The following is a 44245-nucleotide window of genomic DNA, read 5'->3' as shown; positions in this document are numbered from 1 at the left end:
GCGGACGGCTCGCCCAGCCGAAACGCTTCGCGCCTTCCTCGTAGCATTCGCGCAGCGCCTTGGAGGAATAGGGCTTGCCGGAACCGGGTTCGGTTTCGGCATAGTTTGCCAGGCGGAAGGCGAGCGGATCGAGGCCGCAGGCTTCCGCCGCCTCGTCCATCGCCACTTCGAGCGCTGCCGATCCGCTTGCCTCGCCGGGCGCGCGCATCGGCCCGGGCGTGCCGATATCAAGCCTCAGCCCCTTGTGCTCGGCAAGGATCGCCGGGCTCGCATAGAGCGGCAGCGAAGCATTGGCGGCAGGCTCGATAAACGCGTCGAAGGTGGAGGTGGAGGCAATCGTGCGATGATGCAGCGCCGTCAGTCGTCCCTCCGTGTCCATGCCAAGGCGGAGCGTCTGCCAGGTGCGGCCGCGATGGCCCACGGGGCCGTACATCTGGCTGCGGGTCAGAACGAGCTTGACCGGCCGTTTCAGCATGCGGGCGGCGAGGATCGCCAGGATCTGCGGGCCGTTGAGGATCGCCTTCGAACCGAAGCCGCCGCCGAGGAAGGGCGAGCGGATCGTGACGTTTTCGGGCGGTATGCCGAAATAGGCGGCATAGGAGGCGCAGCTCAGCGCCAGCGCCTGGTTCGGCATGTCGAGCATCACCCGGTCGCCGTCCCACGCTGCGACGACGGCGTGCGGCTCCATCGCATTGTGATATTGCGGCGGTGTGGTGTACTCGGCTTCCACGACACGCGCAGCACCCGCCAGGCCCGCCTCGACGTCGCCATAGGCGGTGCGCGGCGGAGCACCGACGCCGATGCTCTCGGGATCATACTGTTCGCCCGTATCGACATCGGTGCGGGCGCTCTCGATCTCGTAGCGCGGGTCGAGAAGGGCGGCGCCCTCGGTGGCCGCCTCCAGCGTCTCGGCGATCACCAGCGCGATCGGCTGGTTGGCGTAGCGCACGCCGGAGTCCTGCAGCACCTCGACGCGGAAGCCGAAGGGCGGCATCTTCTCATCCGGATCATGGGCGAGCGGCGGACGGTTTTCCGGCGTCAGCACCTCGACGACGCCGGGATGGGCCTTTGCTGCGGCGACATCGAGCGACGTCACGCGGCCACGGGCGATCCTGCTCACGGCGGTGACGGCATAGAGCATGCCGGCGGGATGGTTGTCGGCCGCATAGGTGGCACGGCCGGTGACCTTGAGCAGGCCGTCGCGACGGGTCAGCGGCCGGCCGGTGTTCGAGCCGTAGCGGGCGGTCATGGGGGTTGCTTCAGGCGACATGTTGCGTTTCCGGATGTGTCGAGAAGGGCGAGGCCGGCAGTGCGGGCATGACGGCCGGCGTTCCCTCCGATGCAAGGGTCAGCGCGCGCACGACGATGCGGCGCGCCAGTTCGATCTTGAAGGTGTTGTCGCCGGACGGCCTGGCCTCGCCGAGCGCGATCCCGGCCGCCTTCGCGAAGTTTTCCGCGGTCGGCGCGGTGCCGGCAAGCGCGGCTTCCGCAGCCTTGGCACGCCAGGGCTTCGGCGCGACAGCGCCGAGGGCGAGACGCGCCTCGCGGATCACGCCATCCTCGATCCGGAGGGCGGCCGCGGCCGAAACGACGGCGAAGGCATAGGACATGCGCTCGCGCAGTTTCAGGTAACGTGCGTTTGCGGCGAAGCTTGCCGCTTCGGCCGGCAGACGAAGTCCGACGATCAGGTCGCCGGGCGCAAGTGCCGTTTCCTTTTCGGGCGTGTCGCCGGGAAGATTGTGCAGGTCTTCGAGCAGAACCTCCCGGCGTCCGTCCGGCCCCTCCACCTCGACCACGGCGTCCAGCGCCACCAGAGGCACGCAGAAATCGGAGGGATGGGTGGCGATGCAGTGTTCGCTCCAGCCCAGCACCGCCTGCAGCCGGTTCTCGCCGTGCAGCGCGTCGCAGCCGGATCCGGGCTGGCGGCGGTTGCAGGCGCTCGCCGTATCGTGGAAATAGGCACAGCGGGTGCGCTGCATCAGGTTGCCGCCGACGGTCGCCACGTTGCGAAGCTGGGCCGATGCGCCGGAAAGCAGGGCCTCGGCGACAGCCGGAAAGATTCGGGCGAAGCGCTGATCATAGGCAAGGTCCGCATTGCGGACCATGGCGCCGATGCGCAGGCCGCCGTCCGCCAGCCATTCGATGCCGTCGAGGCCGGGCAGCCGGGTGACGTCGACCAGCCGCTGTGGCCGGGACGCACCGATCTTCATCAGGTCGATGAGGTTGGTGCCGGCGGCGAGATAGGCCGCCCCCGGCTCGGCCGCGGCGGCAATGGCTTCCGCGATGGTTGCCGGGCGGACGAAATCGAAGCAGTTCATGCCGCATCCCTCCTCTTGTCCTCGGCGAGGGTTTTCTGCGCCTCGAGCACCGCCTCGGTGATGCCCTGATAGGCGCCGCATCGACAGAGATTGCCGCTCATCAGTTCGCGTACACGCTCCGGATCGTCGCCGGCCCGGCCCTCGGCAATCAGCCCGACGGCGCTCATGATCTGGCCCGGCGTGCAAAAACCGCACTGGAAGCCGTCGCATTCGATGAAGGCGGCCTGCACCGGGTGCAGCGACTGCCCGTTCGCCAGCCCCTCGATCGTGGTGACGTCGGCCCCGTGGAGGCTTGCGGCCAGTGAAAGACAGGAATTGATGCGCCGTCCATCGACGAGCACGGTGCAGGCGCCGCATTGGCCCCTGTCGCAGCCCTTTTTCGTTCCCGTAAGGTCGAGCCGCTCGCGCAGGAGGTCGAGCAGCGTCACCCGCGGGTCGTCCAGCGCGACTTCACGTGGCTCGCCATTGATGGTGAGGCTGATGGAGAGTGACATCGGGTACTCCATTCAGTGATAGTGGTGTATGGATCTGAACCGCCGGAGAGCGGCGGAACGTTTGGCATGGGGAAAGGGCGAAGCGCTTGATCCGTCGCCCGCGACCGGAAAGCAGTGAGAGGTTTCTCGCTTTGGCGGCGCAGGGACAATATACGGAGGCATCCTCCGTTTAGCAAGAGGGCAGGCCCGGTATTCGGCAGATGGAACAAGAGACCGGAAAATCAAGGCGCAAGTTGCGGGCGGATTCGATCCGCAATCGCGAGAGACTGCTCGAAGCGGCGACGACGGTGTTCAGCGCCGGCGGGCCGCAGGCGAGCCTCGAGGCCGTTGCCCGGCAGGCCGGCGTGGGCATCGGCACGCTCTATCGGCATTTTCCGACGCGCGAGGCTCTGTTCGATGCCGTCTACCGGCACGAGGTGGACCTGCTCGGGGATCTGGCCGAGCGGCTTGCCCGGGAAGAGGCGCCGGTGGAAGCACTGAAGACATGGCTTCAGGCGAATGTCCGGCTGGTGGCGACGAAGAAGGGGATGATCGAAGCGCTGCAGCTTGCCGCGCACGGCTCCTCGGAGCTGAAGGCCTATTCCTACGGCCGGATGATCGGGGCCATCCGCCTGCTTCTCGACCGGGCGGTCAAGGCCGGCCTGGTGCGTGACGATGTTCCGCCCGAGGACCTGCTGCGCACGCTCGTGGGTATTTACTACTCGCAGGGCAGCGGCGACTGGCAGCCGACGGCGCTGCGCATGGTCGACGTATTCGTCGACGGGCTGCGCAAGCGATGAGACGGCGGAGCGATGGCGCGCCTGACGGCCACGGCTTCATCCCCAATCGATAGAGACAAGCACGCCCGGCCACACCCGGCCACACCCGGCATGTGCCGACGCCGGCGGATCAGGGGTAGGGTCAACTCGCATTCGGCAGAGCCGTCCGCTGCGCCCTACACCCTTTCCAGTGCCACCGCGATGCCCTGGCCGACGCCGATGCACATCGTCGCGAGCGCCAGCCGCTTGCCGGCGAGTGACAGTTCCAGCACCGCCGTGCCGGCGATGCGGGCGCCGGACATGCCGAGCGGGTGGCCGAGCGCGATGGCGCCGCCGTTCGGATTGACGTGTGCCGCGTCATCGGCGATGCCGATGTCGCGGAGCGTCGCCAGGCCCTGGGAGGCAAAGGCTTCGTTGAGTTCGATCACATCGAAATCGGCCGGCGTGAGGCCGAGGCGGGCGCAGAGCTTCTTCGTCGCCGGCGCCGGGCCGAAGCCCATGATGCGCGGCGGCACGCCGGCGGTGGCGCCGCCGAGGATGCGGGCGATCGGCGTCAGGCCGTATGTCTTCGCCGCCGCTTCCGAAGCGATGATGAGGGCCGCCGCGCCGTCATTGACCCCGGAGGCATTGCCCGCCGTCACCGTGCCGCCGTCCTTCTTGAACGGCGTGCCGAGCTTTGCGAGCGCCTCCAGCGTCGTGGCGCGGGGATGCTCGTCCCTATCGACGACAATGGCGTCGCCCTTCCGCTGGGGAATGGTGACGGGTGTGATCTCCTTCGCCAGCCGGCCGTTCGCCTGCGCTTCCGCCGCCTTGGCCTGGCTGCGCACCGCAAAGGCGTCCTGATCCTCGCGCGACACCCCAAAATCCTCGGCGACGTTCTCGCCGGTCTCCGGCATGGAATCGACGCCGTACAGCTTCTTCATCAGCGGGTTGACGAAGCGCCAGCCGATGGTCGTGTCGTAGATCTCCGCATTGCGCGAGAAGGCGGTCTCGGCCTTGGGCAGGACGAAGGGCGCGCGGCTCATGCTTTCCACGCCGCCGGCGATCATCAGCTCGGCCTCGCCGGATTTTATGGCGCGCGCGGCGGCGATGACGGCGTCCATGCCGGAGCCGCAGAGCCGGTTGACCGTCGTGCCGGTGACCGAGACGGGAAGGCCGGCGAGCAACAGCGACATGCGCGCAACGTTGCGGTTGTCCTCGCCCGCCTGGTTGGCGCAGCCGAAGATGACGTCGTCGACGGCGTCCCAGTCGACCGAGCCGTTCCGCGCCATCAGCGCCTTCAACGGCACGGCGCCGAGGTCGTCGGCGCGCACCGAGGAGAGCGCGCCGCCGAAGCGGCCGATCGGCGTGCGGATATAGTCGCAGATGAAGGCTTCGGTCATGATCGTCTCCTCAAAGCGCCGGCACGACGAGATCGGCGACGGCGCCCTCGATGTGCAGCTTCGCGCCGGTCATCGCCTGCAGTTCGTCGAACGACATGCCGGCGAGCTTTTCGCGCAGCACGAAGCGGCCTTTGACGATGTCGACGACGGCATGGCTCGTATAGATGCGGGTGATGCAGCCGACGCCGGTCAGCGGGAAGGTGCAGCGTTCGACGAGCTTCGGCTCACCCTTCTTGGTGACATGCTCGGTGATGACGACGACCTGTTTTGCGCCATGCACGAGGTCCATCGCGCCGCCGACGGCGGGCACGCCCTTGGAGCCGACGCGCCAGTTGGCAAGGTCGCCGGTCTCGGCCACCTGGTAGGCGCCGAGGATCGCGACATCGAGATGGCCGCCGCGCACCATGGCGAAGCTGTCGGCGTGGTGGAAAAAGGCCGAGCCCGGCTTCAGCGTCACCGCCTTCTTGCCGGCATTGATGAGGTCCCAGTCCTCCTCACCTTCGGGCGGCGCCTCGCCGAAATCGAGGATGCCGTTTTCCGTGTGGAAGATCGCCTGCCGGCCTTCCGGCTGGTAGCGGGCGACCATCTCGGGAAAGCCGATGCCGAGGTTGACATAGGCGCCGTCGAAAATATCCTGCGCCGCGCGCCAGGCGATCTGGGCGTTGGTAAGCTTGATGTCCTCGCGGGTGTCGATCGTGTTTGTATCGGCGGTCATGCGTAGGCCACTCCTGCGCGGATGAGGGCTTCTTCCTGCTGCGGGTTCGCAACCGCGACGACGTGGTCGACGAAGATGCCGGGGGTGACGACCTGTTCGGGATCGATACCGCCAAGCGGCACGATCTCGGAGACCTGCGCAAGGGTCGTGGTGGCGGCCATGCACATCAGCGGATTGAAGTTGCGGCCGGCCTTGTTGTAGGTGAGGTTGCCGTGGACGTCGCCGAGATGCGCCTTGACGATGGCGAAATCGGCCTTCAGCCAGCGCTCCTGCACATACATGCGCCCGTCGAACTCGGCGGTCGGCTTGCCCTCGGCCAGCTCCGTGCCATAGCTCGTCGGGGTGTAGAAGGCCGGGATGCCGGCGCCGCCGGCGCGGATGCGCTCGGCGAGCGTGCCCTGCGGCACCAGTTCCAGCTCGATCTCGCCGGCGAGATAGCGGTCGGTGAAGGCGCGCGGATCGGAAGAGCGCGGGAAGGAGCAGATCATCTTCTTCACCATGCCCGCGTCGATCATCGCGGCGATGCCGATGCGGCCGTTGCCGGCATTGTTGTTGATGACGGTGAGGTTCTTCGGCCCCTTGTCGATCAGCGCGTGGATGAGCTCGATCGGCGCGCCGGATCCGCCGAAGCCGCCGATCATCACCGTCGCCCCGTCGCCGATCCCGGCCACCGCCTCGGCGAGGCCTGCTACAGTCTTGTCCATGAAGGTCTCCCTCGGCGCGCCGACACGCCCGGCAGGCTCGCCCTTGGGCAGCATAGGTAAATCGCAACGGGACAAGCGGCAACGCATTTTGTGCGATAATTGACATTTGTTCATATATCGCACAAAATGCGTTGAAGTTGAAAAGTCCCCCTCTGGCCTGCCGGCCATCTCCCCCACAGAAACGGGTGTGAACGTCAGGGTTGGCGACCAAGCGTGGATCTTTGTTGTAGGCGCTCCCTTGTGCTGACGGCGATGCGCGCAAAAGGCTGTTGGGCTGGCACCGGCGGCGCAACGGGTTAGCCCCTCCCCCTTGTGGGGAGGGATTGGGGAGGGGACTTCGGCAAAAGGGGAAAGGAAACCGCATGCGGGAAACGGATTTCATCGGCGGGTTTGCCAAGGGTCTGAAGGTCATCGAGGCCTTCGGGGAGACGCAGCCGCGGCTGACCATTTCGGACGTTGCCCGCGACACCGGGCTCGACCGGGCGACGGCGCGGCGCTGTCTGCTGACGCTGGCGGAGCTCGGCTATGCACGCTACGACGGCAAGTTCTTCGAGCTGACGCCGCGGATTTTGAGGCTCGGCCACGCCTATCTTTCGGCGACCCCGCTGCCGCGCCTCGTGCAGCCCTTCCTCGACCGCCTGTCGGAAGAGGTCGGGCAGAGCGCATCCGCCTCCGTGCTCGACGGCACGGAGATCGTTTATGTGGCCCGCGCCGCGCAGAAGCGGGTGATGTCGATCAATCTGACGGCGGGCTCGCGGCTGCCGGCCTATTGCGCCTCGATGGGGCGGGTGCTGCTCGCGGCACTGCCGGAGACGGAGGCGCGCGCAATCCTGGCCGCCTCGGACCTCAAGGCCAACACGTCCTTCACCAAGACGGACCCGGACGTGCTGATGGCCGAGTTCGCCCGCATCCGGCGGGAAGGCCATGCGGTGATCGACCAGGAACTGGAGATCGGGCTCTGCTCGATCGCTGTGCCGCTGGAAAACGCGCGCGGCCGGGTGGTGGCGGCGCTCAATATCGGCGCACCGGCCGCCCATGCGCCGGCCGTCGACATGCCGGAACGGTATCTCCCGGCGATGCGCGCCGTTCAGGCGGCGCTGCGGCCGTTGCTGGCCTGAGGGCGCGGCCTTGACAGTGGCCGGGAGCCAGCCCCACCTTTCGCGCTGCAGCAGGAGACCCGCCATGAGCGACGAACAGCCGTCCGACAGCAAGCTGACCCGCACCAAACGCCAATGGGCGGACCAGGGAAAGTTCCTGACCGGCCGCGTGACGCGCCCCGAGACCGACCGCCTGCCGCCCGGCCAGCATCTCGTGACGAACTGGCCGGTGCTCGATCTCGGGCAGCAGCCGGTGATCCGCCGCGAGACCTGGCGGCTCGATGTGAAGGGTGGCGCGGAAAATCCCATCTCGCTCGACTGGAAGGGCTTCCTCGACCTGCCGCAGAGCGAGAAGTGCTCCGACATCCACTGCGTCACCACCTGGTCACGCTACGACAACCGTTGGCACGGCGTTTCGACGCGCGACCTGCTCGACGTCGTGATGCCGCGGGCCGACGCGGCCTTCGTCCTGCTGACGAGCTATGACGGCTACACGACCAACCTGCCGCTGGTCGATTTCGCGGCGGAGGACGCGATCCTTGCCACCCATTGGGACGGCCAGCCGATCACCGCCGAGCACGGCGGCCCGATGCGTCTCGTCGTGCCGCATCTCTATTTCTGGAAGAGCGCCAAGTGGCTGAACCGCATCGACTTCCTGCCCGGCGACCAGGCGGGCTTCTGGGAGCGCAACGGCTATCACATGCGCGGCGACCCCTGGGCCGAGGAGCGTTATTCCGGCGACTGAGCGGCAAGCCGCGCCCGCTCGGCGAGCCGGAAGGCGCGCGGCGTGACCCCTGTCTCGCGCAGGAAATAGCGCGAGAAATAGGCGGGATCGGCAAAGCCGAGCCTGAGGCCGATCTCCTGGGCCGGCGCCTCGGTGAAAACGAGGTCCCGCTTCGCCTCCTCGACCAGCCTGCGGCCGATATAGGCATGCGCCGTCAGCCCCGTCGCGGCCTTGACAATGCGGTTGAGATGGGTCGGCGACAGGCCGAGTTCGGCGGCATAGAAGCCCGCCGGCTTCTGCGCCCGGACATGCTGCCGGATCAGCCCGTCGAGCCGCTCCAGGCGGCGCACGGCGTCACTTTCCATCGCCGCCCGGCCGTCGCGACGCCACAGCCGCGCGGTAAGCGTCACTGCGGAAACGAGATAGGCCTCCATGAGGTCCGTGCCGCCGCGCCGCCGGGCGTTCCACTCGCCGGCGAGCCGCTCCAGCGTCGCGGCGATGAAGGCCCCGTCCGGTTCGTCGGTGGGCAGCGGCGTGACCCGCGGCTCCGCGAGGAAGCCGCCGAAACGGCCGGCGGCGGCGCCCGAAAGGCCGAGATGCGCGGCGAGCATGGTGAAGACATAACCGTCGACGTCGCGCGAGAAGCGGAAGCCATGACCGGCCGCCGCCGGCACCGTGACGACCGCGGGCGGCACCAGAGCCAGCCGCCGCTCGCCGAACAGCGCATCGCCCGATCCGCTCGAAATGTACAGGATCTGGAAGAAGCTCTCGTGCCGGTGCAGCCCGATCTCCCAGCGATGAAGGCTGCTTCGCGCGGGGATCGTCTCGCAGTGCAACCAGAATTCCGGCGCATTGCCGGCCTTCTCGCCATAGAGATCGTAGGTGGGAACGCGTCTCGCCATTTTGGTCCATCCTCCGGTGATGTTCGATATGTGCAATTTTGTGGCGGATCTGTCCATTGTCCGCCGGCGGCCTTCTCCCGAGAATTTGTGAAAACGCAAGCGCGGGAGGACATCATGCGCACCAAGGTCGCCGTCATCGGCTCGGGCCCGTCGGGGCTGCTGCTCGGCCAGCTTCTGGCCGATGCCGGCATCGACAATGTCATCCTCGACCGGACGAGCCGCGCGCACATCCTCGGCCGGGTGCGGGCCGGCGTGCTGGAGGAAGGCACGGTCGGGCTGATGGACAGGGCCGGCGTCGGCGCCCGCATGCATGCCGAGGGCCTGCCGCATGACGGCTTCTCGCTCGCCTTTGACGGCCGCGACCACCGCATCGACCTCTTCGGCCTGACCGGCGGCAAGCGCGTCATGGTCTACGGCCAGACGGAGCTGACCCGCGACCTGATCGAGCGGCGCGAGCGGGACGGGACACCGACGGTCTACGAGGCGGCGAACGTGACGCCGCACGCCTTCGACGGGTCGTCGCCCCATGTCACCTACGAGAAGGACGGCGCGGCACACCGGATCGACTGCGATTTCATCGCCGGCTGCGACGGCTTTCACGGGGCGAGCCGCAAGGCCGTGCCGAACGCGGCGATCCGCAGGTTCGAAAAGGTCTATCCCTTCGGCTGGCTCGGCATCCTCGCCGACGTGCCGCCGGTCAGCCACGAGCTGGTCTACGCCAACCATCCGCGCGGCTTCGCGCTCTGTTCGATGCGCTCCGAGACGCGCAGCCGCTACTACGTGCAGTGCGCGCTCGACGAGACGATCGAGGCCTGGTCCGACGACCGCTTCTGGGACGAGATCCGCCGCCGCCTGCCGGCCCATCACGCCGAGGCGATGGTCACCGGGCCGAGCTTCGAGAAATCGATCGCGCCGCTGCGCTCCTTCGTCGCCGAGCCGATGCGCTTCGGCCGGCTGTTCCTCGTCGGCGACGCCGCCCATATCGTGCCGCCGACCGGCGCCAAGGGCCTCAACCTCGCGGCCAGCGACGTGCACTATCTCTTCGAGGGGCTCCTCGAACACTACCAGGACCGCTCGAACGGCGGCATCGACGCCTATTCGGCGAGAGCGCTCGCCCGCGTCTGGAAGGCGGTGCGCTTCTCCTGGTGGATGACGACGATGCTGCATCGTTTCCCGGACACCGGCGACTTCGACCAGAAGATCCAGGAGGCGGAGCTCGACTACCTCACCCATTCCCGCGCGGCGGAAACGGCACTCGCGGAAAATTATGTGGGGCTGCCTTACTGAGCGGCTTGGCCACGGACCTCTCGGAAAACCTCGAGCGCGGCGCCGACCAGCGCCGCTCGACGGCAAGGCGCACGAAGTGCCAGACCGTTTCATCCATGCCGTGCGCCAGGATCGGACGCCGGATGCCGGAGCGGTCAAGGACATCGGCTATCGCGCCTGTTACATGCATGGCCTCCTCGATCGACTGTTCGCCGATCTCGATCAGAATGCGCAGCACCGGACGGCCGCGATCAAGGGCGACGAAGCGCTCCGCATCCGCCACGGACGCAAGTCCGGCCTCGATGCCGATGCCGCGCGCGGTCAGTCGCTCCATCACCTGCGGGGCCGCCGCTTCCGAGAGATTGACCGAGGCATAGTCGGGACGTTCGGTCCAACCATCGATCGCCGCAAGTGTCCTGTCGTCGTCGGCTTCGATCCACGCACCGGTGGAAACGCCGATCTGCGTACCCGGACAGCGCCGGCGGCAGGCAAGGATCGTCTCGTCAAAGGCGGTCGGCGAGAGGCTCTCGTGCTTTTCCGTATCACGGACATGGAGGTGAATCTCCGCTGCACCCGCCGCGACGCAGTCCGCGGCGTCGGCCGCCATGGCATACGGCGTCAACGGGAGTGCTGCGTGATAGTCCGGGCTGCGGGCGCCGTTGATACAGGCCTGTACGATCATGGCTTCGCTCCTTCTTCTTCGCGTTGCCGAAAAGTGTGACGCAAACACGGGCGCAGCAACACCAGGCATGCGTTATCCGACCGCCGCAATGTCGCCTGCCACCTCCCTCATCGCCTGCATCAGCAGGGAGAGCGGCAGCGAAGGCACGGCGTCGGCGCGCATGGTGAGGCCGACGGGACCCTTGGTGGCGCCCGTGTCGACCGGCAGGGCCGCCAGGATGCCGTCGGCGATGTCGCCGGCGACGACGCCTTCCGAGATGATCCAGATTGCGTCGCTGGCACGCACGAAGGCGCGGCCGAAGGAGTCCGAGACGGTCTCGATCTGCGTCGGCAGACCCGCAATGCCGTTGGCGATCAGGAAACTCTCGACGAAGGGGCGGATGATCGAGGCGCGCGTCGGCATCAGCACCGGATAGGCATCGAGCCCGGCGAAGACCGAGCCCCCGCGGCCAAGCAGCGGATGGCCGGCGCGCACGCAGAACACGACCTGCTCGGAATAGAGGTGCTCGAAGGAGAAGCCCGTCATCTTCTCCGGCGCCGCCAACCGGCCGACGACGAGGTCGAGATCGCCGACGCGCAGCTGCTCCAGCAGCACGGCATTCTCGCCCGTGACGATCTTGATGCGGGCACCCGTCTCCTCGCGGAGAAACAGCATCATCGCCTTCGGCATGATGCGGGTCGAGACCGTCGGCAGCGCCCCGACCCGGATCGGCGCCGCCTCGCCGGAGAGCGCCTGCGACACCGAATCGAAACCCTGCCGGAGCGCCGTCAGCGCCGCACCGGCATGTTTCAGGAAGACCTCGCCGTAGCGCGTGATCCGGATGCCGCGGCCGTCCCGCTCGAAGACGGGGACGCCCAGCACCTCCTCCAGCTCGCGGATCGTCTTCGTGACAGCCGGCTGGCTGACATGCAGCAGGCCGGCCGCCTTCATGACGCTCTTCTGGCGGGCAACCTCGACAAAGGTCTGCAGATGGCGGAACTTGATGCGGCTGTCGATCATGGATCGCATAACCCTTGAGTTAAGAAAATGGCATGAAATATCATTTTACCTAACCAGATCAAGCCATCAATCTGCGCATCCGGAGGAGACACCCGTGCAATTCGCCCGCGTCAACGATATCACGCTGCACCATCAGGTCATCGGCGGGCCGGCCGGCCGGCCGGTCGTGGTCTTCGCCAATTCGCTCGGCACGGACTTCCGCATCTGGCGCGACGTGGCGGTGCGGCTGGCCGGCGAGGTCCCGATCCTCACCTATGACAAGCGTGGCCACGGCCTCTCGGACATCGGCCAGGTGCCCTATTCGATCGACGACCACGTCAACGACCTTGCGGCGCTGCTCGATTCGCTCGCCGTGAAGCAGGCGGTGATCTGCGGGCTTTCGGTCGGCGGCATGATCGCGCAGGGGCTTGCCGCCAGGCGGCCCGATCTCGTTGCCGGCCTGATCCTCTGCGATACCGCCCACAAGATCGGGACCGCGGACAGCTGGAATGCCCGCATCGAGGCCGTGGAGAAAAACGGTCTTGGCAGCATCGTCGATGCGGTCATGGAGCGCTGGTTCACGCCCGCCTTCCGCCGGCCGGAAAATGCGGCCTATCACGGCTATGTCAACATGCTGGTGCGCCAGCCCGCTGTCGGCTACGCGGCGACCTGCGCGGCGCTGCGGGACGCCGATCTCACCGAGGCGGCGCGGCACATTTCGGTGCCGACGCTCTGCGTGGTGGGCGAGCAGGACGGCTCGACGCCGCCCGACCTCGTGCGGTCCATGGCGGACCTGATCGCCGATTCGCGCTTTGAAATCATTGCCGATGCCGGCCACATTCCCTGCGTCGAGCAGCCCGAAACCCTGACGGCGCTGATCCGCGCCTTCCTCGCCACCCTGCCTGCCGGAGACGCGCCCCATGGCTGACGCCCACACCTTTTCCGATCGCTACCGCCAGGGCATGGTCACGCGCCGCTCGGTGCTCGGCGACAGTCACGTCGATCGCGCCTCGTCGGCGGCGACGGCCTTCGACCAGCCCTTCCAGGAGCTGATCACCGAAGGCGCCTGGGGCACGGTCTGGTCGCGCCCGGGCTGGACGAAGCGCGAGCGCTCCATGGTGACGATCGCGCTGCTCGCGGCCCTCGGCCACGACGAGGAGGTCGCCATGCACGTGCGCGCGACGGTCAATACCGGCGCAAGCCGCGAGGACATCGGCGAGGCACTGCTGCATGTGGCGATCTATGCCGGCGTGCCGGCGGCCAACCGCGCGATCAAGATCGCCAAGCACGTCTTCGACGAGATGGACGCCGAGAAGGCGGCCTGAGGGACACCATGAGCGACATTCCCAACCGAAAACCCGAGACCGGCGCCTTTTTCGCGCGCGACCGCGCCTGGCACCCGCCGGGCCTGACGCCCGGTTACAAGACCTCCGTGCTGCGCTCGCCGCAGAAGGCGCTGCTGTCCCTCGACGGCACGCTGTCGGAGATCACCGGCCCGGTGTTCGGCCATGCGATGCTCGGCGAGCTCGACAACGATCTGATCCACAATTTCGCGCGGCCCGGCGGGAGCGCGATCGGCGAGCGCATCATCGTGCACGGCCGGGTGCTCGACGAGCGGGCGCGGCCGGTTGCCGGCGCGCTGCTCGAATTCTGGCAGGCCAATGCCGGCGGGCGCTACCGCCACAAGAAGGAGAGCTACCTCGCGCCGCTCGACCCGAATTTCGGCGGCTGCGGCCGGACGATCACCGACGAGAACGGCTTCTATTCCTTCCGCACCATCAAGCCCGGCCCCTATCCCTGGCCGAACGGCGTCAACGACTGGCGCCCGGCCCATATCCATTTCTCCGTCTTCGGCCACGGTTTCGCCCAGCGGCTGATCACGCAGATGTATTTCGAGGGCGACCCGATGATCTGGAAATGTCCGATCGTGCAAACGATCCCGGACAGGGCCGCGATCGAGCAGCTCGTCGCCGCACTCGACTGGGGCAGCACGATCCCGATGGACGCGCGCGCCTACAAGTTCGACATCGTGCTGCGCGGCCGCCGCTCGACGCTCTTCGAAAACCGCATGGAGGGCAACTGATGGTCCAGCCTCTCGGCACCCTCAAGGAAAGCGCGTCGCAGACGGCAGGCCCCTATGTGCATATCGGGCTTACGCCGAACTTCTGCGGCATCGGCGGTGTCTACGACGCGGATCTCGGCGCGGCGATGGTCAACGACCGGACGCGCGGCGAACGCATCGAGATCACCGGCCGGGTGCTGGACGGAACCGGCACGCCGCTCAAGGACGCGCTGATCGAGATCTGGCAGGCGGATGCCGGCGGCCTCTACAACAGCCCCGCGGAAATGCGCGGCAGCGCCGACCCGAATTTTCCGGGCTGGGGCCGCTGCGCCACCGACGGCGAGACGGGCGAATACCGTTTCGAGACGATCAAGCCCGGCCGCGTGCCGTTCCGCGACGGCCGGAGGATGGCGCCGCACATCACCTTCTGGATCGTCGCCCGCGGCATCAATATCGGGCTTCATACCCGCATGTATTTCGGCGACGAGGCGGCGGCGAATGCAGAGGACCCGGTGCTCGCGCGCATCGAGCACCGCCTGCGCGTGCCGACGCTGATCGCACCTGCCGATGGCAATCGCTACCGCTTCGACATACACTTGCAGGGCGAGCGCGAGACGGTGTTCTTCGACATCTGACCGGCCGCCGGCGGGAAAGCTGATGACCGTATCCGTCTTCGACCACCCCTATCTTTCGGGCCTCCTCGGCGACGAGGCGGTTTCCGCCTATTTTTCGGTGTCGGCGGAGCTCGAGGCGATGCTCGCCTTCGAGGTCGGCCTTGCCCGGGCCGAGGCAGCCGCAGGCGTGATCCCGGCCGGGGCCGCCGCGGCGATCGCGGACACCGCGCACCGCTTCGCCCCCGACATCGCCGCGCTCCGCGCCGCCACCGCCACGGACGGCGTCGTCGTTCCGGATCTCGTCCGCCAGTTGCGCGCGGCCGTCGGCGACCCGCACGGCCGCCACGTGCATTTCGGTGCGACGAGCCAGGATGTCGTTGACAGCGGCCTGATGCTGCGGCTCGGCCGGGTGCTGCCCATGCTGGAACAGCGGCTCGGCGGCATCGTGCGCCGCCTCGACGTCCTGCAGGAGCGCGACGGCCGCCGTCCCCTGATGGCCTATACGCGGATGCAGGCAGCGATCGGCATCACCGTCGCCGACCGCCTGCAGGGCTGGCGCGCGCCGGTCGCCGACCACGCCCGTCGCCTCGCCGACCTGCGGGCAGCAGGCCTTCCCCTCCAGTTCGGCGGCGCGGCCGGAACGCTCGACAAGCTCGGCGACAAGGGCGAAGCGGTGCGGCAGGCGCTTGCCGCGGAACTGGGCCTGGCCGACCGGCCGCAATGGCACGGCCAACGCGCCGCGGTCGCCGACCTCGCGAACCTGCTGTCGCTCGTGACCGGCAGCCTCGGCAAGATCGGCCAGGACGTTGCCCTGCTTGCCGAACTCGGCGGCGAGATCGTGCTTTCGGGCGGCGGCGGCTCCTCCGCCATGCCCCACAAGCAGAACCCCGTCGCCGCCGAAGGGCTGGTCGCGCTCGCGCGCTTCAACGCAACGCAGCTTTCCGGCATGCACCAGGCTCTGGTCCACGAGCAGGAGCGTTCCGGCAGTGCCTGGACGCTGGAATGGCTGCTCCTGCCGCCGATGGTCGTGGCGGCCGGCACGGCCGCCCGGCTTGCCGCGTCCCTCATCGGTTCCATCGTTGCCCTGGGTCGTGAAAAGGAACGGGAATCATAATTTCAGAGTTATGATTTATGAGGCTCTTTTCATTTTACATCACTGTTTCATCTGTCAATCTGGCAAAAGCCAAATTGTGTTTTGGAATTCACAGCCGAGGAGTGCCGGCTGCAACGGGAGGATATCATGAGGAAATTTGCGATTGCCGCTTTCGCGGCCGCCCTGCTGGGCGGTGTTGCGCATGCGGACACGATCAAGATCGGCGTCGTCGGTCCCTTCTCCGGCCCCTTCGCGCTGCAGGGCAAGAACTTCAAGGCCGGCATCGACGCCTATATGGCGCTGAACGGCGCCACGGTCGGCGACGACACGGTCGAGATCATCTATCGCGACATCCCGACGGCCGATCCGGCGCAGTCGAAGGCGCTGTCGCAGGAACTCGTGGTGAAGGAAGGCGTACAGTATCTCGCCGGCTTCTACTTCACCCCGGACGCCATGGCCGCGACGCCGCTGCTCGAGCAGGCGAACGTGCCGATGGTCGTGATGAATGCCGCGACCTCGGCGATCGTCGCCAAGAGCCCCTATGTGGTCCGCACGTCGTTTACCACCTGGCAGACCTCGACACCGATCGCCAAGGTCGCCTTCGACGGCGGCACGAAGAAGGTCATCTCTGTCGTCAGCGACTACGGTCCGGGCGTCGACGCTGAAGCCGCCTTCAAGACCGGCTTCGAGGCAGCGGGCGGCGAAGTCGTCGAGGCGATCCGCATCCCGCTCCAGACCAACGATTTCTCGCCGATCATGCAGCGCATCAAGGATTCCGGCGCCGAGGGCGTCTTCGCCTTCCTGCCCTCCGGACCGACCACGCTCGGCTTCGTGAAGGCCTTCAACGAGAACGGCCTCAAGGGCGCCGGCATCAAGTTCTTCGCGCCAGGCGACCTGACGCAGGAATCCGACCTGCCGGCGCTCGGCGAGGCGGCGCTCGGCCTGCAGACGAGCTTCCACTATGCCGTCTCGCATGACTCGGCCGAAAACAAGACATTCGTCGAGGCCGCCGGCAAGGCGATCGGCAATCCGGCGGAACTCTCCTTCCCGGCGGTCGGCGCCTATGACGGCATGCATGTCATCTACAAGATGATCGAAGCGACGGGTGGCGAGCAGGACGCCGCCAAGGCCGTCGAGGCCGTCAAGGGGCTCTCCTGGGAGAGCCCGCGCGGACCGGTCTCGATCGACCCGGAAAGCCGGCACATCACGCAGAACATCTATCTGCGCGAGGTCGCCAAGGCGGCGGACGGGACCTATTACAACAAGGAAATCCAGACCTTCGAGAAGCAGGGCGACCCGGGTCTGGCGGCGATGAAATAAGGCCCGGAATCGGACGTCGTCCTCTTGCGAATGGGGAATTTTCCCCTCACCCTGACCTCTCCTCCAGCAAGCGGGGAGCGGGAACCGCGCCTTCGCGAGAGGATGGACGGATCACGGAAACCAGCCGGCATCGGCCTTCTCCCGGCTCACGGGAGAAGATCGCCGGCAAGCCGGATGTCGGGCGCAATCTCGGTACGGCCCCGGCGATATCAGGATAGGTTCATGCAAACGGTCTTCAGCATCGCCGTCGACGCCCTTGCCTACGGCATGGTGCTCTTCGTCATCTCGATCGGCCTGTCGGTCACGATGGGGCTGATGCGCGTCGTCAACCTGGCGCACGGCGCCTTCGCGATGATCGGCGGCTACATCGCCTCCTATGCGGCGCGCGACATGGGGCTCGGCTATGCGGTCGCCGTCACGCTGGCGGTCGTCGGCACGATCCTCATCGCCATCCCGATCGAGCGCCTGCTCTACCGCCGCATCTACGGCCAGCCGGAGCTGACGCAGGTGCTGATGACGATCGGCATCACCTTCTGCATCATCGGCATCGCCAACTACGTCTTCGGCCCGACGCTGAAGACCATTCCGACGCCGGAGACGCTGCGCGAATCCGTCAGCCTCGGTTTCCGCGCGATCTCGGCGCATCGGCTTTTCGCGATCGGCTGCGGCGTCGCGGTGGCGCTCGGGCTGTGGTACTTCATCGAGCGCACGGCCTTCGGCGTGAAGCTGCGTGCCGCCGTCGACAATGCGGCCATGGCGGCCGCCCTCGGGGTGAAGACCCAGGTCGTCTATGCCGTGAGCTTTGCGGTGGCCGTCGGCCTTGCGGCCTTCGGGGGCGTCGTCGGCGCCGAAATGCTGCCGATCGAGCCCTATTATGCGCTGCGCTACATGGTGACCTTCCTCGTCGTCGTCTCGGTCGGCGGCGCCGGCTCCATTCCCGGCGCGCTCGCCGCCTGCCTGCTGCTCGGCGGCATCGACACGACGGGGCGCTACCTCATGCCGGAATTCGGCGAGTTCTTCTTCTACCTCGCGGTCATCGCCATCGTCTGGACGTTTCCGCGCGGCCTTGCCGGACGGGCGAAATAATGGCGATCCTCATGACCTCCGAAACGCTCTCCGGCGCCGGCGGCCGCCGCGCACGGCTGACGCGCGACGCGGTCGGCGTCCTCGCCATCCTCGCCGTCGCGCTTGCCGGCTATGTCCTCTTCCCGAACAATCTCGCGCTGCTCACCCGCATCACGGCGATCGCCCTGCTCGTCCTGTCGCTCGATCTCGTCACAGGCTATTGCGGCGTCGCGACGCTCGGCCATGCAGCCCTCTTCGGCGCCGGCGCCTATGGAGCCGGCATCGCGGCGGCGCATTTCGGCGTCACCGACCCGATCGCCATGCTGGGCGTCGGCATCGTCGCGGGCGCGCTCGCCGGCCTCGTCTCCGGTGTCGTCGTGCTGCGGGCGCACGGCCTGCCGCAGCTCGTTCTGTCCATCGCCATCATCCATCTCGCGCATGAGGCGGCGAACAAGGCCTCCGGCTGGACCGGCGGCAGCGACGGCCTCTCCGGCATCATGCCGGATGCCGTCTTCGGCCTCTATCCGTTCGACCTGTGGGGCCACACCGCCTATGTCTTCGGCATCGTGCTGCTCGTCGCCGCCTTCATCGTCCTGCGCCAGATCGTGCGCTCGCCCTTCGGCATGCTCTGCCGCGGCATCCGGCAGGATCCGCTGCGCGTGCGGGCCATGGGCGCCTCCGTGCACGGCACGCTGATCAGGATGTACGCGATTTCCGGGGCCGTCGCCGGGGCCGGCGGGGCGCTCAACGCCATCTCGACGCAGGTCGTCGGCCTCGACAGCCTGTCCTTCACGCTGTCGGCCGAGGCGCTCGTCATGCTCGTACTCGGCGGCACCGGCTCGCTCTACGGCGCGCTGGTCGGCACGCTTGCCTTCCTGTGGTTCGAGGACGTCGTCTCGGCGGCGAACCCGTTCCACTGGCTCACCGTCGTCGGCGCGCTGCTGATCGCCGTCGTGCTGTTTGCGCCGAAGGGGCTTTACGGTTCCGTCGCCACCCTCGTCGCACGCCGCGGGAGGACGGGTGCATGAGCGCGATCTTCGACGTCCGCAACCTCAGGAAGATGTTCGGCGGCCTCGCCGTCACCAATGACGTGTCGCTCTCCATGGCGCCCGGCGACCGCGTCGCGCTGATCGGCCCGAACGGCGCCGGCAAGACCACCTTCGTCAACCTCGTCACCGGGAACCTGAAGCCGAGTTCCGGCAGCGTGGTGCTCGGCGGTGCGGACGTGACGCGGCTCGGCCCGACCGAGCGCGTGCGCCGCGGCCTGGTGCGCTCCTTCCAGGTGACGCGCCTCTTCTCCGAGATGACGCCGGAGGAGCACGTGGCGCTTGCCATCCTACAGCGCGAAGGCCGCTCCGGCCGGATGTTTTCGAGCCACCGCGCCATGCCGGATGTCATGGAGGAAGTGCACGCGCTGCTTTCCAAGCTCGGCATCGCCCACCTCGCCGGCCACCGCGTCAGCGAAATCGCCTACGGCCAGCAGCGGCTGCTCGAACTCGCGCTGGCGCTGGCGCTGAAACCGCGCGTGCTGCTGCTCGACGAGCCGGCCGCCGGCGTGCCGCAGAGCGACACCGCCCGCATCGAGCAGGCGATCGCCGACCTGCCGGCCGACCTCGCCGTGCTGATGATCGAACACGACATGGATCTCGTCTTCCGCTTCGCCAGGCGCGTCGTCGTGCTGGCGGCGGGCGAGATCATCTTCGACGGATCGCCGGACGCCGTGACGAAGGACGCCCGCGTCCGCCAGGCCTATCTCGGGAGCTATGCCGATGCCCGCAGCGTCGCTTGAAATCTCCGGCCTTTCGGCCGGCTACGGCCCGACGCGGGTTCTGGAGGACATTTCCTTCTCCGTCGCGGCCGGCCGCCGGCTCGCCGTGCTCGGCCGCAACGGCATGGGGAAATCGACCCTCTTCGCCACGCTCGCCGGCCAGACGAAACGCTATGGCGGGGCGATTCGCCTCGGCGACCGCAATGTCGAGGGCATCGACAGTTCGTCGCGCGCGCTGAGCGGCCTCGGCTACGTGCCGCAGTCACGCGACGTCTTCCCGACGCTGACGGTCGAGGAGAACCTCTTCGTCGGCCTGAAGGCGCGCCCGCGGGCGGCGATCGAGGAGGCCTACCGGATGTTCCCCCGGCTCAAGGAGCGGCGCAGGAACCTCGGTTCGCAGCTTTCCGGCGGCGAGCAGCAGATGCTGACGACGGCACGCACGATCCTCGGCCAGCCCTCCGTGCTCCTGCTCGACGAACCGCTGGAGGGCCTTGCGCCCGTCATTTGCGAGGAGCTGATGGCAGCCTTCGGCACGCTCGCGGCGTCCGGCGAGATGACCATCCTGCTCGTCGAGCAGCGCATCCAGAGCGCGCTCGACTTCGCTGACGAGGTCATTATCCTCGAGCGCGGCCGCATCGCCTGGACCGGCACGCCGGCGGCCCTCGCCGCCGACCAGCACACGGTCGAGACGCTGCTCGGCGTCGGCGGGCTGCACTGAGCCCGCCCCCCCTTCAGGCGAAGAGCGTCTCGTAGATGTCCGGCTTGAAGCCCGCGGTCAGGGTGCCGTCGCGATCGAGGATCGGACGCTTGATCATCGACGGCTGCGCGAGCATCAGCGCGATCGCCTTGCCTGCGTCGAGACCCTGCCTGTCGGCATCCGGCAGGGCGCGGAAGGTGGTGCCGGCACGGTTCAACACCGTTTCCCAGCCGAGCGTCCCGACCCAGCGCGTCAGGCTCGCCGCATCGATGCCATCCGCCTTGTAGTCGTGGAAGCGGTAGGCGACGCCCTTCGCGTCGAGCCAGGCCCGCGCCTTCTTCATCGTGTCGCAGGTCTTGATGCCGTAGATGGTGACGGTCACGCGCCTCTCCTTGCCGGTTGATCCGGCGCCTTCTTAGAGCCCCGGACCGCTCACGTCACCCCGGCATAGCGCCCCGGCCGGTGATTGATGGCAAGCGTCATGTTGACGACGACGGCGCCGAGCACCGACAGCGCCAGCCGGTCGGGCGGGATCACGAACCAGGCGGCCGCGAGGATGGCGAGGTCGACGCCGAGCTGGAAGTAGCCGGCGCGAAAACCGGTGCGCTCCTGCAGATAGATGGCGAGGATGTTGATGCCGCCGAGCCCCGTGCGATGGCGGAAGAGGATCAGCAGGCCGCAGCCGTTCAGCGCCCCGCCCATGACGGCGGCATAGAGCGGGTCGAGATAGGCGAATTCGACCCAGGACCCCGTGAGCCGGGTAAAGATCGACACCAGCGTCACGGCGAGGAAGGTGCGCAGCGCGAACTGCCAGCCCATGCGCTTCAGCGCCAGCACATAGAAGGGCAGGTTGACGAGCGAGAAGAGGTACCAGAACCCGACGCCCGTCGCATATTGCAGCAGCAGCGCGAGCCCCGCCGTGCTGCCGGCGAGAAGCACGGCCTTGGTGTAGATCACCACGCCGAGCGACACGAAGAGCGTACCCACGACGAGCGCAATCGTGTCTTCGATGAGCGAATGGCGCTCGACGCTGCCCGGTTCGGCCATTGTCGCGCTCCTCAGAGGTTCAGAAATTTCGCAATGACATCGTCGACTTCGGCGCTCTTGAGGCCGGCGATGTTGATGCGGCCGGAGCCGGGCATGTAGATGCCGTGCTCGGCACGCAGCCGCATGACGTCCGTCTCCTCGAGCGGCAGCAGCGAGAACATGCCTTCCTGTCCGGCGACCGCCGTCAGCACCTGCCAGCGGCGGGCGAGGCCCTTGGCGAGGCGTTCGCGGATCGAGACGATGCGACCGCGCATCTCCTCGAGTTCCGCCATCCAGTCCGCCTTGAGCGCGTCGTCGCCGAGGATCGTCGCAACGACGGCTGCGCCGTGATCCGGCGGCATGGAATAGCTGGTGCGGGCGAGGCCGACGAGGTTGCTGCGCACGGTGAGCGCACTGTCTGCGGAGGACGCGGTCGCAAAGATCGCGCCGGTCCGCTCGCGGTAGAGCCCGAAGGACTTCGAGCAGGAGACGGCGACGAACGCCTCCGGCACCTTGGCGAGAAGGCCGCGCAGGCCCGCGGCGTCGGCATCGAGGCCGCGCCCGTAGCCCTGATAGGCGATGTCGACGAGCGGCAGCAGGCCGCGCCCGGCGATGAGGCCGGAGACGGCGACCCATTGCGCGGACGAGAGAGCCGCGCCCGTCGGATTGTGGCAGCTTGCGTGCAGCAGCACCGCATCGCCCGGCGCCGCACCCGACAGCGCCTCCTCCATGCGGTCGAAGAGGACCGATTGCGACGGAACGTCGAAGAAGGGATAGGTGGCGACGTCGACGCCGGCCGCCTTGAAGATCGCCGCGTGGTTCGGCCAGCTCGGCAGTCCGAGCCAGATGCGCCGGACGCCCATGCGCGCCATCAGGTCGGCGGCAAGGCGAAGCGCGCCGGATCCGCCCGGCGTCTGCACGCCCGTGCTTGCCAGGCCGCCGGCGGCTTCGCCCGCCGTCAGCGCCCAGAGCCGTTCGAGGAACAGCGCGTCGCCCTCCGGGCCGACATAGGCCTTGGTCGGCTGGGTCTCGACAAGCCGCTTTTCGGCCGCCTTGACGGCGCGGAAGATCGGCGTCCTGCCCGCCTCGTCGCGGTATACGCCGACACCGAGGTCGACCTTGCCGGGACGCGGATCGGCCCTGAAAAGGCCGATGAGGGCGAGAAGCGGATCGTCGGGCTGGCGGCTGAGCGTATCGAACATGGCGGCTTTCCGGAAAAGGAGGACTGAAACAGGATGTACGGGAAATTGCGGACAAATTCGAGTATGATCTTGTCGATAGCCGCGGCAATGCTTTTATAAAATTGCGCCAATGGAAAAGAATCATCTCATTTTTTGCGCACATGAGGAGAGGCCCCATGGACGACCGGCTAGGCCGCGCAAGCGAGCTCGACAAGACGGACCGCCGCATCATCCGCCTGCTGATCGAGGATGCGTCGCTCAGCAACAACCAGCTCGCCGAACGGGTCGGCCTGTCTCCGGCGCCGCTCTCGCGCCGGCTCGCGCGGCTGCAGGCGGCCGGCATCATCCGCCACACCGTGCTCGTCGACCCGAAGGCCGCCGGCATCGGCTTCCAGGCCTATCTGGAGGTGACGCTGGAACGCACCGTCACCCGGGTCGCCGACCGCTTCGTCGACCTCGTCCGCCGCATGCCGGAGGTCGTCGAGTGCCACACGGTTGCCGGCGACTTCGATTTCCTGCTGAAGATCGCGGTCCGGGACGTCGAGGATTACCGCCGGCTGCTGTGGAGCGAGTTCGAACGCATCGCCGAGATCAAGACGCTGCGCTCGACGATCCTGCTGGACAGCCCGAAACTGCAGCCGGGCGTGCTTCTCTGACCGCCTTGTGACGAACCGGTGTTGTGTGTTTGCCGCAGGGCGGCCTATTGTCGTGGGGCGAACAGAGGAAAGCGGGTGCAACGGTCCCTGAAACGGCAGATGAATTCCGCGACGATCCTGTCGGCGATCCGCAACAGGCGCGGCCATCGGCAGGCGTCGGAAAACCGGGACGCGGGCGACACGGTGATCGCCTCCTACAATGTGCACAAATGCGTCGGCACCGACCGGCGCTTCGACCCGGAGCGCACCGCCCGGGTGATCGCCGAACTCGACGCGGACATCATCGCCATACAGGAGGCCGACAAGCGCTTCGGGGAGCGGGCGGGCCTGCTCGACCTCGCGGCCGTCGAGCGCGACTGCGGCCTCGTCCCGGTGCCGATCACCGCCCATTCCAAACACGGCCATGGCTGGCATGGCAACATGCTGATGGTGCGCAAAGGCACGGTGCTCAGGGTCCGCCAGCTCGACCTGCCGGGCGTCGAGCCGCGCGGCGCGCTCGTCACCCATATCGATTTCCCCTTCGGCCGGCTGCGCGTCGTCGCCGCGCATTTCGGCCTGCTCAAGCGTTCGCGCGAGCTGCAGGCGAAGGCCGTGCTCGCCTCCGTCGCGGAGGAGGAGGAAATGCCGACGCTCATCATCGGTGACCTCAACGAATGGCGGGTCGGCCGCCGGTCCTCGCTCTCGCCGCTCGTCCCGACCTTCGACCCGGCGTCCGGCGCGGTACCGAGCTTTCCGTCGCGGTTTCCCGTCTTCGCACTCGACCGGGTGCTCGGCCATCCGCACGACCTCGTCGCCTCCGTGGACGCGCACGACACGCCGCTCGCCCGCATCGCATCGGACCATTTGCCGATCCGCGCCCATATCGACCTCGAAACGATCTGGCAGCGCTCCTATGCCCACATGGCTAGAGGTAGGGAGAGCCGAGCCACGTGATGCGCTCGACGAGCCGACGCGCGAAGGGCCGGGCCCGCAGTTCGTCGAGCAGCACCGGCCGGGCGCCGTCGAGCGACCGGCGGATGCGCGCCTCGATCGTCTCCGCAAAGATCGTGTCGATGACCTCGATATCGATCTCGAAGTTCAGCCGCAACGAGCGCGGATCGAGATTGGACGAGCCGACGAGGCTCCAGACGCCGTCGATGACCGTGAGCTTGGAGTGATCGAAGGGGCCGTTCGCCCGCCAGATGCGGCATCCGAACTTCAGAAGCTGGTCGAACTGCGCCGTCATGGCGAGATCCACCAGCTTGAGGTTGTTGGCGCGCGGCACGACGATGTCGATAGCGACCCCGCGGCGCGCGGCGGTGGCAAGCGCGCTGATCAGCTCCCGGTCGGGCAGGAAATAGGGCGACATGATCCGGATGCGGTGGCGCGCCAGCGAGAAGGCGCCCATCAGCATGCGGTGGTTCGCCTCGAGACTCCGGTCCGGACCGGAGGGAACGACCCGGGCAAGGAGCGGCGAGCCCGGCGGTTCGGCGGGCGCCGCGACCTGCCAGGCGGCGCCCGAAAGCTTCTCGCCGCCGGAAAAGCGCCAGTCCTCGTAGGCCGTGTGGAAGAGGTCGCCGACGATCGGCCCGGTCACCGAAAAGTGCGTGTCGCGGGCTGGCGGCGTGGCTCCGTCGGCCACGAAGGCGGAGCGGATGTTCATGCCGCCGGTGAAGGCGATGCGCCCGTCGACAAGCAGCAGCTTCCGGTGCGTGCGCAGGTTCGCATAGGGCAGGCGCAGGCCCATGATGATGTTGCCGTTGAATATCCTGACGGGAACGCCCGCCTCGCGAAGCGCGCCGACGACGCTCGGCACCGAATAGCGTGCGCCGACCGCATCGATGAGAACCCGCACCTGAACGCCGCGGGCGACCGCGCGTGAGAGGGCGTCGACGAACCGCTCGCCCACCGAATCACGGTCGAAGATGTAGGTCTCCAGCAGCACGCTGCCTTCGGCACGCTCGATCGCCTCCAACATCGCGCCATAGGCGGCGTCGCCCGTTTCCAGCATGTGGATGCGGTTCGCGCTCGTCAACGCGCAGCGGCTGACGGCGTCGCCCACCCGCTTCATCGCCGTCAGCGCGCCGCCGAAGGTCTTCCGGACGTCGTCGTCCCTGCATTCGTAGGTCGCGAGCCGCGCCCATCGCAGGGTCGCGAGGCCTTCGCGCTGCAGGTTGAGGCTCTTGCGGCGGATGCGGTTGACGCCGGCGACGGCATAGATCAGAGCGCCGGCGATGGGCGAGAGCAGGATCACGCCCACCCAGCCGAGTGCCGCGCGAACCTCCTCCTTGGTCATGGTCGCGTGGATCGCGGCCGGCGCGCCGACAAGGATCGACAGCACGACGAGAACGTGGGGCCAGTAGTCGGACAGGGTTTGAAACATGGTCGGTTCGCTGCGATTGCCGGCTCCGGTTTCACTGCTTCGACATATAGGCTGTGTCGGGCACCGATGGCGAGCGCTCAATGCGATTCGGCGATGCGCGTCTCTTGCGTCAATCCTCCAGCGTGCCCGGCTTGCGCTGCGTCGTCGCCCGTTCGTTGCAGGCGATCTTCATGAGGTCGCCGCCGCGCCGCACGAACCGATCGGAGCTGCGCGTCACGACGAGACCGGCGCGTGCGGCGCGAATCTCGAGGTCGCCCTCCGCAAAGCCCGGACGGGTGACGATCGTCGCCAGCAGGTCGCCCTCTGCCACCCGGTCGCCAACCGTCCGGTGGAAGAGCACGACGCCGGGCTCCAGCGCGCGGATCATGTCGACATGGTCGAGCGGCATCGCCGGTCCGGAAAAGGCGGCGGATGATGGCGCGCCGCGCAGCACGCCGCGCATGGCGAGGAACCGCATCAGGCCGTCCGCGTCGTCGCGCGCGAGGCCGGCGGAAACGTCCCGCGTGCCCCGCAGTTCCAGGGTGACGGAGAGCTTTCCCGGCACGGCGGCCGCGGTGCCGGCGGAGCGCGTCTTGAAGGCGAAGCCGACGGCTTCCTCGAAGGCCGTGCTCTCGCCGTCGGAGAGCAGCACCGCATCCATCGCCATCGCGGCGGCGAGATCGGCCGCTTCGGGCCAGAAGGCCTCGTCGATATAGGCGTAGTTGAGCGATTCGTCGTCGCAATGCAGATCGAGCACGAGATCGGCGCCGAGAGCCATGTGCAGCAGCCGTCGCTTCAGGCAGTCGACGGCATCGCGGCGCTCGGCCCCGTCGAGCAGCCCGTTCCGGTCCGCGAGCGCGATCAGCGGAAAGTCGCGGTTGAAATTGGTGCGCGAGCGCAGATCGAACCGGCCCTGCATCTCCCCGAAATGCCATTGCGCCGCGCCGATCGGATTGGCCTGCGGCACCACCGTGACATCACCCAGGATCCCGCCCGCGTCTTCCGCCGCCCGAAGCTTCTGGAGCAGCATATGCAGCACTGCCGTTCCCGGCAGCTCGCTTGCATGCAGCGCGGCCTGCAGATAGGCCGATGGCGCGCCGGGTGACGTGCCGGTGAAACGATGGACCGGCAGCCGCCATTCGATCCCCGGCGTGTCGCCGGCGAGCACAATTTCCGTAACGTCCATGGTTCCCCCGCGCTTCTTCCGCCGCGTCCCGAAGCCCCGATCTACAAGCCGCCGCCTGCGATGTCGAGGCCGGCGCCGGCGTCAGGGTTCCCGAACGATGGCGGCGGCGGGTTCGTCGACGGGCGGCCGCGCGCCGGTCTCGAGGGCCGGGAGGTCGTTTCCCTCCATGCGGTCGCGCTGCACCGCCGCGCCACCGAGCAGCATCAGCGTGACCGGCGTCGTGACCGTCACGAAAAGGCCGATCAGGATCTCGTGCAGCACCGGACGGGTCGAGAGCACGCTGAAGAACAGCATGGAGGCGACGACGATGCCGCCCGCGCCCCAGCTCGTGCCGAGCGTCGGCATGTGGATGCGCTCGTAGAAGCTCGTCATGCGCAGCAGGCCGACGGCGCCGATCAGCGTCAGCGCCGAACCGAGGAGCAGGAAGAACGAGACGAGGACGGCTGCCCAGAGCGGAACCGCGGCATAGTGCTCCATCATTCGATCACCTCGCCGCGCATGAGGAATTTCGCCAGCGCCGCCGTCGCGACGAAGCCGAGCAGGCCAATGACGAGGGCCGCCTCGAAATAGACGGTCTCGCCCGTGGCGATGCCGAAGGTGATCAGCAGCAGCATGGCGCAGACGTAAAGCGTATCGAGACCGAGCACCCGGTCCTGCGCACGCGGCCCGCCGAGAATGCGCGCCAGCGTGCAGGCCATGGCGAGCGAGAGCAGGATCTGGGCCACGGTGACCGACCAGGAAAGCAGCATCGCACTCATCCGAATATCTCCCTCAACGGTTTCTCGTAGCGGTTCTTGACGGTGTCCCGCCAGGCGTCCGCATCCTTCAGGTCGAGCACGTGCATGAGCAGCGTGCCGTCGGCGGCATTGTATTCGAGCCAGGCCGTTCCGGGCGTGCTGGTGAGGATCACGGAAAGCACGGCAAGGCCGATATCGCTCGTCAGGTCGAGCTTCAGCGTGACGAAGGCCGATTGCCGCCTGCCGCGCCCGCCCCCCAGGATGATCGCGGCGACGGCGAGGTTGGAACGCATGATGTCGTAGGCCAGCACCACGGCCAGTCGTGCAAGCAGATCCCAGCGGCGGATCACCGGCTTGTCGGGACGCAGCGCCGCCATGCCCCAGGTGGCGACGAGCGCCACGACGCTGCCGAGCAGCAGATGGCCGAGCGAGAAACCGTTCAGCAGCAGCCAGAAGACGACGAGGAGAAGGAAGAGCAGCGGATAGGGAAGCATGGTCAGTCCGACGCCTCCACCTGGCCGCCGTCCGGCACCGGCCGTCCGGCGCGATGGGCGCCGCGAACCGCCTCGATATACTGCTGCGGCGCCTTGAGCCCCGCAACGGTGTCCGTCATGAACCGCATCGCCGTGCCCGCCTGCGCGGTCAGGAAGACGGTGACGAGCAGCAGCAGCATGACCGGCGCGATCTCGATGACGAAGACCCGCGGCACGGTGCCCTCCATCGAGGCCCAGAAGGTGCGGATGCCGGCACGCGTCAGCGAGATCAGCGCCGCGAGGCCGGACAGCACGATCAGCGCCACGACGAACCAAGTCGAGGGCGCGATCGTTCCCGCGCCGGCGCCGACCATGCCCGTCAGGATCGCGAACTTGGCGATGAAGCCGGAGAGCGGCGGCAGGCCGGAGAGCAGGATGCCGCAGGCCGCGAAGCACAGGCCGAGCACCGCCATGGTGCCCGGCATGGTGACGCCGATCTCGACCTCCTCGCCCTCGTCGCCCTCGCCGTAGGCCTCCATGGTGACGGCGAGAACGGCCGCGCCCGCATCCTGGCCCCGCTCGACCAGTTCGATCAGCATGAAGAAGGCGCCGAGCGTGACGGTGGAACTCACGAGATAGAGCAGCGCGCCGGCCGCCACCTCGCCATCTCCCGTACCGAGCACGGTGAGCAGCGTGCCGGAAGAGACCAGTACCGAGAAGCCCGCAAGCCGGCCGAGCGCCTGCGACGCGAGCACGCCGATCGCCCCGAAGGCAATGGTGGCCATGCCGCCGTAGAGCAGGACCGAAAGGCCGAAGCCGTCCTGCGGACCCTCGCCGAAAACGAGCAGCGACAGGCGCAGGATGACGTATATGCCCACCTTGCTGGCGATAGCCAGGATGCCCGCGACGGGCGCTGCGGCTGCGCTATAGGCATTGGGCAGCCAGAAGTTCAGCGGCCACATGCCGGCCTTGATGAGGAAGACCACGCCGAGGATGCCGGCGCCCGCCTCGAGCAGGGCGCGGCGATCGCCTTCGATTTCCCCGATCCGCACAGCGAGATCCGCCATGTTCAGCGTTCCGGCCGAGCCGTAGACGAGGCTGACGCCGATGAGGAAGAGCAGCGCCGCGACGAGGTTCAGCGCGATGTAGTGCATGCCCACCTTGACACGCTGCTGGCCGGAGCCGTGCAGCAGCAGCCCGTAGGACGCGGCAAGCATGACCTCGAAGAAGACGAAGAGGTTGAAAAGGTCGCCGGTCAGGAACGAGCCGTTGAGCCCCATCAGCAGGAGCTGGAACATCGTGTGGAAATGCGAGCCCGCCGCATGCCAGCGGGCGAGCGAGAAGACGAGGCTCGGAATGGCGAGCAGCGCCGTCAGCGCCAGCATGAGCGCGGAAAGCCGGTCGAGCACGAGCACGATGCCGAAGGGCGCCGGCCAGTTGCCGAGCAGGTAGACGTCCGGCACGGCCGCCGTGCTCGCGGCACGGAAGAGCGTGGTGACAACGGCGGCGAGCACGATGCAGGCGCCGACGCTGATCAGCGCCTTGGCCACGCGCTGGCGCTCGTCGAGCAGCAGCAGCAGCGCCGCCGTGGCGAGCGGCACCAGAATCGGCGCGACGATGAGGTGGTGCGTCCAGCCGGTCATCGCGACTGCTCCCTGCCGTCGACATGGTCCGTTCCGGTCAGGCCCCTGGAGGCGAGCAGCACGACGAGGAAGAGCGCCGTCGTCGCAAAGCCGATGACGATGGCGGTGAGCACGAGCGCCTGCGGCACGGGATCGGTGAGCGTCGTCGGGTCGACGCCTTCCTTCAGGATGGCGGCCGCATTGGACTTCACGCCGCCGACGCCGAAGATGAAGAGGTTCACGGCATAGGAAAGCAGCGATAAGCCGACGATGACCTGGTAGGTGCGCGGCCGCAGGATGAGCCAGACGCCGGATCCCGTCATGACGCCGATGCCGAGGGCGAGGATGAGTTCCACTACGCGTCCTCCTGCCGGACGGGCTGGCGCGCCCGGTGCGTACGGATCGACTGGTGCGCGAGCGCGATCAGGATCAGCACGGTGGCGCCGACGACGAGCGCAAAGACGCCGAGATCGAAGAGCAGGGCGGTGGCGGCCGGCACCTTGCCGATCGCCGGCACGTCGACATAGGTGAAGGACGAGGTGAGGAAGGGGTGGCCGAAGACGAAGGATCCGACGCCCGTCGCCACCGCCGTCAGCAGGCCCATGCCCATCCAGCGCAGCGGCAGGATGCGCAGGCGGTCCTCCGCCCAGCGCGCACCACCGACGAGATATTGCAGCAGGAAGGAGATCGCCATGGCGACGCCCGCCGCGAAGCCGCCGCCCGGCAGGTCGTGGCCGCGCATGAAGAGATAGACGGAGAAGGTGATGATCACCGGAAAAAGCCACTGCATGATGACCGAAGGCACCATCATGTAGTCGCGGATCGTCTCGCCCTCGCTGCGCTCCGGCCGCGCATCGTCGAAGGCGTTCTGGGCGCGCTGCTGCTCCGGCTTGTCGATGCTGTCGGCGGCCGGGCGGAAGCGGCGCAGCAGCGCGAAGACCGTGACGGCGACGACGGCGACGACCGCGATTTCGCCGAGTGTGTCGAAGCTGCGGAAGTCGACGAGGATGACGTTGACGACATTCCGGCCGCCGCCCTCCGTATAGGCACGCTCCAGGAAATAGCGGGCGATGGCGTCGGGAACGGGCGTCTTCATCACCGCATAGGCAATGAGGAACATGCCGACGCCACAGGCGATCGCCAGCACCAGGTCGCGGAAGCGGCGGAGCCTGGCGGTGAAGGCGATGCTTTCGTCGACCTTCTCACTACGCTTCGGCAGCCAGCGCAGGCCGAGCAGGATGAGCACGGTCGTGACGATTTCGACGAGAAGCTGCGTGATCGCAAGATCGGGCGCGGAGAGCCAGACGAAGGTGAGGCAGGTCACGAGCCCTGCGCCGCCGAGCAGCACGAGGGCGGCGAGACGATGGTATTTCGCCTGATGGGCCGCGCCGACCGCGCAGGCCATGCCGGCCAGCCAGAGCACGGCAAAGACCGGGTCGACCTCCGCGAGCCTGGGCAGTTCGGGAGAAAGGCCCGTGCCGTAGAGGGAAACGACGGCTGCGATCAGACCGGCCGCGACGACGAGACGAAGCTGCGGCTGCATGTTGCGCGTGCCGAGATTGGCCTCCAGCCAGCGCGCCCATTTCCACGAGACGGTGACGAGGATGCGCTCGAAGATGCGCTGACCGCGCAGGTGGCGGAAGACGGGCGGGCCGTCCTCGCAACGGGCGAAATAATCCCGCAGCACGGCATAGATCGCCACACCGCCAGCAAGCGCGATGATGCTCATGATCAGCGGCGCGTTGAAGCCGTGCCAGACGGCGAGGCTGTAGTCCGGCGTGCGGTCGCCGAGCACCGAGACGACGGCGGAATGCAGCACCGGCCCGACGGAAAGGCCCGGGACGATGCCCACCACGAGGCAGATGAGCACCAGGCATTCGACGGGAAAGCGCATCCAGCGCGGCGGCTCGTGCGGCACCCGGTCGAGGTCACGCGGCGGCGGACCGAAAAAGACCGTGTGGATGAAGCGCAGCGAATAGGCGACGCTGAAGGCGGCCGCCAGCGTCGCCACATAGGGCAGGATCCGGTCAAGGATCGAATCCGCATGGGTCTCGACGGCCTGGGCGAAGAACATCTCCTTCGACAGGAAGCCGTTCAGCAGCGGCACGCCGGCCATGGCGGCGCTCGCGACCATGGCGAGCGTCGCGGTGACCGGCAGGAAACGGAAGAGGCCGCTCAGGCGGCGCATGTCGCGCGTGCCCGTCTCGTGGTCAATGATGCCGGCGGCCATGAAGAGCGACGCCTTGAAGGTGGCGTGGTTCAGCATGTGGAAGATCGCCGCGACGGCGCCGAGCGGGCTGCCGAGGCTCAGCAGCGTGACGATGAGGCCGAGATGGCTGATCGTCGAATAGGCGAGCAGGCCCTTCAGGTCCTGCTGGAACATGGCGAAATAGGCGCCGATCAGCAGCGTGGCGATGCCGGCGAGGCCGACGAGAAAGAACCACTCGTAGGTTCCCGACAGGGCCGGCCACAGGCGCACCAGCAGGAAGACGCCGGCCTTCACCATGGTCGCCGAATGCAGGTAGGCGGAGACCGGCGTCGGCGCCGCCATGGCGTTCGGCAGCCAGAAATGGAACGGAAACTGCGCGCTCTTCGTGAGCGCGCCGATCAGCACCAGGACGAGTGCCGGCAGATAGAGCGCATGTCCGCGGATCGCGTCGCCCGCCGCGAGCACCGCGTCGAGGTCGTAGCTGCCGGCGATGTTGCCGATCAGCAGCAGGCCGAGGAACAGGCAGAAGCCGCCGATGCCGGTGACCGTCAGCGCCATGCGGGCGCCGTCGCGGGCCGCCGCATTGTGGTGCCAGTAGCTGATCAGCAGGAAGGAGAAGATGCTCGTCAGCTCCCAGAACACGGCGAGCAGGATGATGTTGCCGGAAACGACGATGCCCTGCATCGAGCCCATGAAGGCAAGCAGGAAGGCGAAGAAGCGCGGCACCGGGTCTTCCTCGGACATGTAGTAGCGGGCATAGACCACGACGAGGAAGCCGATGCCGGTGACGAGCATCGAGAACATCCAGGCGAAGCCGTCCATGCGCAGCGTCAGGTTCAGGCCGAATTCAGGCAGCCAGGCGATCTCGTTGCGCAGCACGCCGCCATCCTGGACGCCGGGATAGAGGAAGAGGGCGGCGGCGAAGCAGATCAGGGCAACGGCGGCGGAAAACCACGAGGACAGACCGCGCGACGCGCCGTGGGGAAGAAACGAGACGACGACGCTGCCGCAGAACGGTAAAACAACCAGCAATGCCAGCAGCAGGTCGGCAGTCATTCATCCCTCGATATCACGTCCAATTCTTCCACGGATCGACGGAAGGGGCAGAATCATCTCCCGCTGAGGCCGAGGCTGTTTGGCGAAGTCGTTGACCGGGAGCGCCGAACGAATGGCGGCGCAGTCGCGAATCCCACTTTTAAACGGCTTGCCTGAAACCGCAACACCGGATCGGATGGCTGCGGCGACACGACCTGTTGCGCGCCTGCTTTTCGACCGCCGGGCAACGGGCGGAGGGCGGGAACCTACCAGCCGGCAAAGCCTTGCAGGAGCGCCGGATCGACACGGCCCGCCGCCACGTCGCCGATCGCCCGGTCGAGGATGGCAATGCCCTCCCGTGCCTCGCTTTCGCCGACGATGAGGGGCGGGGTGAGTTCGAGGACGTTGGAGCGCACGCCGACATAATAGAGGACGAGGCCGAGTTGGAAGGCGCGGTAGGCGACGAGGGCCGCCTCGCGCGCCGCCGGCTGGCGGCCGGCGCGGTCCGAAACCAGCTCGACGCCGATGGCCAGCCCGCGGCCGCGGACGTCGCCGATGAAGGGATGCTGCCGTTGCAAATCCTTCAGGCCTGCAAGGAGTGTGCTGCCGGCCCGCGCCGCCTTGTCGACAAGCCCCTCCCGCTCGATCGTGGCCAGCACGGCGAGCGCTGCGGCGGAGCAGACCGGGTTGCCGTGCACCGTCTGGAAGGAGAAGGCGGCAGCGTGGTTCATGATGGCTTCGGGACCGACGACGGCGGAGATCGGCAGGCCGCCGCCGAGACCCTTGCCGTAGACGACGATGTCGGGCTCGATGCCGGAATGCTCGAAGGCGTTGAACCGTCCGGTGCGGCCGAGGCCGACCTTGACCTCGTCGGAGACGACCAGGATGCCGTGTCGGCGACAGAGCGTCTCGACCTGCTGGAAGAAACCCTGTGGCGGCACCAGCATGCCGCCGTCCGACTGGATCGGCTCGATGAAGACGGCGGCGACCTCGTCCGGCGGCACGTCGCTCGCAAACAGCCGCTCGATATGGGCGATGGCCGCATCCTTCGCCGCCTCGGCGCTGCCGGATGCGTAAGCGTCGGGATACGGAACGAGCGTCAGGCCTGCGGCCCTCGTGCCCTGCTGCGCCGGATGGCCGGAGACCGCCATGGAGCCGACCGTGCCGCCGTGATAGGCGCCCTCGAAGGCGAGGATGCGCGGGCGGCCGGTTGCCGCGACGACGGCACGGGCCACCGTCTCGTTGGCATCCGAACCGGAATGGCCGAACCAGACGCGGCCCCTAGCCCGTTCCGGAACAAGCGTCAGCAGCTTTTCGGCGAGCAGCACCGAAGGCTCGTTCGCTGACGAAAGATAGCTTGCGCCCGCCTGGTCGGAGAGCGCCCGGTCGACCGCCTCGCGGACTGCCGGATGCGCATGGCCGAGGCTTGCCGCACCCCAGGAGGCGGCGAAATCGAGCAGCCGCCGGCCGTCGTCGCCCGTCAGGTACACGCCGCTGCCGCCGACCACCGCCTGCGGAAAGAAGCGCAGATGCGCCATGGTCGAGACGGATCGGCTTTCGCGGGCGTAGAGACCGGACATGCGGTCCTCCTGTCGCTATTTGAAGAAGGTCAGGACCTCGTCGAGTTGCACGACGTGACAGTAGATCATGTTGATGATCTCGAGTTCCCGCCTGTGCAGTTCGTCCGTCGCCGCAGCACCGCAATCGTCCACCACCACCACGCCGAAACTCTCGTCGGCGAGGCTGCGCACGGTGGAGGAGACGCACTGGTCGGTGAAGATGCCGCAGCAGATGACGTCCTTGATGCCCATGTTGGCGAGGATCAGCCGCAGGTTGGTGCCGGTCAGCGCGCTGTCCGTCGTCTTGGTGATGACGATCTCGTCTGCGCGCGGCGCCAGTTCCGGCACGACCTGGCCTTCGGGCAGGTCCTTCGGCAGGAGCAGGTAGTTGAAGCCCGGCTTCTTCTGGCTCAGCGACCGGTCGCGTCCATCCGGCTTCAGGCAGGCGATGCGGGCGAAGATGACCTCGACCTTGCGCTTGCGGCATTCGTCGATCAGCCGCGCGGTGTTCGGGATCGTCACGTTGCGCATGCGGTCGTAGAAGGGCTGCCAGCGGGCGGTTTCCTCCGGCGTGTCCTTCGGGTCGAGATAGGTGTTCTGCATGTCGATGACGAGCAGCGCCGTCGTCTCGGGATCAAGGCGGATATCCTCCGGCTCCTCGGCATTCGCGTAGTAGAAGGAACGATAGGCGGTCTTCCAGGTCACGATGTCGTCTCCTTTTTGCGGGCGGCGCGCAGGATGAGGTGGCCGATCTCGCGGGTCGGGAACAGGCCGCCGGGTTTCAGGATCATCACCGCGATCATGGCGAGTGCCAGCACGATCTCGGTGAGTCCGACCACCTGGCCGGCGCCGAAGGACGTGGCGTTCAGCGCCCCCTCGGTGGCGCGCAGCCCCTCATAGGCGAAGGTGACCAAAAGGGTGCCGATGACGGCGCCGGTAACGGTGCCCGCGCCGCCGATCACCAGCATGGTGATGATCAGGAACGTTTCCTTGAGATAGAAGGCCTTCGGCGCGAAGGAGGTGATGAAATGGCCCCAGAGCGCGCCGCCGATGCCGGCCAGGAAGGCGGCGAGCACGAAGGCCTGCCAGCGCAGCCGCGGGATGTCGGCGCCGAGTGCGGCGGCCGCCACCTCGTCCTCGCGCGAGGCGCGCAGCAGCTTGCCGGTGCGCGATTCCTTGAAGAGGAGCGCCACGATGACCGCCAGCGCCGCGACGGCCGCGACCACCGGCATCGTCGTCGTCTTCGGCAGGCCGAAGAGCGTGCGCGGGCCGTTGGTGAGCGCGCTCCAGTTGTTCATCACCGTGTAGAGCACGACGAGAAGCGCAAACGAAGTGATGACGGCGGCGGCGTCCGACAGCCGCATCAGCGGATAGGCGACGACGGCGGCGACCAGTGCTGCGACGAGGCCGGCGGCGATCATGGCGACGAAGGGCGAGAGTTCCACCACCTTCATGACCTCGTAGAGGTCCGGCAGCGCCATGCCCTTCATCTGCGCCGGGATCGTCAGCACCGCCGACGTATAGGCGCCGAAGCCCATGAAGCCGATATGCGCGAAGGACAAGAGGCCGGAATTGCCCATGAAGGTCTGGAGCCCGACGACCAGCACCATGGAGATCAGCAGGTTGGTGACGACGCGGTCGTAGAGGCGGATGCCGACGAGTTCCGTGCCGACGGCAACGATGACGATGAGGCCGATGAGCAGCACGGCGGTGAGGATCGAGTGTTTCATCGTCGCGTTCCTCATGTGCGCTGTCCGGAGGCCGGCCCCCTGATCAGCCCGTCCGGCCGCCAGAGCAGGATCAGGATGACGAGGCTGAAGGTGAAGGCGTCGCGGAATTTCAGCAGGTCCTGCGGCAGGGTGTAGTTCAGCGTCGTGTCGATCAGCGCCAGCAGGAAGCCGCCGACGACGGCGCCGGGCAGGCTCCGCATGCCGCCGATGACGGTGGCGATGAAGGCGACGAGCAGCGGCTCCAGCCCGATGCCCGGAACGACCGTGCCGATACGCCCGATCCAGAGGATCGCGACGACGCCGGCGAGGAAGCCGGAAAGCGCGAAGGCCGACGAGATGATGAGGTTCGCCGGCACGCCGAGCATGCGCGCCATGGTGAAGTTGGTCGCTGCCGCCCGCATGGCGATGCCGAGCGTCGTCCTGCGCATCAGGAAGCCGACGGCGGCGAGCAGCACGACCGAGGCGCCGATCGTGATCAGGTTGCGCACCGGCGTGATCGCCCCGCCGATCGACACCGTCTGCGAAAAGATTTCCGGCAGCGGCACGTTGCGCGGGCGCGGCGAGATGAAGAGCAGCGCGGCGTTCTGCAGGAGGTTCGAGAAGGCGAAGGAGGTGATCAGCACCGCCGTCACCGATTTCGCCCGCACGGGCCGGAAGGCGGCATAGTCGGTGATGATGCCGAAGACCACGGACATGGCGACGGCAAGCACCGCCATGATAATCCACGGCAGGCCGGAGCCGCTGGCGAGGAACATCGTGTAGCCGGCGACCATGATGAGTTCGCCATAGGCGAAGTTCACCAGCCGCAGGATGCCGTAGATGATGACGAGACCGAGCGCCATCAGCGCATAGGCGCCGCCGAGGCTGAGCACATCGATGAGGAACTGGATCGCGAAAGCCATGGCGTCAGCCTCCCAGATAATGTGCGCTGAGATCGCTCGCCGAGCGGATCTCGTCTGCCGTGCCGGATGCGACGATCGCGCCAAGCCGCATGACATAGGCGCGGTCGGCCACGGCGAGCGCCTGGTTCACGTTCTGCTCGACGAGCAGGATGGTGAGGCCGGATTGTTTGAGCGTTTCGATCATCTCGAAGATGCGCTCGACGATAGCCGGCGCGAGCCCGAGCGAGGGCTCGTCGAGCAGCAGTACGGTCGGCCGCGACATCAGCGCGCGGGCGATCACCAGCATCTGCTGCTCGCCGCCCGACAGCGTGCCGGCGGCCTGCGTCCGGCGTTCGGCAAGGCGCGGGAAGAGGTCGTGCAGGCGCCCGAGGTTTTGCCGGTTGCCGGCGCCGTCGCGACGGTGGATGTAGGCGCCGAGCATCAGGTTTTCGGCAACCGTCAGGTCGGGGAAGACGTCGCGGGTCTCGGGCACGGTGGCAAGGCCGGCGCGCACCACCTGCTCCGGGCTCGCATTGGTGATATCCCGGCCGTCGAGCGTGATCGCACCGCCCGACGCCTTCAGCGCGCCGGCGATGCATTTGATGGTGGAGGACTTGCCGGCGCCGTTGGCGCCGAGAAGGCTGACCAGTTCGCCCTTGCCGACGGAAAGGCTGATGCCGCGCACCGCGCGGATGGTGCCGTAGCTGACCGAGAGGTCGCGCACCTCGAGCATGGGAGCATCAGGCCGAGGAACATCAGGCATGCGCGGCCCCCTTTCCGAGATAGGCCTCGATGACGGCCGGGTGGCTGCGCACATGGGCAGCGTCCCCCTCCGCAATCGTCCGGCCGGAGGCGAGCACATGCAGCCGGTCGCAGAGGCGCATGATGAGGCCCATGTCGTGGTCGATGATCAGCAGGCCGAGGCCGCGTTTTTCCGGCAGTTCGGAGAGCGTGTGCAGCAGCGTCTCGGTTTCCGCGTCGTTCATGCCGGCGGCCGGCTCGTCGAGCAGCAGGAAGCGCGGTTCGGCGGCGAGCGCGCGGGCGATCTCGACGCGGCGCTTGTCGCCGTAGCTGAGGCTGTCGCCCAGTTCGTCGGCCTTCGCCAAAAGGCCGAATTCGGTGAGCAGCGTTTCCGCCCGCTCGCGCGCCGCGGCCCGCGCCACGCCCTTGGCGAGCGCGCCGGCCTCGACATTCTCCAGCACCGTCATCGCGTTGAAGAGCCGCACGATCTGGAAGGAGCGGCTGACGCCGGCAAGCGCGACGTCGCGCGGCTTGAGGCTAGAAAGCACCGTGTCGCCGGCCGTGATCGTGCCGGTCGCGAGCTTCACCTGGCCGGTGATCGCGTTGATGAGGGTCGTCTTGCCGGAGCCGTTCGGGCCGATGAGGCCGACGACCTCGCCGGTTTCGACGGCGAGCGAGACATGGTCGAGCGCGCGGAGGCCGGTGAACTCCACCGACACGTCGTTGATCGCGAGACGCGTTTCAGTCATGGCGTTTCCGATGGTGGCGGGCCGGCAGGTCATGCCGGCCCGATGCGGACGGGATCAGGGCTTCGGCAGGGATTCCGGCTTGCGCCAGCCGACGAAGGTCGGCTTGCCGGCCTTCAGCTCGATCAGCACCGCCGCCTTGTTCGGAACATGGCCTTCTTCCGCCGTGCCGTAGTCGAGGTCGCCGGTCAAGAGATTGAACTGGCCGTCTTCCAGCGCCTTGGCAACGGCGGCGCCGTCCGTCGAGCCGGCGGCCTTGATCGCCTCGGCCATCAGCATGATCGTATCCCAGCCCGTCGAGACGAAGGACGTATCCGGTGCCTTGCCGTGCATCGCCGTGTAGAGCTCGATGAATTTCGGCATGTCCGGATGGGATTCCGGCCCCATCCAGGTGTGGGTGACGAAGAAGACGTCGTTGCCGAACTTCTCGCCGAGCGATTCATGCATCGCCGGGTCGTCATAGGCATCGCCGCCGAGCACCGGCGCATCGTAGCCGACCTCGCGCAGCGCACGGATGATGACGCCGATGTCCTGACCGTAGGACGAGATGAAGATCACGTCCGGCTTCTTGTCGAGCGCCTGGAGACGCGCGAGTTGGGCCGAAAAGTTGTTGTCGCCGTTGGTGTAGGTGTCTTCGAGCAGGATCTCGCCGCCGTCCGCCTTGAACTGTTCGACGAAATATTTCGACAGCGACTTGGTATAGGCGATGAACTGGTCGGTGACGACATAGGCCGTCTTCCAGCCCTTCTCCTTGACCGCATAGTCGGCGGCGACCGCGCCCATCGTGGTGTTCCACATGGAGAGCGTGAACTGCTTGTCGCCGAGCGACCAGGACGAATAGAGCGGGTCGGAGGCACAGGTCGAGATGCCGACGAGGCCGGCCGACTGCGCCTCGCGGCTTGCCGGGCCGCCGAAGTCGAAGTCGCAGGGCGCGACGATCAGTTCGGCACCCTTGTCGATCAGTTCGACGGCGACGTTGCCCACCGTCACCGGATCGGACTTGCCGTCGATATTGATGAACTCGACCGGCTTGCCGAGCAGGCCGCCATTGTCGTTCAGGTATTTCACGGCAACCTGCGCGCCGTTGTAGCCGGGCGTGTCGAGCGGTGCCTGGATGCCGGTCATCGACAGCGCGCCGCCGATGACGATCCTGTCGTCGGCAGCCGATGCGGCGGAGGCCGCAAGCACGAGGCCCGCGGTCAGGAGCATTCTGGACGTCTTCATCATGGTCGTTCCCCTTTCGTGATGCCCTTCGGCGTGAACTGATCGACGGCCCGGCCTTGTCGTTGTCGTGTCGCGGCCCGCTTGTTGTGGTCTCCCGTTTCCGCCCCTTGTCGTCTTTCGGGCCTATCGGCCGATTTCCCTGAGCAGCGCGTCCGTCGTGACCTGCCGGCAATAGCCCTTGATGGCCCTGAGCGACGTCTCGTGCCGCTCCTCGGAATAGGTGCCGCAGGCGTCCGGCACGAGCGTCACGAGATAGCCGAGGTCGCAGGCGTCGCGCACGGCCGATTCGACGCACTGGTCGGTCAGCAGCCCGCACAGCACCAGTTGCTTCACGCCGAGATTGCGCAGGATGTAGTCGATGTGGGTGGAGACGAAGACGCTCGACGAGCCCTTCGGCAAGACGATCTCGTCCTCCAGCGGCGCAAGCTCGTCGATCACCTTGCCGTCCCGGGAGCCCTTCGGCACGTTGAAGCCGGTGATCTTGTAGTCGAGGCTGCGATCGCGGCCGTCCTTCGTCAGGCTCTCGATGGTCGTGTGCAGCACCTCGATATGCGCCGCACGGAAGCCGGCGAGCAGCTTCTGCATGTTCGGGATCGCGACGTCGTGGATGCGCCTGAAATAGTAGCCGTATTTTCCCGTGATGTCGGCGTCAGGGACGTCCTTGAACTCGCCGCCGTCGCGCCGCACGGAAAAATTCTGCACGTCGATGAAGAGGATCGCGGACGCGGCCGGATCGAGGGGGATTTCGCGGGTCGTCGGGTGGTCAGCGGCCATCGGGGATTTCCTTCAGCATGTCGGCGGCGCGACGCAGCGGGCCGGCCAGGCGGTCGACCCATTCCTCCTGCCCGCGCGCATCGGCGACGAGGTCGTTGCGCACCTCGAGAAGCACGTGCGGGATGCCGCGCCGCTCGCCGTGGACGGGGATCGTGTAATCGGAGACATCGTCGACGACATAGGGTTCGTTGAGCCTGACGCCGATATCCGGATGGGCCGCCCGGAAGGCGCCGGCGAGCGTTTCGGCAAGGCGCGGATCGCGGTTGCAGAGCAGCCCGAGCTCGAAATGCCGCACGGCACCGCTCGCCCGCATGACGGGGGTGAAGCTGTGGACGGAGACGAGAAACGTCGGCCGGCCGGCGGCGCGCCGCTGGTCGAGCGCAACGGCGATCGCCTCGTGCAGCGGCTGGTGGATCTCGACATAGCGGCGGCGGCGGTCCCAGTCCGCGATGCCGGCATTGGCCGGCACGTCGGTTCCGTCGCTGCGCGCGACGACGCAGTCGGCGGCTTCGAAGGGGCGGTTGCAGTCGATGACGAGGCGGCTGTAGCGCTGCAGCACGAGCGGCGCCGCAAGCCTTTCGGCAAGCCCGCGCGACAGGCCTTCGGCGCCGACGTCATAGGCGATGTGGCGGTCCATTTCGGCTGCCGGGACGCCAAGGTCGCCGAGCGCCGCCGGCACCGCGCGGCCGGCATGTTCGCAGGTCAGGAAAAACGCCGACGGCGCGCGCGCGTTGACCCATTCGACCGGGTCGGGATCGCCCGCCCTCAGCAGCCTGGTCGTGTCGCGATCTGCCATCCTCAGCATGGAACTCAAGGCCCGACATGCCCCCATTTCTACCGTCGATGGTGCGGGGCAGCATGGGCATCAGTCAAAGAAATTTTTCAATCATAGTCAATCATATTTTTCTGTTTGACTATTTATTTTCAGGAAGCAATATCCGCTTGGAAGAAGGGAAGCGCAGCCGATGAGCCAGGGAAAATCGTCGTCCATCCGCACGAGAATTCGCGAGGCGGCCGTGCAACTGACGGCAAGTGAACGCAAGATCGCCAATGCCATCCTCGCCGACTACCCCTTCACCGGCCTGGAAAGCATCCAGGAGCTGGCGGCGAAGACCGGCGTCAGCGCGCCTTCCATCACCCGCTTCGTCAGCAAGATCGGCTGCGGCGGCTTTCAGGACCTGCAGCGCCAGCTGATCGCCGAGCTCAAGGAAGGCCAGCGTTCGCCGCTCGATCTCAAATCCAGCCAGACGCCGGTCGGCCATTCCGACTTCCTGGCCGAATATGTCGACCGCCTCTCGACAGTGATGCGCGAGATGACGGAGACCGTGTCGCAGGCGCAGTTCGACATGCTTGCGGATCTGCTTGCCGATCCGGCGCGCAACGTCTTCCTCATCGGCGGCCGCGTCAGCGACAGCATCGCCTCGTTCCTGTCGACGCATCTCCGGCAGATTCGCAGCGGCATCCACCACATGACGGACAATCCGGAATTCTGGCCGGAACACGTGCTGCGCATGCGCAGGAGGGACGTCGTCGTCCTCTTCGACTTTCGCCGCTACCAGCCGAGCCTGGCGCGTCTCGCCGAGACAATTTCCCGGACGCGGGGCGCCACCGTCGTCGTCGTCACCGACAAGTGGATCTCGCCGGCCGCACGCAGCGCCGATCATATCGTGGCGCTGCCGATCGACGCCGGCACGGCCTGGGACACGGTCGCCGCCGCGATGGCGCTCGTCGAGGCGCTGATCGTGCGCGTCTCGGAGGCCGACTGGGAGGCGACGCAGAAGCGCATCAACGACTGGGACGGCATCCGTTTCGCGATGCCGGGCTACGATCAGGGCAGGATCAACGGGGACACCGATGAAACGTGAGGAAATGATGGTCGCCTGCTGCGGCGATCTTTCGGGCAAGGTGCGCGGCAAGGCCTTTCCGCTTGCCGACATGGAGAAACGCCTGAAGCGCGGCGTCGGCTGGACGCCGACCAACGTGCAGATCACCTGTTTCGACACGATCGCCGAAAGCCCCTTCGGCTCGCTCGGCGACCTCGTCCTCATTCCGGACGCCGCGACGCGCGTCAGCGTCGGCAGCGAGGAGGGCGCACCGCTCGAGAACTTCGTGCTCGGCAACATCCGCTATACCGACGGCCGGCCGTGGGAATTCTGCACCCGCTCGATCCTCGAGACGGCGCTGGAGAGGCTGAAGCGAGTCGCGGGCGTGAGATTGCTCGGCGCCTTCGAGCACGAGTTCCAGCTCAAGCACCTGACGGACGATATCGGCAAGGCCTTCACGCTCGGCGGGTTCCAGGAGGAGCGCTACTTCTGCGAGATGGTGGTCGCCGCCATGCGGGAGGCAGGCGTCACACCGGACACGATCCTCAAGGAATTCGGCGGCGGCCAGTTCGAGGTGACGATGGGCCCGCAGGAGGGCGTCACGATCGCCGACCACGCGCTGGTGACCCGCGAGATCGTCGGGATCGTCGCGCGCACCGTCGGCTATGAGCACACCTTCACGCCGATCCGCGACCCCGCCGGCGTCGGCAACGGCGTGCACGTGCATCTGAGCATGCTGGACGCGGCAGGCAGGCCCGCGACCCATGACCCGGCCGGCCGGCACGAACTCTCCGGCGTCGCCGGCCAGTTCGTCGCGGGCATCCTCAAATACCTGGACGCGATCATTGCGATCACGGCGCCGAGCGTCGTCTCCTATCTCCGGCTGACGCCGCACCGCTGGAGCGCGGCCTTCAACAATCTCGGCTTCCGGGACCGCGAGGCCGCCGTGCGCATCTGCCCGGTTTCCGACATGAGCGACGTGGCGAAGGCCGCCCAGTTCAATTTCGAGTTCCGCGCCGCCGACGCGGCGGCCAACCCGCACCTGGCACTCGCGGCGATCGTTCACGCCGGCGTGCAGGGCATCGAGGAGGGGCTTGCGGTGCCCGAGGCCACGCAGGAGGACCTGTCGCGGCTTGCCGCCAATGCGCTCGCGGCGCGTGGTTATGTCCGCCTGCCGCAGACGCTGGATGCGGCGCTGCAGCGTTTTGCGGCGAACCCGATCGCGGCCGGCTGGTTTCCGGACGGCTTCGCCGACGTCTACGTCAAGCACAAGCAGGGCGAGATCGGCTACCTCGCCGGCAGGACGCAGGCGGAAATCTGCGCCGCCTACGAGGCCGTCTACTGACCGGCGGAACCAGCCGCCTCTCCCCTTTTCCCCGCTCGTTGCGACACACCGGCGCCCCAACCGCCGGCGTTTCGCGTTCGGTCAGCCTCCGGGGGAAATCCTATCAAGTATTTGATACGTAAGGTGTTTATCCTCCATTTCGAGACCACTTTGACAAATGATATCGAAGTATCGTCATTTGTAAAAATGTAATGTTGACAAATGTCGAAATGGTAATGATATTTGTCAACACCGGACGGGAGACCCGGGCGTGGGAGGTTTCGATGCAGCCGCTGTTGAAGGTCGAGGCTGAACCGCGCCGGGTTTGCCGGAGACCG

47 protein-coding genes are annotated in these 44245 nt (G+C 67.3%); 18 read left to right on the top strand and 29 right to left on the bottom strand.

The window, feature by feature from the left end; translation table 11 throughout:
- From LXM94_RS14440 to LXM94_RS14430, 3 genes are all read right to left on the bottom strand, one after another.
- Positions 1-1270: xanthine dehydrogenase family protein molybdopterin-binding subunit (locus LXM94_RS14440; RefSeq protein ID WP_235772169.1), on the bottom strand; the 1270-nt coding region annotated here is incomplete at its 3' end.
- On the bottom strand, positions 1260-2318 hold the full coding sequence (locus LXM94_RS14435) for an FAD binding domain-containing protein (protein WP_235772168.1): 1059 nt from the start codon (positions 2316-2318) through the stop codon (positions 1260-1262). The genes LXM94_RS14440 and LXM94_RS14435, both read right to left, overlap by 11 nt.
- Entirely contained in the window at positions 2315-2812 is a 498-nt protein-coding gene (locus LXM94_RS14430; RefSeq protein WP_235772167.1) for a (2Fe-2S)-binding protein, read from the bottom strand. The genes LXM94_RS14435 and LXM94_RS14430 overlap by 4 nt, the downstream gene beginning before the upstream one ends.
- Positions 2813-3012: 200 nt before the next feature.
- Here LXM94_RS14430 and LXM94_RS14425 point away from each other — a divergent pair, with 200 nt between their 5' ends.
- On the top strand, positions 3013-3591 hold the full coding sequence (locus LXM94_RS14425; RefSeq protein WP_235772166.1) for a TetR/AcrR family transcriptional regulator: 579 nt from the start codon (positions 3013-3015) through the stop codon (positions 3589-3591).
- 155 nt (positions 3592-3746) lie between these two features.
- On the opposite strand, the gene pcaF is transcribed toward LXM94_RS14425, so the two are convergent.
- The 3 genes from pcaF to LXM94_RS14410 are packed head-to-tail and all read right to left on the bottom strand — an operon-like array spanning position 3747 to position 6371.
- Complete coding sequence (gene pcaF / locus LXM94_RS14420; RefSeq protein WP_235772165.1) at positions 3747-4952, bottom strand: 3-oxoadipyl-CoA thiolase; 1206 nt, start codon at positions 4950-4952, stop codon at positions 3747-3749.
- A 10-nt stretch (positions 4953-4962) separates the two neighbouring features.
- Complete coding sequence (locus LXM94_RS14415; protein ID WP_235772164.1) at positions 4963-5667, bottom strand: CoA transferase subunit B; 705 nt, start codon at positions 5665-5667, stop codon at positions 4963-4965.
- Positions 5664-6371, bottom strand: coding sequence for a 3-oxoacid CoA-transferase subunit A (locus LXM94_RS14410; protein ID WP_235772163.1), 708 nt, complete (start codon positions 6369-6371; stop codon positions 5664-5666). The genes LXM94_RS14415 and LXM94_RS14410 overlap by 4 nt, the downstream gene beginning before the upstream one ends.
- A gap of 362 nt (positions 6372-6733) precedes the next feature.
- Here LXM94_RS14410 and LXM94_RS14405 point away from each other — a divergent pair, with 362 nt between their 5' ends.
- Positions 6734-7489 carry an IclR family transcriptional regulator gene (locus tag LXM94_RS14405; RefSeq protein ID WP_235772162.1) on the top strand — a complete coding sequence of 252 codons (756 nt, stop codon included), beginning with the start codon at positions 6734-6736 and terminating at the stop codon, positions 7487-7489.
- Positions 7490-7553: 64 nt separating this feature from the next.
- Positions 7554-8213, top strand: coding sequence for a sulfite oxidase-like oxidoreductase (locus tag LXM94_RS14400; protein ID WP_235772161.1), 660 nt, complete (start codon positions 7554-7556; stop codon positions 8211-8213).
- On the opposite strand, the gene LXM94_RS14395 is transcribed toward LXM94_RS14400, so the two are convergent.
- Positions 8198-9094: a helix-turn-helix domain-containing protein gene (locus tag LXM94_RS14395; protein ID WP_235772160.1), complete on the bottom strand. Its 897-nt coding sequence runs from the start codon at positions 9092-9094 to the stop codon at positions 8198-8200. The genes LXM94_RS14400 and LXM94_RS14395 overlap by 16 nt on opposite strands.
- 114 nt (positions 9095-9208) lie before the next feature.
- Here LXM94_RS14395 and pobA point away from each other — a divergent pair, with 114 nt between their 5' ends.
- The gene (pobA, locus tag LXM94_RS14390) at positions 9209-10381 is read left to right on the top strand and encodes a 4-hydroxybenzoate 3-monooxygenase (protein WP_235772159.1); all 1173 of its coding nucleotides are present in this window, start codon (positions 9209-9211) and stop codon (positions 10379-10381) included.
- Here the strand turns inward: pobA and LXM94_RS14385 are convergent.
- Together LXM94_RS14385 and pcaQ are read right to left on the bottom strand one after the other, a co-directional pair.
- On the bottom strand, positions 10320-11042 hold the full coding sequence (locus LXM94_RS14385) for a 3-keto-5-aminohexanoate cleavage protein (protein WP_235772158.1): 723 nt from the start codon (positions 11040-11042) through the stop codon (positions 10320-10322). The genes pobA and LXM94_RS14385 overlap by 62 nt on opposite strands.
- A gap of 72 nt (positions 11043-11114) precedes the next feature.
- The gene (gene pcaQ, locus LXM94_RS14380; protein WP_235772157.1) at positions 11115-12041 is read right to left on the bottom strand and encodes a pca operon transcription factor PcaQ; all 927 of its coding nucleotides are present in this window, start codon (positions 12039-12041) and stop codon (positions 11115-11117) included.
- A 94-nt stretch (positions 12042-12135) separates the two neighbouring features.
- Between pcaQ and pcaD the strand changes: the two genes are divergently transcribed.
- The 10 genes from pcaD to LXM94_RS14330 all read left to right on the top strand — a co-directional run bounded on the left by pcaD (position 12136) and on the right by LXM94_RS14330 (position 20660).
- Positions 12136-12948: a 3-oxoadipate enol-lactonase gene (pcaD, locus tag LXM94_RS14375; RefSeq protein WP_235772156.1), complete on the top strand. Its 813-nt coding sequence runs from the start codon at positions 12136-12138 to the stop codon at positions 12946-12948.
- Complete coding sequence (gene pcaC / locus LXM94_RS14370; RefSeq protein WP_235772155.1) at positions 12941-13345, top strand: 4-carboxymuconolactone decarboxylase; 405 nt, start codon at positions 12941-12943, stop codon at positions 13343-13345. Before pcaD ends, pcaC begins: the two co-directional genes overlap by 8 nt.
- Positions 13346-13353: 8 nt before the next feature.
- The gene (pcaH, locus tag LXM94_RS14365; protein WP_235772154.1) at positions 13354-14103 is read left to right on the top strand and encodes a protocatechuate 3,4-dioxygenase subunit beta; all 750 of its coding nucleotides are present in this window, start codon (positions 13354-13356) and stop codon (positions 14101-14103) included.
- Entirely contained in the window at positions 14103-14717 is a 615-nt protein-coding gene (gene pcaG, locus LXM94_RS14360; protein ID WP_235772153.1) for a protocatechuate 3,4-dioxygenase subunit alpha, read from the top strand. Before pcaH ends, pcaG begins: the two co-directional genes overlap by 1 nt.
- Before the next feature lie 22 nt (positions 14718-14739).
- Positions 14740-15810 (top strand): 3-carboxy-cis,cis-muconate cycloisomerase, encoded by a 1071-nt coding sequence (locus LXM94_RS14355; RefSeq protein WP_235772152.1) that lies wholly within the window; start codon positions 14740-14742, stop codon positions 15808-15810.
- A 126-nt stretch (positions 15811-15936) separates the two neighbouring features.
- Positions 15937-17109 (top strand): ABC transporter substrate-binding protein, encoded by a 1173-nt coding sequence (locus LXM94_RS14350; protein ID WP_235772151.1) that lies wholly within the window; start codon positions 15937-15939, stop codon positions 17107-17109.
- Positions 17110-17331: 222 nt separating this feature from the next.
- Positions 17332-18195 (top strand): branched-chain amino acid ABC transporter permease, encoded by an 864-nt coding sequence (locus LXM94_RS14345; RefSeq protein WP_235772150.1) that lies wholly within the window; start codon positions 17332-17334, stop codon positions 18193-18195.
- Complete coding sequence (locus LXM94_RS14340; protein ID WP_235772149.1) at positions 18195-19202, top strand: branched-chain amino acid ABC transporter permease; 1008 nt, start codon at positions 18195-18197, stop codon at positions 19200-19202. The genes LXM94_RS14345 and LXM94_RS14340 overlap by 1 nt, the downstream gene beginning before the upstream one ends.
- Positions 19199-19963 carry an ABC transporter ATP-binding protein gene (locus LXM94_RS14335; protein ID WP_235772148.1) on the top strand — a complete coding sequence of 255 codons (765 nt, stop codon included), beginning with the start codon at positions 19199-19201 and terminating at the stop codon, positions 19961-19963. The genes LXM94_RS14340 and LXM94_RS14335 overlap by 4 nt, the downstream gene beginning before the upstream one ends.
- Positions 19944-20660, top strand: coding sequence for an ABC transporter ATP-binding protein (locus tag LXM94_RS14330; protein WP_235772147.1), 717 nt, complete (start codon positions 19944-19946; stop codon positions 20658-20660). The genes LXM94_RS14335 and LXM94_RS14330 overlap by 20 nt, the downstream gene beginning before the upstream one ends.
- Before the next feature lie 13 nt (positions 20661-20673).
- Here LXM94_RS14330 and LXM94_RS14325 read toward each other — a convergent pair whose 3' ends face one another.
- Genes LXM94_RS14325 through LXM94_RS14315 form a run of 3 tightly spaced genes read right to left on the bottom strand, consistent with a single transcriptional unit; the run spans position 20674 to position 22867 of the window.
- Complete coding sequence (locus LXM94_RS14325; RefSeq protein WP_235772146.1) at positions 20674-21021, bottom strand: ArsC family reductase; 348 nt, start codon at positions 21019-21021, stop codon at positions 20674-20676.
- Between the two features lie 50 nt (positions 21022-21071).
- A complete protein-coding gene (locus LXM94_RS14320) occupies positions 21072-21686 on the bottom strand; it encodes a YitT family protein (protein WP_235772145.1) in 615 nt (204 codons plus the stop codon).
- Positions 21687-21697: 11 nt separating this feature from the next.
- Positions 21698-22867, bottom strand: a complete 1170-nt coding sequence (locus LXM94_RS14315) for an amino acid aminotransferase (RefSeq protein ID WP_235772144.1) — start codon at positions 22865-22867, stop codon at positions 21698-21700.
- Between the two features lie 155 nt (positions 22868-23022).
- Between LXM94_RS14315 and LXM94_RS14310 the strand changes: the two genes are divergently transcribed.
- Together LXM94_RS14310 and LXM94_RS14305 are read left to right on the top strand one after the other, a co-directional pair.
- Complete coding sequence (locus tag LXM94_RS14310; RefSeq protein WP_235772143.1) at positions 23023-23502, top strand: Lrp/AsnC family transcriptional regulator; 480 nt, start codon at positions 23023-23025, stop codon at positions 23500-23502.
- Between the two features lie 75 nt (positions 23503-23577).
- Positions 23578-24435: an endonuclease/exonuclease/phosphatase family protein gene (locus LXM94_RS14305; protein ID WP_408015646.1), complete on the top strand. Its 858-nt coding sequence runs from the start codon at positions 23578-23580 to the stop codon at positions 24433-24435.
- Here LXM94_RS14305 and LXM94_RS14300 read toward each other — a convergent pair.
- The 17 genes from LXM94_RS14300 to LXM94_RS14220 all read right to left on the bottom strand — a co-directional run bounded on the left by LXM94_RS14300 (position 24407) and on the right by LXM94_RS14220 (position 41565).
- Positions 24407-25864 (bottom strand): phospholipase D-like domain-containing protein, encoded by a 1458-nt coding sequence (locus tag LXM94_RS14300; protein ID WP_235772141.1) that lies wholly within the window; start codon positions 25862-25864, stop codon positions 24407-24409. The genes LXM94_RS14305 and LXM94_RS14300 overlap by 29 nt on opposite strands.
- Before the next feature lie 109 nt (positions 25865-25973).
- Positions 25974-27029, bottom strand: coding sequence for a M14 family metallopeptidase (locus tag LXM94_RS14295; RefSeq protein ID WP_235772140.1), 1056 nt, complete (start codon positions 27027-27029; stop codon positions 25974-25976).
- An 81-nt stretch (positions 27030-27110) separates the two neighbouring features.
- Positions 27111-27509: a monovalent cation/H(+) antiporter subunit G gene (gene mnhG, locus LXM94_RS14290; protein WP_235772139.1), complete on the bottom strand. Its 399-nt coding sequence runs from the start codon at positions 27507-27509 to the stop codon at positions 27111-27113.
- Positions 27506-27787 carry a K+/H+ antiporter subunit F gene (locus LXM94_RS14285; protein ID WP_235772138.1) on the bottom strand — a complete coding sequence of 94 codons (282 nt, stop codon included), beginning with the start codon at positions 27785-27787 and terminating at the stop codon, positions 27506-27508. The genes mnhG and LXM94_RS14285 overlap by 4 nt, the downstream gene beginning before the upstream one ends.
- The gene (locus LXM94_RS14280) at positions 27784-28260 is read right to left on the bottom strand and encodes a Na+/H+ antiporter subunit E (protein ID WP_235772137.1); all 477 of its coding nucleotides are present in this window, start codon (positions 28258-28260) and stop codon (positions 27784-27786) included. Before LXM94_RS14280 ends, LXM94_RS14285 begins: the two co-directional genes overlap by 4 nt.
- 2 nt (positions 28261-28262) lie before the next feature.
- On the bottom strand, positions 28263-29882 hold the full coding sequence (locus tag LXM94_RS14275; RefSeq protein ID WP_235772136.1) for a monovalent cation/H+ antiporter subunit D: 1620 nt from the start codon (positions 29880-29882) through the stop codon (positions 28263-28265).
- Positions 29879-30217, bottom strand: a complete 339-nt coding sequence (locus LXM94_RS14270) for a Na+/H+ antiporter subunit C (RefSeq protein ID WP_235772135.1) — start codon at positions 30215-30217, stop codon at positions 29879-29881. Before LXM94_RS14270 ends, LXM94_RS14275 begins: the two co-directional genes overlap by 4 nt.
- A complete protein-coding gene (locus LXM94_RS14265) occupies positions 30217-33126 on the bottom strand; it encodes a monovalent cation/H+ antiporter subunit A (protein ID WP_235772134.1) in 2910 nt (969 codons plus the stop codon). The genes LXM94_RS14270 and LXM94_RS14265 overlap by 1 nt, the downstream gene beginning before the upstream one ends.
- 245 nt (positions 33127-33371) lie before the next feature.
- Entirely contained in the window at positions 33372-34685 is a 1314-nt protein-coding gene (locus LXM94_RS14260) for an aspartate aminotransferase family protein (RefSeq protein WP_235772133.1), read from the bottom strand.
- A gap of 15 nt (positions 34686-34700) precedes the next feature.
- Positions 34701-35369, bottom strand: a complete 669-nt coding sequence (locus LXM94_RS14255; RefSeq protein WP_235772132.1) for a cysteine hydrolase family protein — start codon at positions 35367-35369, stop codon at positions 34701-34703.
- The gene (locus tag LXM94_RS14250) at positions 35366-36394 is read right to left on the bottom strand and encodes a branched-chain amino acid ABC transporter permease (protein WP_235772131.1); all 1029 of its coding nucleotides are present in this window, start codon (positions 36392-36394) and stop codon (positions 35366-35368) included. Before LXM94_RS14250 ends, LXM94_RS14255 begins: the two co-directional genes overlap by 4 nt.
- A gap of 11 nt (positions 36395-36405) precedes the next feature.
- Positions 36406-37296 carry a branched-chain amino acid ABC transporter permease gene (locus LXM94_RS14245; RefSeq protein WP_235772130.1) on the bottom strand — a complete coding sequence of 297 codons (891 nt, stop codon included), beginning with the start codon at positions 37294-37296 and terminating at the stop codon, positions 36406-36408.
- A gap of 4 nt (positions 37297-37300) precedes the next feature.
- Entirely contained in the window at positions 37301-38008 is a 708-nt protein-coding gene (locus LXM94_RS14240; protein ID WP_235772170.1) for an ABC transporter ATP-binding protein, read from the bottom strand.
- Positions 38009-38030: 22 nt separating this feature from the next.
- Positions 38031-38765, bottom strand: a complete 735-nt coding sequence (locus LXM94_RS14235) for an ABC transporter ATP-binding protein (RefSeq protein WP_235772129.1) — start codon at positions 38763-38765, stop codon at positions 38031-38033.
- A gap of 54 nt (positions 38766-38819) precedes the next feature.
- On the bottom strand, positions 38820-39989 hold the full coding sequence (locus tag LXM94_RS14230; RefSeq protein WP_235772128.1) for an ABC transporter substrate-binding protein: 1170 nt from the start codon (positions 39987-39989) through the stop codon (positions 38820-38822).
- 120 nt (positions 39990-40109) lie between these two features.
- On the bottom strand, positions 40110-40760 hold the full coding sequence (locus tag LXM94_RS14225; protein ID WP_235772127.1) for an isochorismatase family cysteine hydrolase: 651 nt from the start codon (positions 40758-40760) through the stop codon (positions 40110-40112).
- Entirely contained in the window at positions 40750-41565 is an 816-nt protein-coding gene (locus LXM94_RS14220; RefSeq protein ID WP_235772126.1) for an N-formylglutamate amidohydrolase, read from the bottom strand. Before LXM94_RS14220 ends, LXM94_RS14225 begins: the two co-directional genes overlap by 11 nt.
- A 160-nt stretch (positions 41566-41725) precedes the next feature.
- Here LXM94_RS14220 and LXM94_RS14215 point away from each other — a divergent pair, with 160 nt between their 5' ends.
- Together LXM94_RS14215 and LXM94_RS14210 are read left to right on the top strand one after the other, a co-directional pair.
- Entirely contained in the window at positions 41726-42625 is a 900-nt protein-coding gene (locus tag LXM94_RS14215; RefSeq protein ID WP_235772125.1) for a MurR/RpiR family transcriptional regulator, read from the top strand.
- Entirely contained in the window at positions 42615-43928 is a 1314-nt protein-coding gene (locus tag LXM94_RS14210) for a type I glutamate--ammonia ligase (RefSeq protein ID WP_235772124.1), read from the top strand. Before LXM94_RS14215 ends, LXM94_RS14210 begins: the two co-directional genes overlap by 11 nt.
- Positions 43929-44245: the final 317 nt, after the last annotated feature.

It is taken from the genome of Rhizobium alarense, assembly GCF_021555155.1.
GTDB lineage: Bacteria > Pseudomonadota > Alphaproteobacteria > Rhizobiales > Rhizobiaceae > Rhizobium_D > Rhizobium_D alarense.
This window is presented reverse-complemented; position numbering and strand designations above follow the sequence as displayed.

Bases quoted from the DNA above. Each gene is read 5' to 3' on its own strand.
- LXM94_RS14435 (WP_235772168.1), bottom strand. From the start codon at position 2,318: ATGAACTGCTTCGATTTCGTCCGCCCGGCAACCATCGCGGAAGCCATT.
- LXM94_RS14430 (WP_235772167.1), bottom strand. From the start codon at position 2,812: ATGTCACTCTCCATCAGCCTCACCATCAATGGCGAGCCACGTGAAGTC.
- LXM94_RS14425 (WP_235772166.1), top strand. From the start codon at position 3,013: ATGGAACAAGAGACCGGAAAATCAAGGCGCAAGTTGCGGGCGGATTCG.
- pcaF (WP_235772165.1), bottom strand. From the start codon at position 4,952: ATGACCGAAGCCTTCATCTGCGACTATATCCGCACGCCGATCGGCCGC.
- LXM94_RS14415 (WP_235772164.1), bottom strand. From the start codon at position 5,667: ATGACCGCCGATACAAACACGATCGACACCCGCGAGGACATCAAGCTT.
- LXM94_RS14410 (WP_235772163.1), bottom strand. From the start codon at position 6,371: ATGGACAAGACTGTAGCAGGCCTCGCCGAGGCGGTGGCCGGGATCGGC.
- LXM94_RS14405 (WP_235772162.1), top strand. From the start codon at position 6,734: ATGCGGGAAACGGATTTCATCGGCGGGTTTGCCAAGGGTCTGAAGGTC.
- LXM94_RS14400 (WP_235772161.1), top strand. From the start codon at position 7,554: ATGAGCGACGAACAGCCGTCCGACAGCAAGCTGACCCGCACCAAACGC.
- LXM94_RS14395 (WP_235772160.1), bottom strand. From the start codon at position 9,094: ATGGCGAGACGCGTTCCCACCTACGATCTCTATGGCGAGAAGGCCGGC.
- pobA (WP_235772159.1), top strand. From the start codon at position 9,209: ATGCGCACCAAGGTCGCCGTCATCGGCTCGGGCCCGTCGGGGCTGCTG.
- LXM94_RS14385 (WP_235772158.1), bottom strand. From the start codon at position 11,042: ATGATCGTACAGGCCTGTATCAACGGCGCCCGCAGCCCGGACTATCAC.
- pcaQ (WP_235772157.1), bottom strand. From the start codon at position 12,041: ATGATCGACAGCCGCATCAAGTTCCGCCATCTGCAGACCTTTGTCGAG.
- pcaC (WP_235772155.1), top strand. From the start codon at position 12,941: ATGGCTGACGCCCACACCTTTTCCGATCGCTACCGCCAGGGCATGGTC.
- pcaH (WP_235772154.1), top strand. From the start codon at position 13,354: ATGAGCGACATTCCCAACCGAAAACCCGAGACCGGCGCCTTTTTCGCG.
- pcaG (WP_235772153.1), top strand. From the start codon at position 14,103: ATGGTCCAGCCTCTCGGCACCCTCAAGGAAAGCGCGTCGCAGACGGCA.
- LXM94_RS14355 (WP_235772152.1), top strand. From the start codon at position 14,740: ATGACCGTATCCGTCTTCGACCACCCCTATCTTTCGGGCCTCCTCGGC.
- LXM94_RS14350 (WP_235772151.1), top strand. From the start codon at position 15,937: ATGAGGAAATTTGCGATTGCCGCTTTCGCGGCCGCCCTGCTGGGCGGT.
- LXM94_RS14345 (WP_235772150.1), top strand. From the start codon at position 17,332: ATGCAAACGGTCTTCAGCATCGCCGTCGACGCCCTTGCCTACGGCATG.
- LXM94_RS14340 (WP_235772149.1), top strand. From the start codon at position 18,195: ATGGCGATCCTCATGACCTCCGAAACGCTCTCCGGCGCCGGCGGCCGC.
- LXM94_RS14335 (WP_235772148.1), top strand. From the start codon at position 19,199: ATGAGCGCGATCTTCGACGTCCGCAACCTCAGGAAGATGTTCGGCGGC.
- LXM94_RS14330 (WP_235772147.1), top strand. From the start codon at position 19,944: ATGCCCGCAGCGTCGCTTGAAATCTCCGGCCTTTCGGCCGGCTACGGC.
- LXM94_RS14320 (WP_235772145.1), bottom strand. From the start codon at position 21,686: ATGGCCGAACCGGGCAGCGTCGAGCGCCATTCGCTCATCGAAGACACG.
- LXM94_RS14315 (WP_235772144.1), bottom strand. From the start codon at position 22,867: ATGTTCGATACGCTCAGCCGCCAGCCCGACGATCCGCTTCTCGCCCTC.
- LXM94_RS14310 (WP_235772143.1), top strand. From the start codon at position 23,023: ATGGACGACCGGCTAGGCCGCGCAAGCGAGCTCGACAAGACGGACCGC.
- LXM94_RS14300 (WP_235772141.1), bottom strand. From the start codon at position 25,864: ATGTTTCAAACCCTGTCCGACTACTGGCCCCACGTTCTCGTCGTGCTG.
- LXM94_RS14295 (WP_235772140.1), bottom strand. From the start codon at position 27,029: ATGGACGTTACGGAAATTGTGCTCGCCGGCGACACGCCGGGGATCGAA.
- mnhG (WP_235772139.1), bottom strand. From the start codon at position 27,509: ATGATGGAGCACTATGCCGCGGTTCCGCTCTGGGCAGCCGTCCTCGTC.
- LXM94_RS14285 (WP_235772138.1), bottom strand. From the start codon at position 27,787: ATGAGTGCGATGCTGCTTTCCTGGTCGGTCACCGTGGCCCAGATCCTG.
- LXM94_RS14280 (WP_235772137.1), bottom strand. From the start codon at position 28,260: ATGCTTCCCTATCCGCTGCTCTTCCTTCTCCTCGTCGTCTTCTGGCTG.
- LXM94_RS14275 (WP_235772136.1), bottom strand. From the start codon at position 29,882: ATGACCGGCTGGACGCACCACCTCATCGTCGCGCCGATTCTGGTGCCG.
- LXM94_RS14265 (WP_235772134.1), bottom strand. From the start codon at position 33,126: ATGACTGCCGACCTGCTGCTGGCATTGCTGGTTGTTTTACCGTTCTGC.
- LXM94_RS14260 (WP_235772133.1), bottom strand. From the start codon at position 34,685: ATGTCCGGTCTCTACGCCCGCGAAAGCCGATCCGTCTCGACCATGGCG.
- LXM94_RS14250 (WP_235772131.1), bottom strand. From the start codon at position 36,394: ATGAAACACTCGATCCTCACCGCCGTGCTGCTCATCGGCCTCATCGTC.
- LXM94_RS14245 (WP_235772130.1), bottom strand. From the start codon at position 37,296: ATGGCTTTCGCGATCCAGTTCCTCATCGATGTGCTCAGCCTCGGCGGC.
- LXM94_RS14240 (WP_235772170.1), bottom strand. From the start codon at position 38,008: ATGCTCGAGGTGCGCGACCTCTCGGTCAGCTACGGCACCATCCGCGCG.
- LXM94_RS14235 (WP_235772129.1), bottom strand. From the start codon at position 38,765: ATGACTGAAACGCGTCTCGCGATCAACGACGTGTCGGTGGAGTTCACC.
- LXM94_RS14230 (WP_235772128.1), bottom strand. From the start codon at position 39,989: ATGATGAAGACGTCCAGAATGCTCCTGACCGCGGGCCTCGTGCTTGCG.
- LXM94_RS14225 (WP_235772127.1), bottom strand. From the start codon at position 40,760: ATGGCCGCTGACCACCCGACGACCCGCGAAATCCCCCTCGATCCGGCC.
- LXM94_RS14220 (WP_235772126.1), bottom strand. From the start codon at position 41,565: ATGCTGAGGATGGCAGATCGCGACACGACCAGGCTGCTGAGGGCGGGC.
- LXM94_RS14215 (WP_235772125.1), top strand. From the start codon at position 41,726: ATGAGCCAGGGAAAATCGTCGTCCATCCGCACGAGAATTCGCGAGGCG.
- LXM94_RS14210 (WP_235772124.1), top strand. From the start codon at position 42,615: ATGAAACGTGAGGAAATGATGGTCGCCTGCTGCGGCGATCTTTCGGGC.